Raw genomic sequence first — 57,671 nt, forward strand, 5'->3', positions numbered from 1 at the left:
TGCCAAAACCATTTCCATCAGGTTTTGTTGAACCTGATCTTCGGCAACTTCATCATTGGCAACCAACACCAGATTTGCTCCGGCAAAACCAACCCATTGAACACCAACCTGGCCGTGAATCAGGCGCTCATCAATACGACTTAATACAATGTTTGGCATGTTTTATTCCTTATTATCATTGTGTTAATGGGATGACGATGTTCCCATGCAGGCTGCATGGTACTGGCGCAATACATCCTGAATATGGTCAATAATCAGTTCGTGCGGTGTTGCCGCGAGCCGGCCTTCACGGACCTTAACGTATTGAAGTGGCAGATACTGGCTGATCAACGGCAAGGGCAGTGGTTTGTCCGTTAAATTATTTACTAACCGAGCATAAGCCTGGTCAATGTGGTGATCGGGCCAGTAGTAACGAACGCGGTCAGAATAGCTGTAGCCGCGCGCCAGACGACGTTCATCGTTATTACCGTGATAATGCTGTTTCCAGTGCTCCGGGTGTTCCTGCATGACGCTTTCCAGCACATCTCGTAGCCCCGAACATTGGTATGCGGGGCGGAGTTCCTGCTCGATAGCGGCCAGTGAAAATAGCGCTTCACGTAACGCGAAAGTGAGTGCCGGACCCACTTTCAAAATGGCAAAGTGGTGCTGAACTAGCTGTTGTAGGGCGAGCGGAGTTTGGTAATCGGTGGAGTGAGCTTCAAAGACCATCGTGTCAAACTCTTCGATAGTCTGGCTCAGAGCAAGAGATTTCTCAGGTTGATAATCAATAACATGAGTATGATCGAATTCTACACCGGGTTGGACGACTAGCCCGATAATGCGTGGCCACAGGTGGTGCAAACCTTGTTGTTCAAAAGCATGACGATGAGCCTCGAGCGTTGCTTTTGCCGCTTGGGGAGAGGTGACCACCAGCGTTGACAGCGTTTCATGTGCTCCTCCTGGAACAGGGACTTCCGTTCCAATAACATAAACCAGATCAGACGAACCTTGTTTTTCCTTGCGGGTCTGTTCTGCAATTAAGGCAAGCCTTGCTGCTCTCCCGGCGACGATTTCATCTGTTAATGGCACTGGGTCATCTGCACAAGACATACTGCAATCAAGGTGAATTTTCTTAAAGCCAGCCGCGACATAATGGCGAATAAGTTCTTCTGCATGAGACATAGCCTCTGCGGCTGGGGCGTTTTGCCAGCGATTTGGCCCCAGATGATCGCCCCCTAACACCAACTGATTGCGAGGGAAGTGATGTTTATCCGCCAGTTGCTCAACAAAACCACGGAAGTCATCTGGGGTCATACCGGTATAGCCGCCATACTGATCCACCTGATTGGAGGTGGCTTCTATTAATAAGATGGATTGCGCGTCCCGGGCGTGGCGCATTGCTGCTTCCAGAACCAATGGGTGAGCAGAACAGACGGCAAAAATGCCACATCGCTTATCGTGCTTATGGTCGGCCACAAACTCGGTTAAATGTTTCACTTTCCTCTCCGTATGGGTTTTTGATTACTTGTGTCTTTCGGTTTGTTTCATTGATACTGCTTTATGGGTTTATAAAAACAAAACGAAAGATAACGGAAATGAGATCTGTTTCGCAAAAGAAACATAATGAAAGGTTTTTTTTATCGGGTGATAGCACGGTTTGGCCTAATGTAAAGACTTGCTTTCCGGCAAAAGAAAGGTGTTAATAGATGAAGTGAAATGAAACGAAAGGCTTTTGGGAAGGATCTGATATGAGCAATACCGATTCAGTAATGGACAAGCGTATAACGGGCACCAGTGAAAGGCGTGAGCAGATAATTCAGCGGCTTCGTCAGCAAGGAAGTGTTCAGGTTAATGATTTATCGTCATTCTTTGGTGTTTCTACGGTGACTATCCGCAACGATTTGGCCTTTCTGGAAAAGCAGGGGATTGCTGTACGTGCATACGGCGGTGCGCTGGTGTGTGATGCTGGCACACCTGGCGTTGAACCCACGGTAGAAGATAAAAGCTCCCTTAATATTTCTTTAAAGCGCGATATTGCTCGCGTTGCTGCAAATCTGATTAAACCTGGGCACCGCGTGATTCTGGACTCGGGCACGACCACTAATGAAATAGCGCGTCATATGCGTAATCATAAGGAGGTCATTGCTATGACAAACGGCATGAATGTGGCGAACGCGCTGCTTGAGGCTGAGGGGGTGGAATTGCTGATGACAGGAGGGCACTTACGCCGCCAGTCCCTTTCCTTCTATGGGGATCAGGCTGACCAGTCCTTGCAAAATTATCATTTCGATATACTTTTTCTTGGTGTAGACGCCATCAGTCTTGAGCGCGGTGTGAGCACGCATAATGAAGACGAAGCTCGCCTAAATCGCCGAATGTGTGAAGTCGCGGAACGCATCATTGTGGTCACTGATTCCAGTAAATTTAACCGCTCCAGCCTGCATAAAATAATTGATACCCAGCGCATACATATGGTTATCACCGATAAAGGTATTCCAGAGGAAAGTTTGAATGGATTACGAAAAGGTGGGATTGAAGTGCTCCTTGTTGGGGAATAAAAACCGTCTCTTGGCCGCCTTTTAGCCTACCGCTATAAAGTAAAGTCCCAGCCAAGAGGCCGGGACTTTGTCAGTAATTTAAGGGAAAGCGTGCTGTTCGGGCCGTAAGCGGCGCGAAACGCCGGTGTGCCTGTTGGTACGCTTAACCCTTGGTTCTTCTGGCGGCTAAGCCCCAGCAGGAACTGCATGCGCGGTGTTTTTCAGCACCGGCCCGGTATACTTCTCAATCTCAAGCTGCGCCATTTGCCCACAGTTACCCTGCGCCAGACTGGAAGAACCAATATCGAAAGTCAGGCAGTTGATATTGCCGTTCTTACAAAGAGAACCCGGTACCGCTGGATCCGCCGGGTCAAACCATGCCCCTTCGCTGATGCGCACCACCCCTGGACGTACATCTTCAGATACCACAGCACCTACCAATATCTGCCCACGGTCATTGAACGCACGGACTAAATCGCCATTAACAATGTTACGCCCCTTGGCATCCTGTGGGCTTATCAGTATCGCTTCCCGATCGGCCACAGCGTATTTTTCACGCAGTGGTGTGTTATCTAACTGTGAATGCAGCCGGTTGATTGGGTGTGCGGTGTTTAGCGACAGTGGATATTTCTTCGCTTCCACCCCGCGATACCATTCATGAGGTGGCATCCAGGTCGGGATCCCCTGACAATCGGCGTATTCCATTTTAGCGATAGTATCGGAGTAGATCTCAATCTTGCCAGACGGGGTACCCAGCGGGTTGAGCAATGGATTGTCACGATAATCAGCAAAGCGCACCCACTGCTGGTTCGCTTCGGGGATAGGGAAGCGAATGTAGTTGTTCGATTGCCAGAACATATCGAATGGCGGCAGGGCGACCCGTGCGGTACGGGCCTGTGACTTCATATCGTCGTACATCGCTTTCAGCCACTGAGTCTCATCTTTGCCCTCGGTAAAGGCATCAATCACTCCCAGCTTGGTGGCCATCGCCGCGAAGATATCAAAATCATTACGCGCTTCATGCTGTGGCGGCACGCATTGGTGCATCGGGAAGACATAAAGTTGCGAGTAATCGCCGCCCATCTCCAGATCGTTACGCTCATAGCTGGTGGTCGCCGGTAATACGATATCGGCGTGCTTGGCGGTGGCAGTCCAATAGGGTTCGTTAACCACAATGGTTTCAGGGTGCTGCCAGGCTTTCACCAGATTGTTGGTATCCTGATGCTGATGGAAAGTATTGCCACCAGCAACGTAGACCATTTTCACATCTGGATAGGTGACTTTGGTGCCATTGAAATCAATGACTTTCCCCGGATTGGCCAGACATTCGGCAATCCGCGCCACTGGAATCGGCGATGGTGAGTTCTTCGGTGCACTCCCGGCAGAAATCCCCGGTAAAATGCCGCCCTTGGCCGTTGGGCTACCGCCAGAGGAGTAGTGATAGCTGAAGCCAAAGCCGCCACCCGGCAGGCCAATTTGGCCCAGCATTGCCGCGACCGTGACCAGTAACCAGTGTTGCTGCTCACCGTGATGCTGACGTTGAATCCCCCAACCGCCCATAATCATGGTGCGCTGTTTAGCCATATCTCGCGCCAGTTGGCGCAACACATCGGCATCCACACCACTGATATCCGCCGCCCATTCTGCGTTTTTCGGCTGACCGTCAGTTTCACCGAGCAGATAGGCCTGGAATTTATCAAAACCAATGGTGTAGGTTTTTATAAAGTCAGGATTATGCAGTTTTTCTGTTAATAGCGTATGGGCGATACCGATCAACATGGCGCTGTCGGTATATGGCCGTGGCGCAATCCATTGTGCATTGGTGAATTTAGCACTGTCGTTATGCACCGGATCAATACTGATAACTTTGGTACCTTTCTTCTTCAGCGCTTCAAAACCAGTTTGACCCACATGATCGGGGATATTCCAACTGTTTTTCAAGGTGATCATCGGGTTACAGCCCCAGAGGATCACCAGTTCGCTGTTATCTACCACGTTTGGCCAGGCCGTCTGCTGTTCGTAGACCTCCATTGACCCCATGACGTGGGTCATAATCACCTGTGCCGCACCAGTTGAATAGTCACCGGCATAGCCCAAAAAACCCCCACTCAGGTTCATTAAGCGTTGTAGTAGCGTGCGGCTGTTATGTAGCATCCCCACACTTTTCCAGCCATAAGATCCGGCGTACAGCGCTTGCGGGCCGTGGTCTTTCTGCACCCGCACAATTTCGCCGCATACCAGTTCAGTGGCTTTATCCCAACTGACACGTACCCACTCATCCCGGCCACGCAGTTCGGTATGGCTACCGGGGCCACCTTCCAACCAACTTTTACGCACCATCGGGTATTTGATGCGGTTATCCGCATGCACCTGATAGGGTGCCATAGTGATCAGGTCATTCGGCCATGGATCATCTTTGACAGGTTGCACACCGATCATCCGGCCATTCTCGACGATAGCTTCAAATGCGCCCCAATGAGCGCCGGTCAGAATACCTTTTTGCGCCTGACGCAGTGCCAGAAACTGAGGTAATGCCTGACTGATGGCTTGGGCTAATGCAGATTTGGGCCACAGGCCACCAACGATAGGCAATACAGCCAGTGCGCTGGTTCCGAGTAAGAAGCGACGGCGGCTCATTTCTAACGGTTGTTGTTCGTATTTAGTCATTTTCGCCTCTTATTTACAGCTTGGCCGGCATATCACTGGCATGTTTTTGTACATACTGTGTCATCACACGCAACTGTTCCTGAGTCAGGGAGGTGCGTGGTGCCATGCCTTTGATTACCCCAATCCATTGGTTAGCGTTGAAGCGATCCAGTGCGGTTAAACCGTGGCAGCCGGTGCAGTTGGCCGACATCATATCAGCGGCATAGCGCCAAATTTTCTGTTGATCATCAACGAGTTGTTTCTTAGGTAACCACACCTGTAGTGCAACTTGATGCCAAACCAGATTGGTTTCTGCATCGGTCTGCGTGTTCAATGTTTTCAGCGCTTTTTGTGCGTCCTCGCCCAGTAATACACTCAGAATACGTTTCCCTTGTGCGGCATAGAACACTTCGGCCACCCCATCTTGCTGCCAGCCTTTAACATCAACCAACACCTGATCACCTTGCTGTTTTACCACTTCAACTTGTGTTGAGGGCATCAGGTTACCGGCGTTATGGCTGTCACCAGCATTCATAAAGAAAGGCTCGGTGGCGATGGTATATAAGGTGGTCGCCGTTGCGGGTGTTTGTGCCGCCGCCGTTGCCAACTCTGCCGCGCCAGCCTGGGTCACCTCACTCATATCCGGCAGGATATGGGCCACGCCTTTATGGCAATCGATACAGGTTTCACCTTGCTTAATAGCCACCGGATGCTGAATACGCGCTTCAGCACTTTGTCCGGTGATGTCCATCGCATCAAAGCTGTGACATGAGCGGCAAGTGGCCGAATCATTCTCTTTTAGCGTTTTCCATACCGACTGCGCCATGGCGAGCTTATGGGCTTCATATTTCTCAGGTGTATTAATAGTGCCAACCATTTCACCGTAGATATCTTTGACCGCGCGGATTTTGGTCCACAGATAATCAAGTGGTTCGTGTGGCACATGGCAGTCAGCACATTCAGCACGGATGCCTTTGGTGTTTTGGAAGTGGACACTGCCTTGATATTCAGCCAGTGGCTGTTGCATGGTGTGACAGGACACGCAGAACGCGGTATCACTGGTTTTATGAAAGACGGTGGCGGTACCTGCTAATAGTGCAGCACCAATAATGATGCCGATCAGCAGGAGCCATAACCATCCCCACCGGCGTCGCTTCACGAAGCCAGTTTGTTTCTTGCTCATAAATTGCCCCACTTAATATATCTAATAGTTATTGGTAAAACGAAGTTATCTAATGCCTCGATACTCAAAAGGCCAGATAATCTGCCAACAGACCCTTATCCACTAGCGATAAGTATTTCCCATAAAATAAGTGGGTCTATTGTAGGGGGATTTGGTGCTGATGACTAACTCGTTAGGGGTATTTAGCAATATTAGTTCAGATTTGCTGAATATAAATGCGAGGTATGAGTCAGTTTTAGCGCTATACCACAAATAACTCTCTAAATTAAAGGGTTATATACCTTGTTATATAACCTAAATAATTCAAGTTACAGGAAGGCGGCAACGAAATGAACCCAAGGAGTTGAGATAACTCAATGACTCGGGTGAGTGATGGCAGCCAACGCACATGCAGCTTGAAGTATGACGGGTATAGCGATATTTTTTAGTCGAAGGGATAATAGAACTGCTTATTTAACCATAAATCGATGGCATGACGACTGGCTTCAAAATGAGGTTCGGGTAATTCCCGCGGATTACACCATAGCCATTGCTGACACTTGTCAGGTTCTTTCAGCTCTGGCTGCCCACCGGCGTGTTGCGCCAATAAGCAAACGGAAACGGTATGTTTACCTTCTGCGCGCCAGGTGGCGATGTTATTGCATAATGCGATAACATTCATCTCTTTGATATCTAAGCCTGTTTCTTCGGCTACTTCACGTTTTGCGGCTTGTTCAAAAGACTCTCCGGCCTCCATGTGGCCACCGGGAATCGACCAATAAGGGGCGTGCTGACCGCAACGTTTACCCAGTAACACCTCACCTTGTTGATTGACGATAATGACACCCACACCGACTGCAACGGACATTGTACGGACTCCTGTTAAATGAAGGTCAGCAACCATCAGCTATTATGGTTTTTTTACTGCTGACGGAGTTAAATTCACCACGAAAATGTGCGGGCTGTCAAAAATCCATCAAGAATAGAAGCAGAAAACTTGCATATATTCTCAGTCGGAAACACACTACTTGAAACGTTTCAGCGTTATCTCGTCACCAAATGATAAAGGGTAACGCTCCTTTTTCTCATTAAAGCTGAAACGATTCAATTTCAGCAAGAGAGGAGATTTATGTTCCAGTTATCTACGCAAGATATCCATCTGGCTGCACAGGCAGACAGCAAAAACGCTGCTATTACTCAGGTTGCTGCAGCACTTACTCAGGCTGGCTGTGTTGCCGCCGCTTATGTCGATGGCATGCTGGCCCGCGAGCAGCAAACCTCTACTTACCTGGGTAATGGCATTGCCATTCCACATGGTACCACTGATACTCGCGACCTGGTGCTAAACACCGGTGTGCAAGTTTTCCAATTCCCGCAGGGTATTGCATGGGGCGAAGATCAAACCGCCTATATTGTTATCGGTATCGCCGCGCGTTCAGATGAACATCTGGCATTGTTACGCCAACTGACCCACGTATTAAGTGATGATGCTGTTGCTGCACGTCTGGCGAAAACCACCTCGGCTGAAGAGTTACGCAGTTTGCTGATGGGTGAGCAAAAAACCGCTGAATTCCATTTTGACACGTCACTGATCGCAATCGATGTGGCGGCTGACAATCTGATCACGCTGCAAGCACTGAATGCCGGTCGCTTGCAACAAATTGGCGCAGTAGATGCTCATTTTGTTAGCGATGTCATTACCCGTGAGCCACTCAATTTGGGACAGGGTATCTGGCTGAGCGACAGTACCGAAGGTAATTTGGTCAGTGCTGCCACAGTAAGCCGCCCGGTAGCTGCATTTGAGCACCATGGCGAAAAAGTGGCGCTGTTGCTGACGCTCTCCGTGGCCGATGACCAACCGCTGTCGGTATTGAACTATTTAAGTGATTTACTGTTGGCGAAAAAAGCTGACGTTTTGCTGAACGCTGATGCTGCCGCCTTGCTAGCCTTGCTCACCAGTGAGTATGTCGAGCAGAATGAAGTATTAAGCGCGGAGTTTGCTATCCGTAATGAACACGGGTTACATGCGCGCCCAGGGACGATTTTAGTCAATACAATCAAACAGTTTACCAGTGAAATCACCGTGACCAATCTGGACGGCACCGGTAAACCCGCTAATGGACGTAGTCTGATGAAAGTTGTGGCTTTAGGGGTTAAAAAAGGCAATCGCCTGCGCTTTACCGCCAGTGGTGAAGATGCACAAGCAGCATTGGATGCTATTGGTGAAGCTATCGCCGCCGGTTTGGGCGAGGGGGCAGCATGAGCAGAAGAGTTGCAACCATCACGCTGAACCCGGCTTATGATCTGGTGGGTTTTTGCCCTGAAATTGAACGCGGTGAAGTTAATTTGGTGAAAACTGCCGGCCTGCATGCCGCGGGTAAAGGGATTAATGTTGCCAAGGTGCTGAAAGACCTAGGGATTGATGTCACGGTCGGTGGCTTCCTGGGTAAAGATAACCAAGACGGTTTTCAACTGTTATTCAGCGAGCTGGGTATTGCTAACCGCTTTCAGGTGGTACCGGGCCGAACTCGCATTAACGTCAAACTGACAGAAAAAGATGGCGAAGTGACCGATTTCAACTTCTCCGGTTTTGAAGTCAATAAGCCGGATTGGGATCGTTTTGTCACTGACTCGCTGAGCTGGTTGGGGCAATTCGATATGGTCGCGGTCAGTGGTAGCTTGCCCGAGGGCGTAAACCCTGATGATTTTACCGATTGGATGAAACGCCTGCGTAGCCAATGCCCGTGCATTATTTTCGACAGCAGTCGTGAAGCATTGGTCGCAGGCCTGAAAGCCTCACCTTGGTTGGTGAAACCCAATCGTCGTGAACTGGAGATCTGGGCGGGTCGTCCATTGCCTGAATTGGGTGATGTGGTAGAAGCCGCACATGCTCTGCGTGATCAAGGGATTGCTCATGTGGTGATTTCTCTCGGGGCTGAAGGGGCATTGTGGGTCAATGCGTCGGGTGCCTGGTTGGCAAAACCACCTGCCTGTGAAGTGGTCAGTACCGTCGGTGCCGGTGACTCCATGGTCGGTGGCCTGATTTATGGTTTGTTAATGCGCGAGTCCAGCGAGCACACGCTGCGTCTGGCAACAGCAGTTGCAGCTTTGGCGGTGAGTCAGAGCAATGTTGGTATTACGGATCGCCCGCAGTTGGCAGCCATGATGGCAAGAGTCGACCTGAAACCCTTTAATTAATCCCTGGAGGCGAAATGAAAACGCTACTAATAATAGACAGTTCGCTCGGGCAGGCCAGAGGCCACCTTGCGACACTGATGTTGGGTGCTGCGGCGGCAAAAGCAGGACTGAGCTGGGTTGAGAATGCCACTGATGCAGAACTGGTGATTGTCGCCGGGCAATCAGCCCCGGCTGACAGTGCGCTGAACGGTAAAAAGCTCTATATCGGTGATGTGGAAAAAGCGGTGCGCGATCCTGATAGTTTCCTGGCGCAAGCCATTGCGCAGGCTAAACCTTACCAGGCTGCGGTTGCTGTCGCACCCGTGACCACCACGGTGGCTGGCCCGAAACGTATTGTGGCTATTACTGCTTGCCCGACAGGTGTGGCACACACTTTTATGGCTGCTGAAGCCATTGAAAGTGAAGCGAAAAAACGTGGCTGGTGGGTGAAGGTTGAAACGCGTGGCTCGGTTGGTGCCGGTAATGCGATTACACCAGAAGAAGTGGCTGCGGCTGATCTGGTGATTGTTGCTGCGGATATTGAAGTGGATTTGGATAAGTTTGCGGGCAAACCGATGTACCGTACCACGACAGGTTTGGCGCTGAAGAAAACCGTACAAGAACTGGATAAAGCACTGGTTGAAGCTGAAGTCTATCAGCCTAAAACCGGCAGCAGCACCGGTACCAAAAAAACAGAAACCGGTGGTCCTTATCGTCACCTGCTGACCGGTGTGTCTTACATGTTGCCAATGGTGGTTGCTGGCGGCTTGTGTATTGCCCTGTCATTTGTGTTCGGTATTAAAGCCTTTGAAGTGAAAGGCACATTGGCTGCCGCCTTGATGCAAATTGGTGGCGGTTCTGCTTTTGCGCTGATGGTACCTGTTCTGGCCGGTTTCATTGCATTCTCAATTGCTGATCGTCCGGGTCTGACCCCAGGTTTGATTGGCGGGATGTTGGCAGTGAGTACCGGGGCTGGTTTCCTCGGCGGTATTATCGCAGGTTTCCTGGCCGGCTATGTGGCGAAAGCCATCAGCACTAAGCTGCGTTTACCGCAAAGTATGGAAGCACTTAAACCGATACTGATTATTCCACTGGTAGCGAGTCTGATAGTGGGTTTGATTATGATTTATGTGGTCGGTACGCCGGTGGCAAAAATCATGGCAGGTCTGACTAACTGGCTGCAATCCATGGGTACCGCCAATGCCGTGTTGTTGGGGGCTATCCTCGGCGCCATGATGTGTACCGATATGGGGGGGCCGGTGAACAAAGCCGCCTACGCGTTTGGTGTGGCACTCCTGAGTTCTTCTGTTTACGCGCCGATGGCCGCTATCATGGCCGCAGGGATGGTTCCTCCGCTGGCGATGGGACTGGCCACACTGTTGGCACGTCACAAGTTTGACAAAGGTGAGCAGGAAGGGGGCAAGGCTGCGCTGGTTCTGGGGCTGTGCTTTATCTCTGAAGGGGCAATTCCGTTTGCCGCCCGTGACCCGATGCGTGTCTTGCCGTGCTGTATCGCCGGTGGTGCGCTGACAGGTGCATTGTCTATGGCATTCGGTGCGCAACTGATGGCCCCACACGGTGGTTTGTTCGTGTTATTGATCCCCGGGGCAATTCATCCGGTGCTGCTGTATCTGGTGGCAATCATTGCCGGTACCGTATTGGCAGGTGGTCTGTATGCGATGTTGAAACGCGCTGATGTTGTGGTCGCAAAAGCGGCATAAGCGCGGCATCATAAGCTTCACTCATAAAAAACCGGCCTTATGCGCCGGTTTTTTTATGTTTACTCACAGTGATTCGGCTAAACGCCATTCAGCTAGACTTTAGCTTGTGAGTTCAGCTTGTGACTTCAGCCAGGCTATCTCTTCAGCCCAAATATCAGGATTGACCGTTTCTAAAATCAGCGGGATATTATCAAAACGGGGATCACGCATAATATAGCTGAACACGGTTTTACCAATATTGCCCTCACCGAGACTGTGGTGTCGATCGACCCGGCTGTTAAATTCACTTTTCGCATCATTAAGATGCATACCGCGCAGATACTGAAACCCGACGATATCGCTAAGTTGCTTGAAGGTATGTTCGCAATCTTCTTCCGTGCGCAGATCATAACCGGCAGCAAAAGCATGGCAAGTATCAATGCAGACACCGACGCGGCTCTTATCTTCCACCCCATCAATGATGGCGGCCAGATGCTCAAACTTAAACCCCAGATTACTGCCCTGACCGGCGGTGTTTTCAATCACCGCTGTCACCCCTTCACTGACATCGAGCGCCATATTGATAGATTCGGCGATACGTGCCAGACACTTATCTTCATCAATTTGCAGTAAATGGCTGCCTGGGTGGAAATTCAGTAATGACAGCCCCAGTTGTTGACAGCGGGCTATCTCGTCGATAAAGGCTTCGCGGGATTTCTCCAGCGCTTCAGTGACGGGATGGCCCAGATTAATCAGATAGCTGTCATGTGGCAGAATTTGAGCGGAGGTATAACCGTATAGCTCACAAGCTTGCTTGAACTTCTCTATCACATCTTCTGCCAGCGGTGCGGCACGCCACTGACGTTGATTCTTGGTAAACAGGGCAAAGGCGGTGGCCTCAAGTTCGTGCGCCCGAATCACAGCCTGGTCTACACCACCTGCTGCGCTGACATGTGCACCGACAAATTTCATTCCATTCTCCTTTGATAACTGGGCCATTATGGCACTGATAACGCCATGATTGAATGGGCGAAGCTGCAAGGAAAAGAAAAGGGCCGCGAGCGGCCCTGAAGTGACATGTTTTATGCCGCGATATGTTGCACCAGCAAATTGATGCCGGTCCCACCGACTATCAGCCAGACAAACAGCAGCAGTGCCAATAATAGCGGTTTTACCCCGGCCTGACGGATAGAGCCCACATGGGTGGTCAGTCCGAGAGCGGCCATCGCCATCGCCAGCAAAATGGTGTCCAGTGTAATCAGGTGATTCACCCATGCCGCAGGTAATAGATTCAGTGAGTTAAACCCGGCCATCAGAATAAATATCACTGCAAACCAAGGAATAGTGATGGCACTTTTTTCCCGTTTTTCACCACCGGTGTTGAGGTTGCAACGCGCCAAATAGGCTGAGAGTAACAACAGGAACGGAGCCAGCATCATCACCCGGATCATTTTAGTAATCACGGCGGCGTTTTCAGCCTGAAAACCGATGGCATGTCCGGCGGCAACCACCTGTGCGACCTCATGAATCGTTGAACCGGCAAAAATACCAAAGGTTTCCTGACTAAACGGCAACCATTGGTAATGCAGGTTTAGCTGATACAGCCATGGGTAGACAAAAATGGCGAGCGTGCCGAAAATCACCACAGTGGCGACAGCAACCGCCACTTTACTGGCATCAGCTTTTAGCACCGGCTCGGTGGCCATAATAGCTGCGGCGCCACAAATACTGCTACCGGCACCAATTAACATCACGGTTTGCTGGTCCAGACCAAATACCCGTTTACCCAGCCAGCATGCCAGCACAAAGGTTGAACTGAGGGTCAAAAGGTCAATAACCATACCGGTAGCCCCCACATCCGCCACTTGTTGAAAGGTCAGCCGGAAGCCGTATAAAATGATACCCAGTCGCAGTAAATGCTGTTTGGCGAAGACGACGCCATCAGAGCAGACGGGTTGTACCCACGGATACAAGGTATTGCCGACCACGATGCCAAACAAAATGGCCAGCGTCAGTGCCCCCAACCCCATATTGATAAACCACGGCATATCACCCACGTTGAGCGCCAACCCGGTAATCACGCCGGTTAACACCAAGCCCGCAATGTAGCGGCTTAGGGGGAACTGATGTGTTCGAGGGAGTTCTTTAGTATGAGAAGTCGCCATGTTTGTGTCCTGTGTTCTGTAAAGATTGCACACAGTTTAACGCCTTCAATCTTAATAGATAAATTCATTATATATTTATAATTAATCTATATAAGTGGTAAGGGCGGTGATGGCAGCGCCCAACACCTGATTTTGCCTATCTCTGTGGGGGAGCGTGAATGACCATGAAGTTTGGTATGATATACATAACGGAAATGTACACGGGCGGGGGTATCCCCATAACCGTCAAGGCAGCAGTTTTGATATGAAGAAAGCAAAACATGAAAAGTCGCTGTGGGTGATATTGGTGATTGCCTCACTTATTTATTTGTTGATCCCTCCTTATTTGATCGCTTATTTTTTCAAGTTATATAACTTGAATCCTTTTCATATTGTCCCGCTACCCCATTTTAATCCCTTCAAGAGTGAACGTGGGATTCCTTTATCTCAAACGTTTAGCTATTTATTATTTATCTGGTTGATTTTTAACGCATTCATCAGCACTATAGTGGCTATTATTTACCGCATATTCTTTTATTCAGATGATAATGAATAGTATTCTTACTGCTTAATTTCATCCGCCGATAACCTCCCGATTTTACTCAAAGGTGTTAGTCTTATACGGTAATAGAGGCTATATACCCGCCATCGTTCATGTTGCAGGTGTGTTGGATGTGCTCGCTCACTCGAATCACTTACTGGTGTAAGCTCATCGAGGGTTCTGTTGCTTGCCGCCGGCCTGTATTTTGAAATCTATTGGGTACACTTTTGTCCGTCAGTTATTGTATTAACAACTAATTAGGCAGCTCGTTTCATCCAGTCACTGACGAACAGAGTGATGATAGCGTCCTCCATTTTTTACTACAGAGACCGTTATGCACATAACCTTACGTCAACTTGAAGTCTTTACTGAGGTGCTAAAAAGCGGCTCTACGACCCAAGCCTCGGTTGTGCTCGCGCTTTCACAATCGGCAGTCAGCGCTGCGTTGGCGGATTTGGAAGGGCAATTGAGGGTGCAACTGTTTGATAGGGTCGGTAAGCGTTTAGTCACCAATGAGCATGGGCGGTTGCTTTATCCCAAAGCATTGGCATTGCTGGATCAGGCAATTGAAATAGAACAACTTTTTTTGCAGGACTTAGGCGCGTTGCGGATTGCTGCCAGCAGCACTATTGGCAACTATATGTTACCGGGCATGATTGCCAAATACCGGCGTGACTTTCCCGACACACCGCTGGAATTGAATATCGGTAACAGTCAGGATGTGATTGAAGCAGTGGCAGATTTTCGCGGTGATCTGGGGCTGATTGAAGGGCCGTGCCATATGCCGGAACTGATGACCAAAGCCTGGCAACAGGATGAGTTGGTGGTGTTTGCGGCCCCAGATAATCCGTTATGCCATAAGATGCTGACACTGGAAGAGCTGGCCGATGCAGCTTGGATCCTACGTGAGCGCGGTTCTGGCACCCGCGAAGTGCTCGATCACTTACTGTTGGCAAAATTACCGCATTTCAAGTTGGTTATGGAGCTTGGGAATTCAGAAGCGATTAAGCGGGCGGTGCGTTATGGCATGGGAATCAGTTGTTTGTCGCGCCGGGTGATTGCCGATCAACTGGCCAACGGTGAACTGATCGTACTCAACATCCCTTTGCCACCACTGATACGAACCTTATATTTGATTCATCATCGGCAAAAACATATCTCTAACGCCTTGCAGCGCTTTCTCAGCTACTGTCAGGAAGAGGTCTGAACCGCAGAATTAGCCGAGAGCGAGTTACCCCTGTAGGGATAAGGTTTTTAAGCGTTTTACACCAATGATATTGGCTATTGCGGCAAGAATACCCGATAGAGAGAGGCTTTTACTGGCAAATGAGCTTTTGCTAATAATTGCACCGGGATCATGAAGGTATCTTATATCAGCGCATTGTTACTATCCGAGTCGGTGGGATTTGTTACAATCCCGCCTTATTTTTTAAGGGTGGATTAGGGTAAGAATGACTCAGCAAAATACTAAAATCCCAGTGCAGCAGGGTGCGCAGCGTTTACGTCGGGAGCTTAAATCACGGCACTTAGCCATGATTGCTATCGGTGGTTCTATTGGTACCGGTTTGTTTGTTGCCTCAGGGGCAACGGTATCGCAAGCAGGCCCGGGTGGAGCATTGCTCTCCTATGCATTGATTGGCCTGATGGTTTATTTCCTGATGACCAGTCTCGGTGAGCTGGCGGCGTTTATGCCGGTATCAGGCTCATTTTCAACTTATGGTTCCAAATACGTCGAGGAAGGCTTTGGTTTCGCCCTTGGCTGGAACTATTGGTACAACTGGGCCGTCACTATCGCTGTTGACTTGGTTGCGGCACAATTGGTGATGAATTACTGGTTCCCAGACGCACCAGGCTGGATTTGGAGTGCGCTGTTCCTCGCCCTGATGTTTTTACTGAACTACATCTCAGTAAAAGGCTTTGGTGAAGCGGAATACTGGTTCTCACTGATTAAAGTCACCACAGTCATTATCTTCATCATTATTGGTGTAATGATGATTAGCGGCATTATGAAAGGCGGTGAGAGCGCGGGTTGGCACAACTGGACCATTGGTGATGCACCCTTTGCCGGGGGCTTCTCGGCGATGATTGGTGTGGCAATGATTGTTGGTTTCTCTTTCCAAGGCACTGAACTGATTGGTATTGCGGCCGGTGAATCAAAAGACCCAGGTAAAAATATTCCACGCGCAGTGCGCAAGGTGTTCTGGCGTATTTTACTGTTCTATATCTTTGCCATTTTGATTATCAGCCTGATTATTCCGTATACCGATCCAAGTCTGTTACGTAATGATGTCAAAGATATCAGTGTTAGCCCATTCACGCTGGTATTCCAGAATGCAGGTTTGCTGTCAGCGGCTGCGGTGATGAATGCGGTTATCCTGACGGCAGTGTTGTCAGCGGGTAACTCGGGGATGTATGCCTCAACCCGTATGTTGTTTACCCTGGCCTCAGAAGGTAAAGCGCCACGTATCTTTGCCAAGCTGTCTGAGGGCGGGGTGCCACGTAATGCTCTGTATGCCACCACGGTAGTGGCCGGATTGTGCTTCCTAAGTTCAATGTTTGGCAACCAAACTGTGTATCTGTGGTTACTTAATACCTCAGGTATGACTGGCTTTATTGCTTGGTTGGGTATTGCTATCAGCCATTATCGTTTCCGCCGTGGCTATATGATGCAAGGCCGTGACTTGAACGACTTACCGTATCAGTCTGGTTTCTTCCCGATAGGGCCGATTTTCGCCTTCGTACTGTGTTTGGTTATTACTTTGGGGCAGAACTATCAGGCTTTCTTGCAAGACCGCATTGATTGGTATGGTGTGACTGCAACCTATATTGGTATTCCATTGTTCCTGGTGATTTGGTTTGGCTACAAATTGAGCCGTGGCACTAAGGTTATCAAATACCAAGAGATGGAATTCCCGAAATGGCGTGATGACAGTGAAGATAATCCTGAGCCGACAAAGCCGGTGATGACAGCTGACTAGTTTTTAGCGCTAATCAAAATTAAGCCACAGTGATGGCAGGGCGATAATCTTATCGCCCTTTTTTTGGGCTGTAAGCTGGTGATTATTTAAGCAAAGTTAAGCAAATAATTTCGCTAACTTCTCTTTATGGCCCTTTTGAATACGGGGATGAATCAGGCTTATTGATTAAATAATATTATAAAATAAGGATTTACAGCGTATTGCACTTAATTGTTTATCGCAATCTTATTGATAAGTATTATCGTTTGTTTTATTGTTAGCGCCATCTTGTAAGGAACGATAAAGGGGGATCGGTGCAACAGTCGTCACGGAGCATGGCCAAAGGGGGGGTTAGCGATGCAGGTTCACCCGACTCACTTACTCGTCTAAGCGCATCGGGACGCAGTTCACCCGTGACTCTAATTACTTTGGGTATATTTTGGCAGTAACAGATTTCATAAAATAATAATTAGGCAGAAAGAGCCGGAAGCGATATTTCTGCTGTGGTGAGCTATTGCCGACATTAATAAAAAATAAATTTTCACCTGTCCGCCAGGCGGCATTGCTGCAAGTAAAAAACGCCTGCGGAAAAGGTTGTTGATAAATTTACACCTCATGGAGATCGTGTAATGGTTAAGGTTAACAAGGGTTTTAGAAAATCTCACTGTGCGGCATTAGTGATAGCTGCAATTATCTCATCTCAGGCATCCGCCGCTGAAACAAAAAATACCACGGCAACCGACACCATGGTTGTCACGGCATCCGGTTTCCAACAACGCATTCAAGATTCTGCGGCATCTATTTCTGTGGTTACCCGCGAGCAGATTGAAAATAAAGCCTACCGTGATATTACCGATGCGCTGAAAGATGTTCCCGGCGTTGTTGTCACCGGTGGTGGTAGCCACAGTGATATCAGTATTCGTGGCATGTCCGCTAAATACACCCTGATTCTGGTGGATGGTAAACGTGTTGATACCCGTGGCACCCGCCCTAACAGCGACGGTTCAGGGATTGAGCAAGGCTGGCTGCCACCACTTGCCGCCATTGAGCGTATTGAGGTTGTACGTGGCCCGATGTCCTCTTTATATGGTTCGGATGCCATGGGGGGGGTAATCAACGTCATTACCCGGAAGGTGGGTAAAGAGTGGCAAGGCACGGTGCGCGCAGATGCTACCTTGCAGGAGGATTCAGACTCCGGCGATATATATCAGACCAATGCTTACGCTTCTGGTCCATTAATTGATGGCTTGCTGGGATTGAAAGTTAGCGGGCTTCTCTCGCATCGTAGCGAAGATAAGATAATTGATGGCTACAATGAACAGCGCATGAGAAACGGTGCGGCAACATTTACCCTGACTCCCGATGATAAAAACGAATTTGATTTTGATATCGGCCATTATGTGCAGGACCGAAACTCAACCGCCGGGCGTTCAGTGGCATTAACCGGTAAAAGCAGTGACGTGCAATATGACCGTAATAATTATGCGATTACCCACCACGGTTATTATGATTTCGGTAATTCAACCAGCTATGTTCAACGAGATGAAACCCGTAATCCATCACGTGACATGAAGAGTGTTGATAATATCTTTAATAGCCAAACCTCATTCCTGTTCGATAGCCATACTTTAATTCTTGGCGGTCAATATCGTTATGAAGAGCTGAATGACAAGGGTAATCAATTAGCCTCCGCCAAAGATTTGACTAAATTGACCCGTTGGAGTTGGGCGTTATTTGCAGAAGATGAATGGCAGATGACCAATGATTTCGCGCTGACCGGCGGTGTCCGTATGGATCAGGACGAAAACTATGGTACTCACTGGACACCACGTCTGTACGGTGTCTGGCATCTGGCTGAACAATGGACATTAAAGGGCGGGGTATCCGGTGGCTATCGTTCACCTGACTTGCGTCAGGCCACGGAAAACTGGGGGCAAATCACCGGCGGTGGTCGGGGTGATCCTGCTATCATTGTCGGTAATGCCAACCTGAAACCAGAAAGAAGTCTCAGCCAGGAAATTGGTGTGCTGTGGGATGATCAGGAAGGTATGAATGCCGGTGTGACACTGTTTAATACTGATTTTAAAGATAAAATCACCGAGGTACGCCGTTGTACTGATACCACGGGCAATGCGTCCGGCCAATGTATGATCAATGGTACCAGCTATAAATTTATTAGTGATCGCACCAACGTGGATAAAGCCATGACCCGTGGTGTGGAAGCGACTTTCGGTTGGGAAATCAATAAAGCCTGGTCACTGACATCGAACTACACCTTTACTCAATCTGAGCAGAAAAGTGGGCAATTCTCGGGTCAACCGTTGAACCAGATGCCTAAGCACATGTTGAACGGTACGCTGAACTGGCAGGCAAATGAAGAATTAGCCACCTGGGTTCGGGCTAACTACCGGGGTAGAACATCAGAGTATCTTGATCGTACCAGTATGGGCAATAAAACGCCGTCTTACACTTTTGTCGATTTAGGGGCTAACTATCAACTGACCAAAGAGTTCCGTTTGATGGGCGGCGTGTATAACGTACTGGATAAACGAGTGGATATCGAAGTTAACGATAAAGTGCTGGATGGGCGCCGTTATATGGTTGGTGCCAGCTACGATTTCTAATTTCCCTTTGTCCTTGAAGCCACAGGGGTGTTAGCGGCGTTCACTCACCCGAATCACTTGACTGAGTAAGCTCATCGGGATTTGTTCGCTTGCTGCCTACCTGTGACTCCAATGACTTTGGGTACTCCCTTTGTCCTTGAAGCCACAGGGGCGTTAGCTCACCCGAATCACTTACTTGTGCAAGTGATTCGGGATTAAGGAGCCTTTTGAGGCTCCTCCTACATAATTAACTCAGGCCAATATCAATCACTTTTTTGAATGCAGCGCGTTGTGACAGGCTGTGATACCACCGCTGTAAACTCGGCAGTGATGGACGTTCGATCGACAGGTTAAACCAGGCATAGGCCAGGCACCCTAACGGGATATCCCCAATACCGAATTTATCGCCAGACAGATACGCTTGTTTCTCAAGTGCGTGATCGGCAATTGCCATCAGGGTATTGAGTTGTGTCATACCCTGAGCAATTTTCACTTTATCCTGCTGTTCTGGAGGGGTGCGTACCAATCCGATAAACACCGCTTTAAACGGCTCCACCATGCTGGAGGTGGCCCAATCCATCCACTTTTCTGCCCCTGCGCGTAACTGTGCATCAGGTAAATAAAGTGCACTATCGCCGTATTGTGCGGCCAGATAGCGGACAATCGTATTGGACTCCCACAGGATGAAGTCTCCATCTTGCAGGCAAGGGATCAGGCCATTTGGATTCATTGAGCGATACAGGGGGTCATTGAGCTTGCCATATTGGCCACCGACATCAATGCGCTGATAGCTGATACCCAATTCTTCTAAACACCAAAGTACTTTTTTGACATTGGTCGAGTTATTCCTACCCCAAACAGTCAGCATATAATTCTCTCTATTTATTTGATTTTTATCTACCAACGCCCCTGAAACAGCGTTATTTAACGCCGTTGCCAATGGTGGATATCCCAGTCATGCAATATTGCCAAATCCACTAATTCATTACCGGGATTAATCACTGCCGCATGATCAACATATTCCAGCAGCGGCTTGTCATTAATCGAGTCGCTGTAACCGTAGGTATGCTGAAAATCTAACTGAGGCGACGCCATGAGCCACTGTTTTAACCGTTCTACTTTGCCTTCACGGTAAGTCAGGGTGCCATAGGTCTTGCCGGTGTAGCGGTTATCCTCCACCGCAACACCGATAGATAATGCTGCATTGGCAGAGAAATGCTGCGCAATAGGGGTAACCAAATGTTCGCCGGTAGCTGAAATAATCACGATGTAATCACCGCGATTACGGTGCCAGGCCAGTAGCTTCCTGGCTTGCGGATAAATTCGTGGCAGAATATCTCGCTCGATAAAACGCTCAACCCAGCCAGCAACTTCAGCCGTATGTTTGCCGATTAAGGGCGACAATGTTGATTCCATATAACAGGACATCGACATCTGCCCTTGATAGTACTGTTTCATCAAATACTGTTCTTGTTCTGCCAGCTCAGCAGGAGCCAGCCCTTTATCAACCAGCCAGCGTAACCAAAGGCCGGAGCTATCATCGCTGATCAGCGTTTCATCGAGATCAAACAGGGCCAAATCCATTAAGCCACCTCCCGGCTGACAGAAAGATTGAAGTGAAACTTAACAGTGCATGTGCTGGACATCTGAAATTCCCCGACGGAAAAAAGGGTATCAACCGTTAAGCTAATACTTTCTAGCAAAACATGGAAGCTTACTTAGCACGGCAGGGTTGCTAGCTCACCCCTATACAGTTATGGATGGCAGATTATCTGAATATTAAGACAACGTAATGACTCTGGTTTTCGATGTTGCAGGGCTGGTGATACGGCATTGTTATCAGTAATGAAAGAAATAACATAGAACGGATTGATATTGGTGAGTTACTCAGTTTCGGTGTTAATTGTTTATATCGTTTGGATATAGATTGTTAAGTATCTAGTCGAGAACGCTCTTAAAACTGCTTTTTATCCTTAAATGACAGGTTATTAACGCGGTTTGTCACTAAACGCCCGATGGCTAAAGAAAGAGTGTTGTCGTCTGTCTGCTTTCACCCCACAGCCCAGGAGCTGATTATGCTGATTATTCGTTTATATGGTTGTCCAGTTTTCATTGGTTCTGAGCAAAAAAAGCAACCGACTGAAAATCCTGGAGTGAAACATGAGTCATCAAACACTAAGCAACCCATTATTTGTTAACCCAACCGCGGTTAACCCATTATCTGCCAACACATTACCACTATTGGATCTTTCCCTGCTTAATGGCAGTGAAACTGAACGTCAGGCATTCTTAGTCGATTTACGCCATGCCGCACGAGATATCGGATTCTTTTATCTCACCGGACATGGCATTGACCCCGCGTTATTACAACAAATCCAAACCTTATCCCGTGAATTTTTTGCCTTGCCTGATGAGGACAAACTGGCCGTGGCCATGGTGCGCTCGCCACATTTTCGTGGCTATAACCGTGCGGCCTCTGAGTTAACACGAGGCCAGCCGGACTGGCGTGAACAGTTCGATATTGGTGCTGAAAGAGCCCCATTACCGCAAACGCCGGGCACGCCAAGTTGGGCACGGCTACAAGGGCCAAACCAGTGGCCCGAGGCTCTGCCGGAATTAAAACCAACAATACTGCAATGGCAGCGGGAAATGACCGGCATGGCGCTGCGTTTGCTGCGGGCTTTCGCTCTGGCATTGGAACTGGATGAACATGCATTTGATGAGTTGTATGGCGATAAACCCAATGAACATATCAAGCTAATTCGCTATCCGGGGCGTGAAACCACGCAAAGCGGGCAGGGGGTCGGTGCGCATAAAGACTCCGGTTTCCTCAGTTTCTTATTGCAAGACCAGCAACGCGGCTTGCAGGTGGAGGTGGAGGAAGGGCGCTGGATTGATGCCGCACCACGACCCGGCACCTTCGTGGTCAATATTGGAGAGCTGCTGGAGCTGGCCAGTAATGGTTATCTGCGTGCCACGGTACACCGGGTGGAAACACCTCCTGCCGGTACAGACCGGTTATCTATCGCTTTCTTCCTGGGGGCGCGTCTGGATGCGGTAGTTCCGTTGTATCAACTGCCAGCGCCGCTGGTGGCGCAAGCGCGTGGGCCTGCCAGTGATCCTCATAACCCGCTGTTTCGTGATGTTGGGCTTAATTATCTCAAGGGCCGTTTGCGCTCTCACCCCGATGTTGCCGAGCGTTACTACCCTGCGCAATTGAAGCTGTAGGGGCTGGATAAGTTCATCGCGGATCGTCTGCTGGCAATCTGCCTGGCGCGCGGATTTTTGGGTAGCTTGAATTAAAAACTTTATTTTTGGGATGATGATAATGACTAAAACACGTATTTCCGGCCTGATTAGTGCCACCTTACTGACTGCATGGGTGTCTTCTTTTAGTTTGTCAGCACAGGCAGCCGAAGCGCTGCGGGTAGCCGCCGATCCGGTTCCTCATGCAGAAATTCTGCAATTTGTGCAAAAACTCGATCCCTCTCTGAATCTGAAAGTCATCGAGATCCCCAATGGTGTGAACTCGAATGAGTTGCTGGCTCACGGTGATGTCGATGCCAACTACTTCCAGCATGTGCCTTATCTGCACTCCCAGGAGCAGGCGCTGGGGCAAAAATTTGCCGTGGCCGCAACGGTGCATATTGAGCCACTTGGCGTCTATTCCCACAAACATAAAACCTTTGCTGATGTCCCGCAAAATGGCACGGTAGCGGTGCCGAATAACGTGACTAACCTCAGCCGTGCGCTCTATTTACTGAAAGATCAGGGGCTGATTACCTTGAAGCCGGGCTTTACCGATCCGGCTAAACATCAGGCGACGCCGAAGGATATCGCGGACAATCCAAAACACCTGAAAATTTTAGAGATTGAATCACCGCAAATCCCTCGTTCATTGGATGATGTTGATTTAGCAGTGATTAATGGAAATTATGCGTTAGAGGCAGGGCTTAATCCGGCGAAAGATGCATTAGGACTGGAGAAAGCTGCCGGTAACCCTTATGCCAATATTCTGGTCACCACCCCCGCGCTGGCCAGTGATCCACGAATCAAACAATTGGCGAAAGATTTGCAGTCACCCGAAGTGGCGAAGTTTATCACTGAAAAATATGCCGGTTCAGTTATCCCTGTGGCAGGCCTTAAATCATGATTAGCATCGAACGCCTGAGTAAAACCTATCCACAAGGAGGGCTGCCAATGGTGGCCCTGGAGGAGGTCTCGCTTGAGATCCCGACAGGCTCGGTGTTCGGTATTATTGGCCGTAGCGGGGCAGGTAAAAGTACCTTAATCCGTTGTCTAAACCTATTGGAACGGCCCACTTCGGGCCGTATTCAAGTGGATGGCCGGGAATTAACCACACTTTCTGACCGTGAATTGCGGCTGCAACGGCAAAATATCGGCATGATTTTTCAGAATTTCCATTTACTTCATTCACGTAATGTATGGGACAACATTGCTGTTGGTTTGGAAATTATTGGGATGCCCAAAGCGCAACGCCAGCAGCGCGTTGCTGAGTTATTGGATTTGGTTGGCTTGAGTGACAAGGCTTATGCTTTCCCCTCGCAGTTATCGGGCGGACAAAAACAGCGCGTGGGAATTGCCCGAGCGCTGGCCGCCAAACCGTCATATCTGTTATCTGATGAAGCGACTAGCGCGCTGGACCCTGAAACCACCGCATCGATCCTGGCATTGCTCAGTGATATCAATCACCAACTTGGATTGACCATCGTGTTGATCACTCATGAATTGGAGGTGGTGAAATCCATCTGTGATAGCGCAGCATTGTTGGAGCGGGGGCGGGTGGTGGAAACCGGCGCTATTGCTGACTTATTGGCATCAACACATTCCCGTTTAGGGCGTTCATTGCTTCCCGCTCGGGGGCCGGCGTCATTGTCTGGTGCGCCAGTGGCGGAGCTAACCTTTTTCGATACCTTAGCGGCTTCCCCCGTGCTCAGTGAGTTGGCGCAGCAACATGCCGTGGGGGTAACCCTACTTGGCGGTGGGGTGGAATCGATAGGTGGCCAGCGGGTTGGGCGTTTGCAGGTTGATTTCAGCCACCCAGACGGCGGGTTGAGTTTAGCTGAGGTCTTACAATTTCTTAATGAGCGTGGCGTGAGGGCAGAACTGATATGAACAGCGGCATGAGTTGGCAAGATCTGCTGGCACTGGTCACCAATGCCACCGGCGAAACTATCTATATGGTGGTAATTGCCACCTTCTTCACTGTATTGATTGGCTTACCACTGGGGGTGTTGTTATTTATTTCGCGCCCCAATGGGGTTTTGCCTGCCGCGCGCTTGAATACATTGGTCGGTGCCATTGTTAATTTGGGGCGCTCAATGCCCTTTGTGGTGTTACTGATTGCGTTGATTCCGATTACCCGTTGGATTATCGGCACCACGTTAGGCAGTACCGCTGCCATCGTGCCAATTACTCTGGGGGCCATCCCATTTTTTGCCCGAGTGGTCGAAGCGGCTTTGGATGAAGTGGATAAAGGGCGGATTGAAGCAATTTTATCGATGGGCGGTTCGGCACGCCATGTGATTCAAAAAGTTCTGTTGCCAGAGGCACTTCCCGCTTTATTGGCCGGCATTACCTTAACTGTCGTGATGCTGGTGGGGTTCTCATCAATGGCGGGTGTTATTGGTGGCGGTGGATTAGGTGATTTGGCTATTCGTTATGGTTATCAACGTTTTAATAATGAAGTGATGGTAGCGACATTAATCATATTGGTCATTTTGGTTCAGGGCGTACAAAGCCTGGGCGATAGATGGGTCAGGTCGTTGGCTCACCGGCGCTAAAATTTATCACTACCTATATTTGATATAACAGCCGCGGTATTCATTGCTGTGGTTTCACTGCGCAATAATGGACGTTACCGCTATCAACGCGGCAACGTCCTGTCAGCAGGCGATTAACCGTTTAGTGCTTGTGCCAAGTCCGCAATCAGATCCTCTGTATCCTCAATACCCACCGACAAACGCAGTAATTGTGGCGTAATACCGTGTTTCAGCCGGGTTTCTAAGGGGATGGAGGCATGAGTCATGCTGTATGGCTGGCTGATTAAACTTTCCACCCCGCCCAAACTTTCGGCCAGGGTAAACAGATGTGAGCGTTTGATTACCGCGCGAGCGTATTCATCATCCCCTTTCAATCGCACAGAAATCATACCGCCGAAACCCGCCATTTGCCGTGATGCCAGCTCATGTTGTGGGTGGCTTTTCAGCCCTGGGTAATAGACATTTTCAACTTGTGGTTGCCCTTCGAGCCACTCGGCTATCTGCTGGGCACTGTGATTATGTCGCGCCATGCGCAAAGCCAAGGTACGCAGTCCGCGTAACGTCAGAAAGCTGCTGAAAGGATCTAAAATTCCGCCCACCGCATTGTGCAGAAAGCCTAACTGTTCTGCCAGTTCAGGGTTATTGCCCACCGCCGCGACGCCAGCGACCACATCAGAATGGCCATTAAGGTATTTGGTGGCGGAATGCACCACAATATCAAAGCCCAGTTCCAGCGGGCGCTGGATGTAAGGGGAGGCGAAGGTATTATCGGCCACACTGATAAGTTGATGCTTTTTGGCAATCGCCGCAATGGCCGCCAGGTCAGCCAGTTTCAGCAATGGATTGGTCGGTGTCTCCACCCAGATCATTTTGGTTTCTGGCAATATTGCTTGTTCTAATGCCTCGGTATCCGCAGGGGAGACATAGGTCACTCGCAAACCGGCCGTTCGGCTGCGAACTTTTTCCAGCAGGCGATAGGTTCCGCCATATAAATCATCCACGGCAATGATATGGCTACCCTGATCCAGCAGTTCAAGCACAGTTGAACAGGCTGCCAGACCAGAGGCGAAGGCGTAACCTCGAGTGCCCCCTTCCAGTTCCGCAATCGCCTTTTCCAGCGCGGTACGCGTTGGGTTGCCGCTGCGCGAATATTCATACCCGGTATGCTCGCCAGGAGCGGGTTGTGCGAAGGTGGATGTCGCGTAAATTGCGGGCATCACCGCACCGGTGCTATCGGGGGTATAACCGGCATGAACGGTTAAGGTATCGAACTTTACCATAATAAAAATCCTTAATATGAGAAGATTAAGCCAGCTTTTGACGCCAGGTATTCAAAACATCAGTGCGGGTAATCAAGCCAAGGAAACGCTCTCCATCCAACACTACTGCTACATGGCCATCATTGAATGTTGCCAGTAGAGAGCGGTAATCGGCCTCTTTTTGTAATGTATTCACTTGATGGGTCATGGCGGCACTGGCCGGTAATTTGAAATGGCTGGCATCTGCTTGTACGGTGTTCAGCAAGTCCCATTCGTCGATTAACCCGACCACTTTTTCGCCGTCTAATACTGGTAGCTGGGAGATGTCATACAGGCGCATTCGGGCGTGAGCCACGGCCAGCGTGTCCTGCGGTGAAACAGAAATTGTTGCGCCGTCCTCATGACGATAAGTGATGAAATCACGCAAATCGCCATACTGGGGCTTGCTCAGCAAACCTTGTTCCATGAGCCAGTAATCGTTGAACATTTTGGACAGGTACTTGTTGCCGCTGTCGCAAACGAAGGTGACCACTCGCTTTGGTGTGGTTTGCTCGCGGCAATAGCGTAATGCTGCGGCCAGTAGGGTGCCGGTAGATGAGCCTGCCAGTACCCCTTCTTCCCGCAATAACGCACGTGCGGTGCTGAAGGCTTCAGCATCATCGATGCGATAAGATTTTTTTACCTGAGAAAAGTTGCTCAGTGGCGGGATAAAATCCTCACCAATTCCTTCGACCAGCCAGCTACCCGCATCGCCAATCTGCGAGCTGTCGACGTAATCTGCCAAAATGGATCCCGCAGGATCGGCCAGTACGAACTCGGTGGCGGGTGAAACCTCGGCAAAGTATTGGCTCAGGCCGCTCAGGGTACCGCTGGAGCCAACACCCACCACGATGGCATCGACCTGCCCATCCATCTGTTGCCACAGCTCAGGGCCGGTCGATGTCCGGTGCGCCGCGGGGTTTGCCGGGTTATTGAATTGATCGATATAGAAAGCCCCCGGTGTTTCCTGCGCCAGACGCAGAGCATAGTCCTGATAATAAGCCGGATGCCCTTTGCCCACATCTGAGCGGGTCAATAGCACTTGTGCGCCCAATGCCCGCAGGTGGAAAATTTTCTCCTGGCTCATTTTATCCGGTACCACTAATAGCAGTTTGTAACCTTTTAGCGCCGCTACCAATGCCAACCCAAGGCCGGTATTGCCAGCGGTGGCTTCAATGATGGTTCCGCCGGGTTGCAGCAACCCTTCTTTTTCAGCTTGCTCAATCATCGAGAGCGCGACACGGTCTTTAATCGACCCACCGGGATTCTGATTTTCCAGCTTGACGAACAGTTGGCATGGGCCGGTATCAAAGTGGGTCAGTTCCAGTAGCGGGGTGTGGCCGATAAGATCAAGTACCGAGCGTGGGATAGCCATTGCATACTCCAGCATTATTTGTTTAACAGCATAAATTGTTTAACAGCATGAATTTGGATAACAACTGATGGGCTGGATAATAGCGCTAGCGGCTTAAGCATTAAAAAGAACAAATAACCCGCCTATATTACCTTTTGTTATATGTTTATGTTTTTTTAGACGTTTGGGTGCTTAGGTGTAAGGATGTTCAGACAGGAAGATGGTTAGCCGTATAGCCATCGATATTTATAAAAAACAGTCTCTTTACAAAACAAAACGTAAAACTACGCCCAATTGAGCCAGCAATGGGATAAATTTAGAAAAGGGACTGAAATATGACTAAGCTAATATTTCAGTCTAAGTGAAAAGACGTTATTTTTTCGCTAATTGGACAGTGGTTGGTTCTGGGAATACCACTTATTTCCAATTATTAGCAAGGATACTCTGGCGACCTCATGATGAAATTTATCCTCCCCTTTAAGATAAAGAAATTAACCTTCAGTGCTGGCTTATTGCTTTTGGTGCTGCCCGCCGCGCATGCGGCTGGAGACCCGGCTGCTCCCCCGGTAGATGCCAAAGCCTATGTGCTGATGGATTACAACAGTGGAAAGGTGTTGGTGGAAGGGAACAGTGACCAGCGCCTTGATCCGGCCAGTTTGACTAAGATTATGTCCAGTTATGTGATTGGACAGGCCATTAAAGCGGGGAAAGTGCACCCTGATGATTTAGTGACCGTGGGGAAAGATGCCTGGGCTACGGGTAATCCGGCATTACGTGGCTCCTCACTGATGTTTTTGAAACCGGGCGATCAGGTGAAATTGTCCGACTTGAATAAAGGTATTGTGATTCAGTCAGGCAATGACGCCAGTATTGCGTTGGCCGATTATGTGGCTGGCAGCCAAGACAGTTTTGTTGGTCTGATGAACAGCTACGCCAAAGCCTTGGGTCTGGCGAATACTCACTTTATGACCGTTCATGGTCTTGATGCGCCAGGGCAGTACAGCACTGCGCGGGATATGGCGGTATTAGGTCAGGCACTGATCCGCGACGTGCCGGAAGAGTATGCGCTGCACAAAGAGAAAGAATTCACTTTTAATAAGATTCGTCAGATTAACCGTAATCGTCTGCTATGGAGCACTAATCTCAATGTGGATGGCATGAAAACCGGTTTTACCTCCGGCGCGGGGCATAATCTGGTCGCATCTGCAACCGAAGGGCCAATGCGTTTGATCTCTGTGGTGTTAGGTGCACCCAGTGATCGGGTTCGCTTTAGTGAAAGTGAAAAACTGTTGACCTGGGGCTTTCGTTTCTATGAAACCGTGGTGCCGATTAAAGCCAGCAAACCTTTTGTGACGCAGAAAGTGTGGTTTGGTGATACCGGCGAGGCCGAGCTTGGGGTGGCAGAGGATGCCGCTATCACTATCCCGAAAGGGCAGATGAAGGATCTTAAAGCCAGTTATAAGTTGGATCAAACGGAGCTGCGTGCGCCGCTGGCCAAAAATCAAGTGGTCGGAACCATCGATTTTCAGCTTAATGGCAAGACGATTGACCAACGCCCGCTGGTGGTATTAAACGAAGTAAAAGAGGGCGGCTTCTTTAGTCGTATCTGGGACTTTGTGATGATGAAACTCAGTCAATGGTTTGGTAGCGTATTTGGTTAGTTTAAAGAAGATGATTGATTAATAAGAGAAAGGGCTACTGAAAAGTAGCCCTTTTAGCCTATTACGTGACCTATCACTGAGATAAATCAGTTACAGGCAACGATCTTGATGGCTAACCCCCCTCGGGAGGTTTCGCGGTATTTAGAATTCATATCTTTGCCGGTTTCATACATCGTTTCGATGACTTTATCCAGACAAACACTGGGTTCGCTAGTACGACGTAGCGCCATGCGCGCAGAGTTAACGGCTTGCACCGCAGAAATTGCATTACGCTCAATACACGGCACTTGAACTTGCCCTGCCACTGGGTCACAGGTCAGCCCCAGGTTATGCTCCATCGCGATTTCTGCTGCAATGCACACCTGAGCAGGGCTACCGCCCATCAACTCAGCCAGGCCTGCTGCGGCCATGGAACAGGCCACACCCACTTCGCCCTGACAACCCACTTCAGCGCCGGAAATAGACGCATTCATTTTATACAGCGCCCCAATCACACCAGAGACCAGGAAGTAGCGACTGTATGAGTTCTCATTTACCTGACGAATGAATTTGTCGTAGTAAGATAAAACTGCCGGAATAATGCCACACGCGCCGTTAGTCGGGGCAGTCACAACCCGCCCGCCAGCGGCGTTCTCTTCATTGACGGCTAATGCATACATATTGATCCAATCGACAACCATCATCGGATCTGAGTTATTTTTATCGGTACTCACCAGCATTCGGCGCAAAGCTGCGGCGCGACGTGGTACTTTCATTGGACCAGGCAATAACCCTTCAGTATTGATGCCGCGCTCAATACCGGCACGCATCACTTCCCAGATTGCGGCAAAGTGAGCACTTATTTCGGCTTTGCTGTGCAATGCCAGTTCATTTTGCATCACTAAACCGGACAGTGATAAACCGGTATCTTTACAGTGCTTTTGCAAGTCACGGGCAGAATTGAACGGATAAGGCACAGTAATCGCTTGGCTATCTTCCTGACCAAAGTGTGCTTCATCGACAATAAAACCACCGCCGATGGAGTAATACGTTTTACTGAAAATACAGTCATCACCCGCATGAGCGCTGATGGTCATACCATTTTCGTGCAATGGCAGGTTAGTGCTGTGGAAGTTCATCCCGCCAGTGGCCGGGAAATCAACTTCGTGGCTGCCGTTTGCCAACAGCAGACGTTCCCGCAACTCTACATCGCGGATAAAACCAGAGATTGCATCAATATCAACGGTATCAGGCAGATTCCCCGCCAAACCCATAATAATCGCAATATCGGTATGGTGGCCTTTACCGGTAAGAGACAAAGAGCCGTAAACATCAACAGTGATTCGGGTGACGGCAGAAAGATGCCCCAGTTCGATTAGGTCATCGGTAAACAGCTTGCCAGCCTTCATTGGGCCGACGGTATGAGAGCTGGATGGACCAATACCAATCTTGAAAATGTCAAAAACGCTGACCATATATCGCCCCTTAAAGGTTCTAATTATTAAAGTGATGACATTGCCGTGGTAGGAAGCCGGAGCGGACGCTCCGGTTTTTGAAACAATTTACAACATCAGACCATGATAACTGGCTGGCCGTGGGACGTTGGCCAGCCTCAGAATCATTTACCGAACAGGCTGAACAAGATTGCAGAGATAGCAATCAGGCCCATGATAACCACGAATACGTTGCTGATATGGCCGCTGTACTTACGCATCGCTGGAACTTTATGGATTGCGTACATTGGCATCAGGAACAACAGCATCGCGATGATTGGGCCACCCAGGGTTTCAATCATACCCAAAATGCTTGGGTTCATGGTTGCGACGATCCAGGTTGTTACCAGCATGAACAGGGCAGTAATACGGTTCAGTTTGTCATGATTGATGGTTTTGCCTTTGCTACGCAGAGACTTAATCATCATGCCATTAAAGCCTTCACGTGCGCCCAGATAGTGACCCAGGAAAGACTTGGTGATAGCGATAAAGGCAATAACCGGCGCCATATAGGCAATTATTGGAGTATTAAAGTGGTTAGCCAGGTAAGACAGAATAGAAATGTTCTGGCTTTTCGCATCCGCCAGATCCGCAGGAGACAGGCTCAGTACGCAACTGAAGACGAAGAACATAACGGTGACAACCATCATGATGTGAGCAAAAGCCAAAATGCGTGAACATTTTTTCTCTGCATCTACGCCGTACTCTTCACGTTTTGATACTGCAAACGCCGAGATGATAGGGGAGTGGTTGAATGAGAACACCATGACCGGAATAACCAGCCACATGGTCATCCACAGACCGCTACCAGTACCGTTGCCGTCCATTGATACATGTTCAAATATTGCACCGGTCCAGTTAGGGATCAGGTACACAGCCAACAACATCAATGCCGCAACAAACGGGAATACCAGAATACTCATTGCTTTTACAATGGCATGCTCACCAAAACGCACGATAGTCATCAGGCCCACGATCAGAATCAGGGACAAAATAGCGCGCGGTGGTGATGGCAGATGCATCTGGTGGGTAATGAAGCTATCAACGGTGTTGGTGATTGCCACACTGTATACCAACAAAATCGGGTAGATAGCGAAGAAGTAAAGCAGGGTAATCAACTTACCTGCGCCGATACCAAAGTGCTCTTCAACCACTTCAGTAATGTCTTCACCTGGGTTTTTGCCTGACAGCACAAAACGGCAGAGACCACGGTGAGCAAAGAAGGTCATCGGGAAAGCAATGATGGCCATTACAATCAGCGGCAGAAGACCGCCGATACCGGCATTGATAGGCAGGAACAATACGCCTGCACCGATTGCAGTACCGTACAGGCCCAACATCCACATGGTGTCACTTTTACGCCATGTGCTTGATGAAACTTTTCCCGGGGAGGCAATAGTGCCTGCTTGAGTAGTGTCCATAAAGATCTCCACTGTGAACACGTTAATTTAAAATTAAGAGCCGAAAGTTAGATACCCGCTATGCATTATCGAGTTGCATAATCAGGCGAAAAATTCAGTCAAAACGATTCGTTTAAAATTGGTGCCCTGGTTATTACTTTGGTGCCGTAATCGTGCTTTATACCTAAATTGTCAAGTGCAAAATTTAACCGATATTAAGAAGATGAATTCGCGATATCGGATATTTTTGGTGTTCTTGGCAGAACAATAGTTTTTGCTGGCGGCAAGATAGCGATTTGCAGTGAAAACTACCGTGATCATGCTCCCAAATGCTTAATAAACTCGCCACTGATCATTTGTTGCGAATTTAAAACTGATTGTTATGTGAATGTTTATGATTTATCACTAGAAATAATGAAAAGTATACTTTCCCTTCTGGTCGATAAATAAACAGACTATTCTTTATTCCTTGCTTCTTGGCGTGCAATATATTTTAACCACGCTTATGGATCTAGCGGAAATCGATTTTTTCACTGATTTATTGATGAATATCATTAGTTTAAAACCTTAAAAATAATTTAACTTGTTGATTTTTAATGTTATTAAATAAATTATCAGGTGATGGTGGTTTATGGATTTGATGATAAATTCAACAGGAAAATAAGAGGAAAAAAGACAATAGGCATAGCCAGGGGGAATAAGTCAGCGCATGATTATTAGTATCGAACCATATATTTGTCATATAAATTTTTTCTGTCACTAATTTGTCTGACAATAAACTAACGTTATTCTTTTATTTAAATGTGTTAAATGAACACTAAATGTTAAATTAATTTACCTTAAATCTTTTTACTATTGCATGTTCATTTAATAATGGAATTGTGTTTTAGAAATTTGATAGGCAAAGAGTGATTTAACCACAAATATAATATGGTTATTTAGTGTTGTGCTATTCTGCTTAAATATAATCCAATTTTTACCTGATATATACGGATAGATTTATCTACCCGGTATTTACCGGGTTAAGATTTTTGCTATGTAATCAAGTCTAACAGTCGATTTTGATGCCATGTTGTAAAAAGAACTGGCTGAACTCGGCATCAGGCTGGCGGTCGGTGACTAACGCATCAAACAGGGTCAACGCTCCAATGCTGGCAGGTTTTATTTTACCGAACTTACTGTGGTCGGCCACCAGGATTTTCTGTTGTGATTTGGCTATAGCTCGGTGCTTTAACAGAATTTCATCGAAGTTGAAACAGGTGGCGCCATACTCAATTGAAACGCCGGCTGCGGAGATAAAAGCTTTGTTTGGGCAGGCATTGTCCAGCTCATTGTGCTGACTGATCGGTGTGAAAATATAGTTATTGGGTTTGAATTCACCACCGCACAGAATCACTTTACAGTTGGGTTTGTCTTGTAGGGAAAGAAAGGTGTTAAGGGAGTAACAAATAGCAGTAAATACCAGTTCTTCGTCTATCTCGTCGATAATCGAGGGAATTGTAGTGCCGCAGTCAAAAAAAACCGTATCGTTTTCGGCGATCAACCTTGCTGCCAACTGACCAATACGGCGCTTTTCTTCCACCTGTTTGGCTTGCTGGTCAGAAACAAAATAGTTATTGGCGTTATTGCTTTTAGGGTCCATCACCACATAACCACCCAACAAAATCACGGCGGTCGGCTCGGCGCTAAGATCACGGCGAATAGTCATTTCAGAGACTCGCAGCAAATTGGCCGCGTCTTTGAGGTGGATTTTGTCGGAACGCTTTAGGGCCTGAGTAAGTTTATTGATTCGTTCTGCACGGCGGGTTTCCATAAGCTATTCCTGACAAACAATTATTAATACCATACGTTGCACTATAGTTTCTTATAATACAACGTATTGCAATAAATAAGCCCGACAGTAGCCGGGCTGACAATCGATTCGAATCTAAACAATCGATTAATAGACTTACACTGAGTTAGTAGCTTGATGCCACGGCCTGTTGGCCCGAAACGATGGTTACACCAGAGCTGGTACCAATGCGTGTCGCCCCTGCGTTGATCATGATTTCTGCTGTCTTTTGATCACGAACTGCACCAGAGGCTTTAACGCCTATTACCGGACCAACCGTAGCACGCATCAATTTAACATGTTCTTCTTTGGCACCACCGGTGCTGAAGCCTGTTGAGGTTTTCACAAAAGCTACGTCAAGCTCACGACACATTTCACAAACTTGTACGATTTGAGCATCACTTAGCAGGCAGGTTTCTAATATTACCTTCAACGGTGTAGTGGCGCAAATATCACGTACAGCCTTAATATCGGCTTTAACTTCGGCAATTTTGCCACTTTTCAGCCAGCCAACATTGATAACCATATCAATCTCTTGCGCCCCAGCGTTGATTGCTGCCTGAGCTTCAAAAGCTTTTGCTTCAGTCAGACCCGCACCCAGTGGAAAACCAATGACTGAGCACACCTTAACCGTACTACCGGCTAACTGTTGAGCGGCGACTGGCACGTATCCAGAATTAACACATACGGCATAGAAATGATGCTGTTTAGCTTCTTCACACAGCTTGATAATTTGGGCTTCCGTGGCATCCATTGCCAATAAAGTATGGTCAATGTAATTAGCATAATTGATCGTCATGATTTTTATCCTTTTGTTCATCTGTAAGTTATCACTACTGTTATAATAGTAACATTATTAGAAGAAAACAAAGGTAATTCTCACATATTTAACTGTTTTACATTTTATTTTGTTATTTTAATTACATTTTAGCGGCTTAAATGTACTGGTAATATAGATGACTTTCTTTTGTTAATTGATTTTAAAGGATTATTTTATAATGTGACTGGCGGCGGTGGGTATTGCCGATCTTTTAGAGCCATCGGCAATGTGAGATTTATAACCTAGCGTGACTAGCTTCTGACCCATCCTCTACTGATAGGCAGAGCAAAACTGATACGATAGAGGCGAGTCATACCACTCGCGATAGCGTCACCGAATAAATTCCATACTAACTGTGCGAACAGACAACCAATAATCCCTAATAAGAAGGCACCCACCATATCTAATGGCCAATGAACACCCAGGTAAATACGTGACCATGCAATGGCGGCTGCGACGACCATCATGCTGACTGCGGACCAGAGTTTGTGCCAAAAAACAAAGGCTAAGGCAAAGGTGAAAATAGCGGTGCCGTGATCACTTGGGAAAGAGCTGTCAGGTGCATGGCTCATAAAGTTATAGCCAAAACCGACAACAAAAGGGCGATCGTGTGGGATAAGCATCCCGATACAAGCCGCTGAAAGCATAGAGAAAGCAAGAGCGATTGCTGCCTTGGTTACCACTGCTCGCTGCATGTTAATGCTATCTTTTGGCCCCCATAGCCACAGTGCCACCAGTAACACGGGGATAATCATGATCAGGTCACGTGCGATGAAGGTCGCAAAAGAAATCATCCATGGCGGTGATGCAGGGGTCGCATTTATCATGGAAAAGAAAAAATAGTTCATTTGTTCCATTATTCAGTACCTTTATCGCGGCGGTAAAAACCGCTAATCATCCAAAACAGAGCCAACTGGCTCAGCCATACCCACCAACCCGCCCACAGGTTATGAGTAAGAAAATGTGCCCCGCGCATAATTTGACCAAACCCCATCAACATGCCAAGACCAATACCGAGCAACCAACACAGCGTAGCCAACCGAGGCCGCTCGGGGTAGAACAGGAAGAACAGTGCCATCACGGCAAAACCGCTGGATGCATGGCCACCGGGAAAACAGTGGCCGGGACCTGCACCTACAGGAGCGGTACCCATCAGCACATAACTGATAGCTTTACCACCGTACTCCACCAGATCCCAAGGGCAGGAGTGGGCGCTGACGGCCTTTAGCACACCAACCACCAACGGACCGATGCCAAACAACAACATGGTCGTCACCAAGCGCCCATTACGGCGATAAATCCCCCATAACAATGCCACCACGGCAGTACTGATAATGGTTATTTTCAATAATCGGTGGTTGAGTAAATCCAGCCAGTAATTGTTTTCCCATGGAAAATTTTGCCCGACGGGGTCAAACCAGTAATTGCTGATAAACCAATCTAGTTGCTCGTTGTTCGACAGCCATAGAAAGAGCAATCCACAGATCACTAACCCAAAAACCTGCCAAAAATAGAAGGATAACGGCAACGAGTAAAGGGAGTTTGTCTTAATTATCTGTGCTGTTGAGGCATTATTTAATGTCGCTGTAGTGACATTGGCTTGAGAGGTAGGTTTGCTGGTCTTCACGAAGTAACCTGAAGCGGAAATAGGGAATACTAAGACTGTAATAATATTGTCTTAAGAAAGCCTTAAGGGGCAGATGGTGCGATATGGACGAGAGTAGAAATAGGCAGAACTCAAATTTCAGGCAAGAAAAAACCCGATTAGTCTTGAACCTAAGAAGGCGGGACTATCGGGCTCCTCAATATGGGGACATCAAAGAAAAGCAGTGGCATTAAATCAGACCCCAGTCCAGTAAGAAAGTTCTGGGGAAATAAAAAAAGTATAAAATAATGTTTAGTTTTCTTCGAAATGGCTTTTTTAGCACACTAGCCTAATATCCCCGGCCAGATAATAACAATCAACGAACCTGCCAATGTTAATAGTACGTTGGCTATGGCATAAGTCCCGGCGTAACCCAGTGCCGGGATGTTACTGCGGGCAGTATCGCTGATGATGTCCATGGCCGGTGCGCAAGTGCGAGCACCCATAATGGCACCAAAAAGCAGAGCACGGTTCATGCGTAATACATAAGCGCCAAAGAGAAAGCAGATGACAACCGGGACCAGACTCACGATTAGGCCAGAGATAAGCATCTGCCCACCGACCGCGCCCAAGCTGCTATTAATACCGCCACCCGCACTTAATCCGACGCCAGCCATAAAGACCATTAACCCGAACTCTTTCACCATATTCAACGCACCTTGCGGGATATAGCCAAAAGTAGGGTGGTTAGCACGTAAAAATCCGAGCATGATGCCAGCCATTAACAGGCCGGCCGCATTACCAATGCCGAAACTGAAATTACTGAATTGGAAGGTAATTAAACCAATCATCAATCCGAGAATAAAGAAGGCACAGAAAGCCAGCAGGTCGGTGACCTGACTGTGAATAGAGATAAAGCCAATTTTTTCTGCCACGCTTTTAACGCGCCGTGCATCACCGCTGACTTGCAGTACGTCGCCTTTATTCAATACTACGTTGTCATCAATCGGCATTTCAATTTGGCTGCGGATCACCCGGTTTAGGAAACAGCCGTGGTCAGTCAATTTTAAGTGGCTGAGTCGCTTTCCAACAGCATTGCTATTTTTAACCACAATTTCTTCGGTAACAATGCGCATGTCCAGCAGGTCACGGTCGAAAACTTCTTTACCGTTACGAAAACTGGGATCAAGACGGGAGTGAGCGTCAGGGTAACCGACCAGTGAAATCTCGTCTCCCACTTGCAGCACCGCATCACCATCTGGGTTGGCTAAAATACCATTGCGGCGAATGCGCTCAATATAACAACCCGTTTGGCGGTAAATACCTAATTCACGTAGATTTTTACCATCTGCCCACGCCACCAGTTCCGGGCCAACCCGGTAGGCGCGAATGACAGGCAAATAGACCTTACGCTGGCTATCGGTATCCAGACCGCGCTCACGAGCAATCTGCTGAGCACTGGTCGGTAAGTCCTGGTGTTGGAGTTTGGGCAAATAACGTGCGCCCAAAATCAGGCTCACCAGCCCGATAAGATAGGTTAGGGCGTACCCGAGGCTCAGATTATCCTGCGCGTGTTGCAACGCCGGGTTATTGGCGATGGTATGGCGTAACGTATCACCTGCACCGACCAAAACCGGTGTGGAGGTCATGGAGCCTGCCAGCATCCCGGCAGTCAGGCCAATATCCCAGCCAAATAATTTACCCAGCCCCAACGCCAGAATCATTGCGCTACTTACCATGACCAGGGCGAGCATCAGGTAGTTTTTACCGTCGCGGAAAAATATAGAGAAAAAGTTTGGACCGGCTTCAACACCGACACAAAAAATAAATAGCATAAAGCCCAGATTCAGCGCTTCAGTATTGATGGTAAAGTGCTGTTGCCCAAGCAACAGTGATACCACCAACACACCAATAGCATTACCTAATTGAATAGGGCCGAGTCGCAGTTTACCCAGGCACAACCCCAAGGCTAAAACTACGAATAACAGCAAGATGTAATTGCCGTTTAACAGATTTGCGACGTTTATATTCACGAGTATGACTTTCTATTTAGCTCGAATGACCACGATGTATACGCTCTTGGTTTAAAGGTAGAAGGAGCATGTCTTTAAACTCAGAATATTTATCGCTAAACAGCACATAAAGGCAGGCGATAGTGGGAGTTATTCTAATCTGTCTGCTGCGAGACAGCCAGTAATAAGCAGGAAGTTTGGTCTCGCTAGAAGGATATGCTTTGTTACCAATTATAGATGGGTTTATATGTTGTTTGTGGGTCGCTTCGTCTGGTTTCCTGAGGCGGTTTTTACTGTGTGGTACTTGAGCCCCAGCAATAAAAAAAAGGCGCTAAGCACCCTTTTTCGGATAAAGCCAAATAATCTTGGCGAAGAAACGCTCTGTGCGGCTGACCAGATTACTGGAACAGGCTCAGATTTTCTTTAGCGTATGCTTCAAAATCTGTGCAACCGCCAATGTGTTTCTCATCAATGAAGATTTGCGGCACGGTTTCTACCGGTTTGCCGACGGTTTTTTCCAAATCAGCTTTGGTGATCCCTTCCGCATGAATATCGATGTAACGGAATTTAAAATCGTCGCGTTCAGTTTCCAGTTTTTCTGCCAGTTCTTTAGCACGGACACAGTAAGGACATCCAGGACGCCCGAAAATCACAGCAAACATGTAAAACTCCTTAATTAAATTGAGCTATCCCCGCCATTTATCAAACAGGGGTAATCACTTCGCCAACAGCTCTTTATATCTTCAACTGTTAAATGACTTCTAGCGCATTACTCACTCTTACTGCGGTCTACTATGCCCTTTGACGCGGTGAAAAAAAAGCAGGATTTGCCTGTTAGTTTGATTAATCGTACCTATTTGCTTATCGGTACTGTTACAAGTTGTGGGGATTCAATACACTGTGTAAACGCTTATGCAGAGCCTATCGGAGGTAAAGATGCGCTCGTTAGGAGATATGCCCCGCATTGTGATTATTTCAGAAGTGCTGGGGATGCTGTTACTGGTTGTTGCCTACCTAAGTATTAATGGCTACTTGTCATTATCTGGTTCAATGGGAACACCGGCTGTCGCCATTATTATGATTTTTGTCGGGATTGGCCTGATGCTCCCTGCCGCTGCGTGTATTGTTTGGCGCGTAGCGAGTGGTTTTGGACCACTATTAGGTAGCGCCGATAGAATATCAAGGCCGCCATCCAACAAAGAATCAGCGGCAGAACAGACCAAAAAGGATAATAAACCCGATCAGGATAATGACTGAGTCTTTATAAGGGCATTAAATTTGTCGGTATTGATCATAGCACTGTCGGTTAATATTCCGTAAGCTATGCCACTTTTCGTCTTATGAGAATCGTGAGGTAGGTAGTTATGGATTCACTCATCGTCCCGGATTTAGCCTTATTACGGCGTTGGCTGGATCAACTCGGTATCTCATTTTTTGAGTGCGACTCCTGTCAGGCGCTGCATTTGCCACATATGCAGAACTTTGAGGGCGTGTTTGATGCCAAAGTTGATTTGGTTGATAACATTGTCTTGTTCTCGGCGCTGGCTGAAGTCAGGCCGACGGCCCTTATCCCGTTAGTCGCGGATCTGAGCCAAATAAATGCCAGCTCGCTGACGGTTAAAGCCTTTATCGATATTCAGGATGATAATTTGCCGAAATTGATTGTCTGCCAGTCACTGACGGTAGAAGTCGGTGTCACATTTGCTCAATTTGGCTATTTTATGCAGCAGTGTGAAGAGCAGATTTCGATGATCATTCTGGAAGCCCGTGCCAATGATTTACTGTTTATTGGCAACAGTGACGACGATGAATCGCTACAGACGGCGACGGCTTATCCGGTTATCCACTAATATCCCTTCATTAAATGTGCCGCTGATAGCGGTGGCACACTACTATTTCCCCTGTAAACCATAAGATATTCTGCTTTTTACCCTACTTTGCCAGATATTTATCGCCGTTTATGCCATTAGTGGCGCATTACATAGATAGAATATGCATAAAAAATCGATAAAAGGCGTTTTTTACCCTAGAGTATGGTACGGATTGCCAAGTACGGTTATGCTGCTGTTTCTGCAAAGGGCATAATATTCCTCCGCCTAAACAGTGATTATTCTTACCAGGTGAATAATCACTCACCGTGCATAGTCATGCATCTGGTGCAGGTGGCAATAGCACTCGGCAGGGCAAAGGTGTTGTATCCTGGCGGATACAAATTTAGCGCACGACTTCACCCCCTATTCTGGAGGAGTTAACGGATGTTCACCCATCGTAAAAAGTGGTTATCGGGTGTTGCTGCTGGCTTGTTAATGGCCGCGTCCGTCTCAGCATCTGCTGAGGAAAAAACACTGCACGTTTACAACTGGTCCGATTATATCGCACCCGATACGCTGGCTAATTTCCAAAAGGAAACCGGCATTAAGGTTGTCTATGATGTGTTTGACTCCAACGAGGTGTTGGAAGGTAAGTTGATGGCCGGGAGTACCGGGTTTGATTTAGTGGTGCCATCAGCCAGTTTCCTTGAGCGCCAATTGTCTGCGGGTGTCTTTAAGCCGTTGGATAAAAGTAAGCTACCTAATTATAAAAATCTCGATCCTGAGTTGTTGGCGCTGGTCAGCAAACACGACCCAGAAAATAAATATGCTATTCCTTATTTGTGGGCGACAACAGGTATCGGCTATAACGTCGAGAAAGTGAAAGCTGCTCTGGGGAAAGATGCGCCAGTAAACAGTTGGGATCTGGTGCTGAAACCTGAAAATCTTGAGAAGTTGAAAAGTTGCGGTGTCTCTTTCCTGGATGCACCAAGTGAGATCTTTGCAACTGTACTCAATTACTTAGGTAAAGATCCAAACAGTATTCAGGCGACCGACTACACCGGTCCTGCTACTGAATTGTTGCTGAAACTGCGGCCGAACATCCGTTACTTCCACTCTTCACAATATATTAATGATCTGGCAAATGGTGACATCTGCGTCGCTGTCGGTTGGGCCGGTGACATCATGCAGGCGTCTAATCGGGCCAAAGAAGCGAAAAATGGCGTGAATGTGGCCTACAGCATTCCGAAGGAAGGCGCATTAGCGTTCTTTGATGTGTTTGCGATGCCATCTGATGCTAAAAATCAGGATGAAGCCTATCAGTTCCTGAATTACCTGATGCGCCCTGATGTGATTGCTAATATCAGTAATCATGTGTTCTATGCCAATGCCAACAAAGCGGCAACGCCATTGGTAAATGCAGAAGTACGTGATAATCCTGGTATTTATCCGCCAGCGGATGTGCGTGCCAAAATGTTCACGCTGAAAGTACAAGACCCGAAAATTGATCGTGTGATCACCCGGGCTTGGACAAAAGTGAAAAGTGGTAAATAACCCATTGGGGTGAATCAGTAGCCTGTGCTCAACGCGTGACTGATATCACATTGATGGAAAGTGAAATGAACGAGGGTAGGGGCAGGGAGTTTATCTTCCTGTTCCTGTTTTTTATTGTGCCGCATCTTAAATGCGGCCTGTTCTGCTTTTACGGAGAGCACGCTGAGTGAATGATGTAATTCCCCGCCCGCAGCCAAAATCCCAGAAGGTGTTTACACCCTTGTTGGAGATCCGCAACTTAACCAAATCATTTGATGGTCAGGCCGCGGTAGATGACGTCAATCTGACTATCTACAAAGGTGAGATTTTTGCGCTGTTAGGGGCTTCAGGCTGTGGTAAATCCACCCTGTTGCGGATGCTGGCCGGCTTTGAGCAGCCCACTCAGGGGCAGATAGTGCTCGATGGGCAGGACTTGTCTCATGTGCCGCCGTATCAGCGCCCGATCAATATGATGTTCCAGTCTTATGCGTTATTTCCCCATATGACGGTTGAGCAAAATATCGCGTTTGGCTTGAAGCAAGACAAGTTACCTGCTGATGAGATCAAAAGCCGCGTTGCAGAGATGCTGACATTGGTGCACATGCAAGAGTTTGCTAAGCGTAAACCACATCAACTCTCTGGCGGGCAGCGTCAGCGCGTGGCTCTGGCCCGTAGCTTGGCCAAACGGCCAAAACTGCTGTTGCTGGATGAACCCATGGGGGCGTTGGATAAAAAGCTGCGTGACCGGATGCAACTGGAAGTGGTTGATATCCTTGAGCGGGTGGGGGCGACCTGTGTGATGGTTACCCATGACCAGGAAGAAGCGATGACGATGGCCGGGCGCATCGCCATTATGAACCGTGGCAAGTTTGTGCAAATTGGCGAACCGGAAGAGATTTATGAACATCCGAACAGCAGATTCAGCGCTGAATTTATCGGCTCGGTGAATGTATTTGAGGGGGTACTAAAAGAGCGGCTGGATGATGCATTGGTGATTGACAGCCCTGGTCTGCGCCATCCATTGAAAGTGGATTCTGATGCCTCGGTGGTAGACGGTGTCCCGGTATTTGTGGCTCTGCGCCCGGAAAAAGTGATGTTGTGTGAACAAGTGCCAGAAGATGGCTGCAACTTCGCGGTCGGTGAAGTGGTACACATTGCTTATCTGGGGGATTTATCCATTTATCATGTGAAGTTACACAGCGGGCAGATGCTGAGTGCACAGCTACAAAATGGTCATCGCTACCGTAAAGGGATGCCAACCTGGGGCGATGAAGTGCAATTATGTTGGGATGCTGACAGTTGCGTGGTTTTGGGTAATTAAGAGCCTTGGGGAGTTAATATCGTGATGTCTAAATCTACCCGTGGGGCAGCAGAACCACCGACCCGTACTGTCGGGCCGATTAAGGCTTTTGTCCAGCGTTACCAAATGGCGCATGGCCGTAAACTGGTTATTGCCATGCCTTATTTGTGGCTATTTCTGTTGTTTATGTTGCCGTTCCTGATTGTATTCAAAATCAGTCTGGCCGAGATGGCGCGCGCCGTACCCCCTTATACCGATCTGGTTACCTGGCTGGACGGCAAGTTGGATATCTCGCTCAATCTGGGTAACTATCTGCAACTGCTCGATGATCCGCTGTATATCGATGCTTACCTGCAATCACTGCAAGTGGCTGCGGTGTCGACGCTATGCTGCCTGATTATCGGCTATCCATTGGCTTGGGCGATTGCACACAGTAAATCATCCACTCGTAATATCTTATTGCTGTTGGTGATTTTACCGTCATGGACATCATTCCTCATTCGGGTTTATGCCTGGATGGGTATTCTGAAAAACAATGGAATCTTGAATAATTTCCTGATGTGGACCGGGATTATTGATCAACCGCTGATTATTCTGCACACCAATCTGGCGGTATACATTGGTGTGGTCTATTCCTATCTGCCATTCATGGTACTGCCAATCTATACTGCGCTGACCCGACTGGATTATTCGTTGGTGGAGGCGGCGCTGGATCTGGGGGCCAAGCCATTTAAGACCTTTATCAGTGTCATTGTGCCATTGACCAAAGGTGGCATTGTTGCCGGTTCCATGTTGGTGTTTATCCCTGCGGTGGGTGAGTTTGTTATCCCTGAACTGCTCGGTGGGCCGGACAGCATTATGATTGGTCGTATTTTGTGGCAAGAGTTCTTTAACAATCGCGATTGGCCGGTTGCCTCGGCGGTTGCGACGGTGATGTTAGTGCTGCTGATTGTGCCGATACTTTGGTTCCACAAGCATCAGAATAAAGAGATAGGAGGCCCGGTATGAATAACCTACCGGAAGTACGTTCGGTCTGGCGTCGGGTGATCCTTATTGTCGGTTATACCTTCTTGTATGCGCCGATGTTGATGCTGGTTATCTACTCATTTAACAGTTCTAAACTGGTAACCGTATGGGCGGGGTGGTCAACCCGTTGGTATACAGAGCTATTTAATGATTCAGCGATGATATCTGCCGTTGGCCTGAGTCTGACTATTGCCGCCGCCTCCGCCACGATGGCGGTGGTTCTGGGGACAATAGCCGCGGTGGTGATGGTGCGTTTTGGCCGTTTTCGCGGTTCAACCGGTTTTGCTTTTATGCTGACAGCGCCGTTGGTGATGCCCGATGTGATTACCGGTTTATCATTGCTACTGCTGTTTGTTGCTATGGGGCATGCTATCGGTTGGCCAGCAGAGCGTGGCATGTTCACCATCTGGTTGGCGCACGTCACCTTCTGTACTGCCTATGTGACGGTAGTGATAAGTTCTCGTCTGCGTGAGCTGGACCGTTCTATTGAAGAAGCCGCCATGGATTTGGGGGCCACACCGCTGAAAGTGTTCTTCGTGATTACCGTGCCGATGATTGCACCGGCATTAATCTCCGGCTGGTTATTGGCCTTTACTTTATCGCTGGACGATTTAGTGATTGCCAGCTTTGTTGCCGGCCCTGGGGCGACAACCTTGCCGATGCTGGTCTTTTCTAGTGTGCGGATGGGGGTCAATCCAGAGATTAATGCCCTTGCCACACTTATCTTGCTGGTGGTCGGGATAATCGGTTTAATCGCGTGGTGGTTTATGTCCCGTTCGGAAAAGCAGCGGTTGCGTGAATTACGAAAAGCTGCCCGTAGCTGATTGCCGTTAAAACTGTTAGGCTTCATTCTGCTTTAACGCCGCTGACCAGCGGCGTTATTGTCAGGAATAACATTAGGTTGCAGCAACCGGACTGAGGGCAGATAGGGCAACATGAGAAAACTATTTTCATCCTTAGCATTTTCATCCTCTGCAACGACGCCAGTACCGGTCCTCATCGCCGGTACAGCCATTATTGCTACCCGTATCCTCGGCGTATTATTATTGGTTGCGACTCTGGGGTGGGTGGGTACCGGCGAATTTATCAGTGAAAGTCTGCAAAGCTGGGATTTTGGCCTGATCTTCTTGGCCAGTGTGGTGCTATTGCTGTTAGACATTGTCTGCGGCGCTGCGGTGTGTTATCGCAAGAACTGGGCGCGTTGGTGCTATTTGGCGTGTCAGATTATCGCGAGTGTTTATTTGTTGATGGTGTCACTGGACTGGTTGTATTTAGATGTTTTTCGGGTTGAAGGTGATACCGGCAGCGAAATTTTACATAGCCTCCTGTTACAGAAGATCCCCGATGTGGTGATTATCGGTTTGCTGTTTTTCCCCTGGTACCGCTATTTCCCTCAGTCAAAATGAGTGTTTAGCGCGGCACAATGCTACAATTCGCCTCATCAACAGCCTCGGCTGCAAATTATTCAACTTCTCAGATTATAACGGTCAATATTAATGCATTGCGCACAGTATACGGCGGGTCGCTGTCGTTCCTGCCAGTGGCTGGATAAACCCTATCCACAACAACTGGCTGACAAACAACATCATTTGGAGAGCCTGCTAGCTGGTCACCCTGTGGCTCAGTGGTTAGCGCCGGTTTTCGGGCGTGAGAACGCTTTTCGTAATAAAGCGAAAATGGTGGTCAGTGGTAGTGTTGAACGGCCGCTATTGGGGATGTTGCATCGTGACGGTACCCCGGTCGATTTATCTGACTGTCCACTCTATCCGGCCAGTTTTGCCCCGGTCTTTACCGTGCTGAAAACGTTTATAGCCCGCGCTGGTCTCACACCCTATAACATTGCACGTAAACGCGGCGAGCTTAAATTCCTGTTATTGACTGAAAGTACTTATAGCGGTGAGTTAATGCTGCGCTTTGTACTGCGTTCTGAAACCAAGCTGGCGCAATTACGCGCAGCACTGCCATGGTTACAGCAGCAATTGCCTCAACTGGCTGTTATCTCGGCTAATATTCAGCCAGTGCATATGGCAATCTTGGAAGGGGAGCAAGAAGTCCCGTTAACTGAACAGCAGGCGCTGCCCGAACTGTTTAATCAGGTACCGCTGTTTATCCGGCCACAAAGTTTTTTCCAGACCAATCCTCAGGTTGCCGCCTCACTGTATGCCACGGCACGGCAATGGGTGCGGGAGCTGGATATCAGCAGTATGTGGGATCTGTTTTGCGGAGTAGGTGGTTTTGGTTTGCATTGTGCCAGCGCCGAGACACAACTCACCGGTATTGAAATCAACGCGGAAGCCATCTCCTGCGCACGTCAATCGGCGCAGCAGCTAGGATTAAAGAATGTCAGTTTTGCCGCACTGGATTCCACCCGTTTCGCCACCGCAGAAACGCAAGTGCCGCAGTTGGTCTTGGTTAACCCCCCACGGCGTGGCATGGGGGCTGAACTGTGTGACTATCTTGCTCAGATGGCACCTGAATTCATACTCTATTCAAGCTGTAATGCGCAGACAATGGCGAAAGATATCAGCCTGTTAACCGATTACCATATTGAGCGGGTGCAGTTGTTTGATATGTTTCCGCATACTGCTCATTACGAAGTCCTCATATTGCTTACCCTGCGTCCTTGAAGCTGTAGGGTTGTTGGCTGCGTTCACTTACCCGAATCACTTACTTGAGTAAGCTCATCGGGATGCGTTCGCTTGCCGCCTACCTACAACTGCAATGACTTTGGGGAAGTTATTAAATCAGTTTGGAAACCACTTATCATTGATGGCTTTATATGTCCCGTCAGCTTTAACGGCATCAATGGCTTTATTCAACTTCTCCAACAATGCGGTATTATCCGGGCGTACCGCAATGCCAAGGCCAGTGCCGAAGTATTGTGGGTCGGTCACATGTTCGCCAACTGATGCCAGATTCGGATTGGTTTTAAGCCACTCATTCACTACAGCAGTATCACCAAACACCCCATCAATACGGCCATTTTTCAGGTCAATAATGGCATTCTGGTAGCTGTCATAAGCCACTGTCTGAATTTCAGGATGCAAATCCTGCAAATATTTCTGATGAGTGGTGCCATTTTCCATCCCGATTTTCTTGCCTTTCAGGTCGGCAAAAGAACTGAATTTACCTTTCGGCGCAATCACAATGGCGGAGTTTGCATAATAAGGCTGGGTGAACGCGACCTGTTTGCTACGCTCAGGGGTAATATCCATGCCAGAAATGACGGCATCATAACGTTTGAATTTCAGTGCTGGGATAAGACTATCAAAAGCCTGATTGGTGAAGGTACAGTTGGCCTCCATTTGTTTACACAACGCTTTTGCCAGATCCATATCGAAGCCGACGATTTCGTTATTGGCATCCATTGATTCAAATGGCGGATAGGTGGCTGAGGCAGCAAAACGAATAGTTTCTGCGGCAGTCGCGCTGAAAACCATACCACTGAGTAGGGTTGCCAATAGTAACTTTTTCATGCTTAAACTCCTGTCTGAATTTTTTTAATAGAATATGTTATTAGTTATTGATTTTATTATGTCTTGTGATGCTTCATCACGATTTATTCGGATGGGTGATGAGGTTTACATTGCCAGTTTATGAATTTATATGCAAGTAATGTGATTAAAAATTTGTTTTTTTATTTTAATTACAGGAAGGACAAACTAGAGGTTTGGGTTCGCGCGGGATTACATAAGGGGCCACGCTTATGGCCCCTTTGCCGGTTGGTTCATTGGAGGTCAGGTGAGCTGTGAAGCCCTAACAGCCGAATATGATCACTAAACAGCTAACAACCAAATTGGTCACAAAATCAAAAGAATAATCTTAATTCCGCCGCTCAAACGCCAGTGCTCTGCGTTCCACCAATCTCATCAGCAACGTTAGCAAACCATTCACGCACAGATAGACAATCCCGGCGGCACCAAACACCATCACGTCATAGGTACGGCCATACATCAGTTGGCTATAGCCCATAACTTCCATCAATGTGATGGTATAAGCCAATGAGGTACTTTTGAATACCAAGACCACTTCATTGGAATAGGATGATAATGCGCGCTTAAAGGCAAATGGCAGTAGGATGCGTAACGACTGGGCTTTTGACATCCCCAATGCTTCGCAAGATTGCCATTGACCCGATGGAATTGCCCTAACTGCACCGTAGAACAGTTGCGTAGTATAGGCCGCACTGTTCAATGCCAACGCAATCATTGCGCACAACCAAGGTTGCGACAATAAGCTCCATAACCACGGATATTCACGGATAGCAGGGAATTGACCTGGACCGTAATAGATCAAAAAGATCTGCACCAGCAGCGGGGTGCCGGTGAACAGTGTGATATAAATTTTAACCAGTGGCGTGATAATCGGTGTTTTTAGCGTTAACACAATGGTAAACAGCAGCGACAACACCAGTGCCACCAACAGTGATGCAATCGTCAACGTCAGGCTGGTATGCAGCCCTTTAAGGATCTCGGGTAAATATTCCAGCATCAGGATGGGCTCCGTTCAAAACGAGTGGTACGGAGTTCAATCCATTTGAGCACATACTGGCTCAGCAGAGTCACCACCAAGTAGATTGCCGCTGCAATTACATACCAAGTGAAAGGTTCCTGGGTCCGGGTTGCAATACTTTTGGTTTGTAGCATCAGGTCATTGACGCTGATAAGCGACACTAACGCCGTATCTTTCAGCAACACTAACCACTGATTGCCCAAGCCTGGCAATGCATGACGCCACATCTGCGGCATGATTAAACGGAAGAAGATGGCCGCCTGACTCAAACCCAATGCCTGACCTGACTCCCACTGCCCGATAGGCACTGCTTTCAGTGCGCCGCGTAAGGTTTGCGAGGCGTAAGCAGAATAGAGCAGGGCGAGTGCGATAACACCACACAAGAACGGACTCACCTCAAAATTATCAATATTGAGCTTAATGGGTAGCTCAAACAGATAAAGATTTAGGGTAAAACCGTCCGACAGCATCATCAACAACTGGGAGGAGCCGAAATAGATAAACAGGACCACCAGAATCTCCGGTAGCCCACGCAAAATGGTGACCCAGCCGGTAGTCAGGTAGCTGACCACTTTCACCCGTGATGATTCACAGACGGCAAACAGCATCGCCAGAACCAGACCGAGGGCCAGTGCACAAACGGCAAGGCCGACGGTCATACCGGCGGCGCTTGCTAAAGGTTGAAATTCATTCATGGGTGCTTAGATTACTGCTGGAACCATTTTTTATAAATTGTCTGATAGGTGCCATCTGCTTTAACTTTCGCCAGTGCAGCATCTAACTTACCCTGTAACTCGGTGTTGTTCTGACGCACTGCGATACCTAAACCGGTACCGAAATAGTCAGCGTCAGTCACTTTGTCACCCACCGCAGCGAGTTGGTTATTCTGCTTCAACCACTCGTTGACGACCGCGGTGTCGCCAAATACTGCGTCCAGACGGCCATTTTTCAAATCAAGAATAGCATTCTGATAGCTGTCATAAGGTACGGCGGTAATTTCAGGGTGTTTTTCCATCAGGTATTTCTGATGGGTAGAACCATTTTGCATCCCGACGCGTTTGCCTTTCAGGGCCGCCAAATCAGCCACTTTACCTTTCTCAGCGATAAACAGTGCGGAGTTATCGTAATAAGGTTTAGTAAAGGCAACTTGTTTTTGGCGCTCAGGGGTAATGTCCATACCTGAAATCACCGCATCAAAACGTTTGAATTTCAGGCTTGGAATCAAGCTGTCAAAGGCTTGGTTGGTAAAGGTACATTCGGCTTGCATCTCTTTACACAGCGCATTAGCCAGATCGATATCGAAGCCCTGCATTTTATTATTGGCATCAATAAATTCGAATGGCGGATAAGTGGCTTCAGCCGCGAAACGGATAGTTTCCGCGGCAGAGGCGGACAGACTGATACTGGCAAGGACGGCCGCTATTATTAATTTTTTCATCGCAAATTCCCAAATAGATATCAATGTGACAGATAGCTGGCAAAAGCTTCGGTTGTTGGTTGTGTAAAGTGGCTGGCATCACCTTGTTCCACCACATGACCGTTTTCCATGTAAACCACACGGCTGGCCGTTTTACGGGCCACTTCAACCTCATGGGTAACAATCACCTGAGTGATGCCGGTGCCGGCCAATTCACGGATGATACTGACGATTTGTGCGGTAATCTCCGGGTCAAGTGCCGCTGTGGGTTCGTCAAACAGCAAAACTTGCGGCTCCATCATCAACGCGCGGGCAATCGCCACTCGCTGTTGTTGGCCACCAGAAAGGTGCAGGGGGAAGCGGTCAGCAAAATCAGTCAAACGCAACCGTGACAGCAGCTTCTGCGCACGTGCCATGGCTTCATCTTTTGATAGACCCAGCACACGGCAAGGGGCTTCAATCAGGTTTTGTACCACTGACAGATGTGGCCAAAGATTATATTGCTGAAAGACCATACCCACATTCTGGCGCAATTCGCGAATCGCTTTTGCACCGGGAGCCTGAGTAAAGTCGAAGTGATTACCAGCGATCTGCAAAGTCCCTGAACGGGGCATTTCCAACAGATTCAGTACGCGCAGTAATGAGCTTTTACCTGCACCGCTTGGCCCTAATAGCACTAAGGTCTCGCCAGCCGGGCAGTCTAATGTAATGTCGAACAGCGCCTGATGTACGCCGTAATAACAGTTAATTCCGTTAAGTTGAATACTCATGCGCCAAATCTGAATAGCCAATGATGCGGTGAATGGTAACTTCCGCGGCATACTTATGCAATCTTTGTGCGTTAAAATTTATTAATAACCAGAATAAACCCAGCAAAATAGCATAACATTTGGATTTGACTGATATCCGAGGGAATTTGTCACGCGATGCATAAATCTGACAGAGCTATCCCCGTCATCTTTCACATTGCAGGGGTGTTGGCTGCTCTCGCTAACCCGAATCACTTGACTGTGTAAGCTCATCGGGATGCACTCTTTTGCCGCCTACCTGCAATTCGAAATCTATAGGGGATGCTCATTTTCTTTCAAATTACAGGGGTGTTGGCGGCATTTGGGGCTGGTTAGTGATCACCCAGTAGCTGCCGCAAGCTCCCTGCCGGTGCAGATACCCCCATAAAACGGATATCGTCGACAACCCAGCATGTCCCTTCACGTATCATCAGCACTTCGTCTTGCCACATCACCGATTGGCCACCCGCAGTTTGATGCGTCAAATTAACCCGCAGCGGAATATTTCTGGCATCGGTATTGGGAATGGTTGAGGCACTGGCAACGTCGGCACTGGTACTCCCTTCCCGCAGGCTGGTGAAAATATCGCCGTTTATGGTTTGAGTTTTATTCACCTGGGTCGTAGTGCGGTTGCCAATCTGTTTTCTGGCAATCTGAATTTGCTCGTACAACGCCTGACTCAAATAAGGGCGAAATTGGGCCGAGAGATTATCATCAGGTAAGCCACTTTGATGACCAATTTGTTGCACGCGGAGGTCATAGAATTTTTGCGCTACGGTATCCGGCCCACCTTCAACACAAGGTGTAGCACGGCTGCTGATATCCTTATAAGCGGGATCAACGGTGCTGGTACAGGCGCTAAGCAGAATGGCAAGAGGAAGAACAAGGGCAATATTTTTCTTTTTCATATGATGACCTTAGGTGAAAGAATCTGTTATGAAAGTTATTTCAGTATATACCCAAAGTCATCAGAGTTGCAGTTGGTCAGTAAATCAACCATTTCCACCAATTTTTACCTAGGGTGCTGTTTTACTTAGCGCATAACTTACCGTGCTCTTTCAGCCAGCGGGCGGTACGGATAATCCCTTCGTCCAGTGAGACAATGGGCCGATAGCCTAATTCTTCTTCAGCCCGGTGGGTATCCAACGTTAGATCAAAATTGAGCTTAGCGACGCCATAATGTGTCAGCACCGGCTCTTTTTCTGCTTTATTTCCCAGTTTCTCCATGGCTCTGGCCATGATATCCATCATCGGGTAGGGCACGGAGCGGATACGGCATGTCATATCCAACTCTTCCAGTAAATGTTGCACGATGGTGCGCAACGGGCGGGGCTGCTGATTAGTAATATTATAAGCGCGACCGGACAGCGTGTTCTCACGTTGAGTCGCCAGCCACATCGCATGCACCGCATTTTCCAGGTAAGTCATATCCACCAACGCATCACCGCCACGGGGTAACAGCAAAGTGCCATAATACTTAATCATCTGTAACAGGCGCGGCAGCATCACGGTGTCGTGAGGGCCAAATAACCCCTGCGGGCGTAAAATAGTGAAATGTGTTTGTGGATTGGAAAGTGCTAATTGTTTGATAACCTCTTCACCGGCAGCTTTACTGCGGGCGAACTCGTTAGCAAAACGTGCCGGGCGGAAGTCCTCCTGAATATTTCGATGGTGGTGATAATCGAAATAAATAGCCGGTGAGGAGATATGAATAAAATTCTCCACACCATAGGCTGCGGCCCATTCCCCCAAACGGCGTGTGGCGCGCACATTAGCCAGTTCGAACGCCTGTTCGGTGCCCCAAGGAGAGGTAAAACTAGAGCAATGCCATAGGGTATCGACGTCTGCCAGCATGGCTTTCGCCTGCGAGGAGACCAGGTTTGTCAAATCTGCATGAATAAATTCAGCACCTATTTTTGTCAACAATGCGCCCATCGCCGGATTGTTGCCGGTGGCGATGACTTTAATACCCTGACGACGGAGATATTCAACGGCATTTCGACCTAACCCACAGGTTGCACCGGTGACCAATACCTTCATAGCGAATTCGGTTCCCACCAAAAATCAGAATGCTAGCGTTTGGAATCATTCGCCCAGCAAATAAGATGCCATTCTTTCGTGAAATGCGGTGCTATGCAATCAGAATCCCCTGCTTACTTGAATTTGCAGCGTTATTAGCTGCAACGCCCATTAAATAGGGGATGCATCACGCCGTTTGATTTAAGGCTCTGATTCGTTGTGCGCGGGTGCGGTAGGTTCACGATCATATTGCTCGGCCAGCGCCGCGATGCGTTTTGCCATTCCACGGAAAATAAACAGGTGTGCTGGCATCATGACAAACCAGTACAGTAAACCGCTAAAACCGGCCGGATGCCACCACGCCCGCACATCAATGCTTCGGCAGCCACCTAAATCCTTGATAGTAAAAGTGAGACGGCCCAGACCCGGCGCTTTCATGCCGAACATCATGGCTAACTGGCGTAATGGTTTGATTGTAATGACTTTCCAACCATCAATCAGGTCACCTAATGCCAGTGTTTCCCGCTCTGGGCGGCCATATACCACGCCACCACCGGCGATGTCATCCATCCAGGCGCGGATTTTCCATAACGGATTACCATAAAAATAACCTTCTTTACCGCCGATTTGTTGCACCACGTGCCACAGCGCCTCGCTGGAGGCGGTGGTCGATAGCTGGCAACCGGCCTGTTTAGGGTAAAATCCGTAGCCGGGCCGCCAGCGGGCGCGGGCCTCGGGGTCGTAGCCCCAATCGGCGGAGTCGACCACTTCATCTTCACGGCGCAGTGTCTCTTTGACCGCGTCGTCAAAACTTATCAGCTGTTGTGGGATAAGCGCCTGCAAAGCTTCACCATTGGCTGGTAAATCATGGTTCAATCCGGCAATCAATGCACTGGCAATCGGCGTGGGTACCGAGGTGACCAGATTGATGAAATAAACCGAAATAAACCGGGTAGGGAGTGGGATCGGTATCAGCCAACGCCGTTTACCACTGATCGCAATAAAGCGCTCAAACAGGGTCTGATAACTGATGTATTCCGGCCCGGCAACCTCGAAAATTCGGTTATCTTGTGCCGGATGGTTGAGTAATTCAGTCAAATACACCAGCAGGTTATCCAGTGCAACGGGCGACGATTTAGAACGAACCCAGCGTGGCGGGGTGAGGATGGGCAGGTTATAAACCATATCGCGCATCACTTCAAACGCGGCCGAACCGGGGCCGACGATAATACTGGCCCGTAGTTCGGTGACCGGAATGCCGCTTTGGCGCAGCAGCTCACCGGTTAACTTGCGCGCAATCAGATGAGGCGAGCTGTTATCCTCGGGTTGTAAGGCACCTAAATAAATAATCTGTTTCACCGTGGACGATGAGGTTGCGGCGCTGTGTTGTAGCGCCGTTTTCAGATTATTAGCAGCAATACGTTCCTGTTCAATCAAGTCCTGCCCGTCGCCCATACCATGAACCAGATAATAAACAACATCAATATCTTGCAACGCAGCACTGAGTGTGGCTGGCTGATAAAGATCAACAAAGTGACAATCGACTCCCGGCCACTGTTGTTCTTTTAACCACTCAATGCGGCGGGCGGCGGCAATGACATGGTGTCCTTGTTGGCTAAGCTTTGGAACCAGGTGCTGGCCGATATAGCCACTGGCACCTAATACCAATATCCGTTGCGGTGTCATGAGCACTGCTCGGTCAAAAATTCACGCCACAGTGCAACCACTTTCTCCAGATCATGGCGGCTGATATTAAGGTGAGTAATCATTCGAGTTACCGGGCCTGCACTGATCAATACACCGCGTTCACGCATCCAAGGGCCAAGCTTGGCGGCAGCCTCGGCGGATTGCTTAATATACAGTACGTTGGTCTGTGCTCCGGGTGCTGCAATTTCGATATCCAATGCGCGCAGTTGCTGCTCTAGCCATATTGCATTGTCATGGTCATCTTTTAACCGGCTGACATTGTGCTCTAAGGCATACAAGCCTGCCGCGGCCAGAATACCCGCTTGACGCATACCGCCACCGGTCATTTTACGCCAGCGGCGGGCGCGTTGAATATACTCAGCACTGCCGCACAACAGGGAACCCACCGGTGTGCCCAACCCTTTTGAGAGGCAAATCGTCAGGGTATCGCAATACTGGCTGATCTCGCTTAGTGGCACATTTAAGGCGACGGCCGCATTAAAAATACGTGCGCCATCGATATGCAGTGCCAGTTTCCTCTCTCGAGTCAGCGCCCAGGCTTGCTGTAAATAACGAAGAGGCAACACTTTGCCGCTATGGGTATTTTCCAAACTCAACAGCCGGGTCTGAGCAAAATGAATATCATCGGGTTTGATGGCTGCCAACACTTTATCCAGTGGCAGGGTACCGTCATCATTGGCTTCAATAGGTTGTGGCTGAATGCTACCAAGCACTGCCGCGCCACCGGCTTCATACAGATAGTTATGGGCTTTCTGACCGACAATATACTCTTCACCCCGCTGGCAGTGGGTTAATAGTGCCACCAAATTGGCCTGGGTGCCGGTTGGCAGGAACAGTGCCGCCTCCTTACCTGACAGGCTGGCGGCTTTAGCTTCCAAGGCATTAACCGTTGGGTCATCGCCATAGACATCATCACCCACTTCAGCGTTAGCCATCGCATTGCGCATTGCGGTGTCAGGTTGAGTTACTGTGTCACTACGTAAATCGATCAGCATAATTTTCTCGCGGTCAGAATAAGAAGATATTCTTCATCATAGCCAGATTGATAAAACAAGAAAGGAGTGAAAGGTATTATTTAGCTATTTGGTGAGTAATATTTATCGTGATAACTGATAATTAATTCGAATCGGCATTATTGGCTGATTTATTAGGATTTTTCTCGCTGAGCATAGACCAAACACGAAAATGTATTAATTTCCTCCAGGCATTTGCCTTGTTTATCGGTAAAAAAACGCGTTTCCAGTTCGTGGGCATCAGCCTTATCCAATAATATGAAACCGTATTGCTCCAGCAAGGTATCTATGCCGCGGGTAGTGATACCAAACGTCCACTCTTCGCCAATACTGCGCACACGTTCAACACTCTCTTTTGCGCCATATTCCGGGTTGTGCTGGGGTAAGCCTTCTTCGTCGGTTAATACCGAGAGTTCCGTCAACAGATGAGCATAAACAAAGTCGCAGATAATTTGGCTACCTTCATTGCAGTAGTCACTTATGGCACTAAACAGTGTTTTTACCTGTTCTGGCTCGAGATACATCAATAACCCCTCCAGCAGAAACAGGCATTTTTCACCCGCTTGTAACGGGATATCCGCCAGAATGTCCGCCAGACTTTGCAGATTAAAATCAAGGGGTAAAAAAGTTAGATTGGTAGGTGGGGTGATATCACACTCACGGAGTTTCTCTATTTTAGATTGTTGCATGGCTGGATGATCTATCTCATAAACCCGGCTATGTTGCAGTGCGTGATAGAAACGAATCGCTCTTGAATCAAAGCCCGCACCCAGAATAAATATTTTACTAAATCGACCTGCGGTTTTCTTAAATAGATCATCGATATACAAGGTTCTGGCGACAATATAAGGGTAAATTCCTGCCGGGGTAGCGATATGTAAACTATCATCGCCCAATAGAAAAGTTTTCTGCATCATAGAAAAGAATGAATGGAAGGTCTGGCTTAGAATAACCGCCACGTAATCATCACTTTTAAAATAAGGCCGTTTATCACCGTATGACTTTGCCCGCAGTAAACAGGTTAATTCAGCCGTAGCCGAAGTCCCTGATTTGGCTCTCTTTGACATAATGACACCACCATAAATAAAGTTAGCGTGCTGCTTATATAGCTACTAACAATTATCCTGATAAATAATGGCAACCACTGATTAAAAGACAGTACGCCTCTATTTGCTATTTTGCTGGGTGGCGAGTAAAAAATGTCGTTTATGACACATAAAATATAAGGATAATTTCTGTCTCAATCAGGAACTGAAGGGGGGGAACAATGAAAGTGATTAAATAACCACTTTCATTGCTAATTATTCTGTTACCAGATGGCTTTGGGAATCAGCGGAGCCAGTTGGTTTTTGCCAGCTCGACCACCTCATCGCCACGGCCATTAATGATAGCCCTTAGCATGTAAAGGCTGAATCCTTTGGCTTGCTCAAATTTGATTTGTGGTGGCATCGCTAGCTCTTGCTTGGCGGTGACCACATCGAGCAAAACCGGCCCCGGATGAGCGAAAGCACTCTCCAGTGCGGCATCTAATTCGCCGGCTTTCTCGACCCGAATCCCTTTGATACCGGCGGCATTGGCAATGGCGGCAAAGTCTGGATTATGCAAGTCAGTGCCATCGGTCAGATAGCCACCGGCTTTCATCTCCATGGCGACAAACCCCAGAACACTGTTGTTAAACACCACAATTTTCACCGGCAGTTTTAATTGTGCCAGAGTGAGAAAATCCCCCATCAGCATGGTGAAACCACCGTCACCGCATAAGGCAACCACTTGTCTGTCAGGGGCCGTTGCTTGCGCGCCAATGGCTTGCGGCATGGCATTGGCCATCGATCCATGGTTAAACGATCCCAGTAAACGCCGCTTACCGTTCATTTCCAGATAGC

At 48.3% G+C, this 57,671-nt stretch carries 51 protein-coding genes (2 of these 51 running past the window's edge); 21 read left to right on the forward strand and 30 right to left on the reverse strand.

Annotation, left to right across the window (positions count from 1 at the left end; translation table 11 throughout):
* Both agaV and kbaZ read right to left on the reverse strand, forming a co-directional pair.
* A protein-coding gene (gene agaV / locus V1956_RS10170) for a PTS N-acetylgalactosamine transporter subunit IIB (RefSeq protein ID WP_083158371.1) crosses the window boundary here: on the reverse strand, window positions 1-159 show its 5' end (the start). It extends 315 nt beyond the left edge of the window; only the first 159 of its 474 coding nucleotides appear in the window; it begins with the start codon at window positions 157-159; its stop codon lies beyond the left edge, outside the window.
* Between the two features lie 24 nt (window positions 160-183).
* Window positions 184-1,476: a tagatose-bisphosphate aldolase subunit KbaZ gene (gene kbaZ / locus V1956_RS10175; RefSeq protein WP_372559383.1), complete on the reverse strand. Its 1,293-nt coding sequence runs from the start codon at window positions 1,474-1,476 to the stop codon at window positions 184-186.
* 251 nt (window positions 1,477-1,727) lie between these two features.
* On the opposite strand from kbaZ, the gene V1956_RS10180 reads away from it, so the two are divergent.
* Window positions 1,728-2,537 carry a DeoR family transcriptional regulator gene (locus V1956_RS10180; protein ID WP_083158372.1) on the forward strand — a complete coding sequence of 270 codons (810 nt, stop codon included), beginning with the start codon at window positions 1,728-1,730 and terminating at the stop codon, window positions 2,535-2,537.
* 165 nt (window positions 2,538-2,702) lie between these two features.
* On the opposite strand, the gene torA is transcribed toward V1956_RS10180, so the two are convergent.
* The 3 genes from torA to V1956_RS10195 all read right to left on the reverse strand — a co-directional run bounded on the left by torA (window position 2,703) and on the right by V1956_RS10195 (window position 7,192).
* On the reverse strand, window positions 2,703-5,183 hold the full coding sequence (torA, locus tag V1956_RS10185) for a trimethylamine-N-oxide reductase TorA (protein WP_083158373.1): 2,481 nt from the start codon (window positions 5,181-5,183) through the stop codon (window positions 2,703-2,705).
* 13 nt (window positions 5,184-5,196) lie between these two features.
* On the reverse strand, window positions 5,197-6,345 hold the full coding sequence (locus V1956_RS10190) for a NapC/NirT family cytochrome c (protein WP_083158374.1): 1,149 nt from the start codon (window positions 6,343-6,345) through the stop codon (window positions 5,197-5,199).
* Window positions 6,346-6,769: 424 nt separating this feature from the next.
* Window positions 6,770-7,192: a nucleotide triphosphate diphosphatase NUDT15 gene (locus V1956_RS10195; RefSeq protein ID WP_442825068.1), complete on the reverse strand. Its 423-nt coding sequence runs from the start codon at window positions 7,190-7,192 to the stop codon at window positions 6,770-6,772.
* Window positions 7,193-7,453: 261 nt separating this feature from the next.
* Here V1956_RS10195 and fruB point away from each other — a divergent pair, with 261 nt between their 5' ends.
* Genes fruB through fruA form a run of 3 tightly spaced genes read left to right on the forward strand, consistent with a single transcriptional unit; the run spans window position 7,454 to window position 11,222 of the window.
* Complete coding sequence (fruB, locus tag V1956_RS10200; RefSeq protein WP_372559380.1) at window positions 7,454-8,587, forward strand: fused PTS fructose transporter subunit IIA/HPr protein; 1,134 nt, start codon at window positions 7,454-7,456, stop codon at window positions 8,585-8,587.
* The gene (fruK, locus tag V1956_RS10205; protein ID WP_083158377.1) at window positions 8,584-9,522 is read left to right on the forward strand and encodes a 1-phosphofructokinase; all 939 of its coding nucleotides are present in this window, start codon (window positions 8,584-8,586) and stop codon (window positions 9,520-9,522) included. The genes fruB and fruK overlap by 4 nt, the downstream gene beginning before the upstream one ends.
* A gap of 14 nt (window positions 9,523-9,536) precedes the next feature.
* Window positions 9,537-11,222 (forward strand): PTS fructose transporter subunit IIBC, encoded by a 1,686-nt coding sequence (gene fruA, locus V1956_RS10210; RefSeq protein ID WP_420074865.1) that lies wholly within the window; start codon window positions 9,537-9,539, stop codon window positions 11,220-11,222.
* A 99-nt stretch (window positions 11,223-11,321) separates the two neighbouring features.
* Here fruA and nfo read toward each other — a convergent pair whose 3' ends face one another.
* Together nfo and V1956_RS10220 are read right to left on the reverse strand one after the other, a co-directional pair.
* On the reverse strand, window positions 11,322-12,173 hold the full coding sequence (nfo, locus tag V1956_RS10215) for a deoxyribonuclease IV (protein ID WP_372559378.1): 852 nt from the start codon (window positions 12,171-12,173) through the stop codon (window positions 11,322-11,324).
* A gap of 110 nt (window positions 12,174-12,283) precedes the next feature.
* On the reverse strand, window positions 12,284-13,366 hold the full coding sequence (locus tag V1956_RS10220; RefSeq protein ID WP_372559377.1) for a YeiH family protein: 1,083 nt from the start codon (window positions 13,364-13,366) through the stop codon (window positions 12,284-12,286).
* 154 nt (window positions 13,367-13,520) lie between these two features.
* On the opposite strand from V1956_RS10220, the gene V1956_RS10225 reads away from it, so the two are divergent.
* The 4 genes from V1956_RS10225 (at window position 13,521) to V1956_RS10240 (ending at window position 19,467) form a co-directional block, all read left to right on the forward strand.
* Window positions 13,521-13,901 carry a hypothetical protein gene (locus V1956_RS10225; protein WP_372559376.1) on the forward strand — a complete coding sequence of 127 codons (381 nt, stop codon included), beginning with the start codon at window positions 13,521-13,523 and terminating at the stop codon, window positions 13,899-13,901.
* Window positions 13,902-14,220: 319 nt separating this feature from the next.
* Window positions 14,221-15,093 carry a DNA-binding transcriptional regulator YeiE gene (gene yieE / locus V1956_RS10230; protein WP_372559375.1) on the forward strand — a complete coding sequence of 291 codons (873 nt, stop codon included), beginning with the start codon at window positions 14,221-14,223 and terminating at the stop codon, window positions 15,091-15,093.
* Between the two features lie 244 nt (window positions 15,094-15,337).
* On the forward strand, window positions 15,338-16,864 hold the full coding sequence (locus tag V1956_RS10235; RefSeq protein WP_083158382.1) for an amino acid permease: 1,527 nt from the start codon (window positions 15,338-15,340) through the stop codon (window positions 16,862-16,864).
* A gap of 608 nt (window positions 16,865-17,472) precedes the next feature.
* A complete protein-coding gene (locus V1956_RS10240; protein ID WP_372559374.1) occupies window positions 17,473-19,467 on the forward strand; it encodes a ligand-gated channel protein in 1,995 nt (664 codons plus the stop codon).
* A gap of 226 nt (window positions 19,468-19,693) precedes the next feature.
* Here the strand turns inward: V1956_RS10240 and V1956_RS10245 are convergent, their stop codons facing one another.
* Together V1956_RS10245 and V1956_RS10250 are read right to left on the reverse strand one after the other, a co-directional pair.
* Complete coding sequence (locus V1956_RS10245; protein ID WP_442825069.1) at window positions 19,694-20,314, reverse strand: glutathione S-transferase; 621 nt, start codon at window positions 20,312-20,314, stop codon at window positions 19,694-19,696.
* Between the two features lie 56 nt (window positions 20,315-20,370).
* Window positions 20,371-21,030 carry an HAD family hydrolase gene (locus tag V1956_RS10250; protein ID WP_372559372.1) on the reverse strand — a complete coding sequence of 220 codons (660 nt, stop codon included), beginning with the start codon at window positions 21,028-21,030 and terminating at the stop codon, window positions 20,371-20,373.
* 576 nt (window positions 21,031-21,606) lie between these two features.
* On the opposite strand from V1956_RS10250, the gene V1956_RS10255 reads away from it, so the two are divergent.
* From V1956_RS10255 to V1956_RS10270, 4 genes are all read left to right on the forward strand, one after another.
* A complete protein-coding gene (locus tag V1956_RS10255) occupies window positions 21,607-22,674 on the forward strand; it encodes an isopenicillin N synthase family dioxygenase (protein ID WP_420073685.1) in 1,068 nt (355 codons plus the stop codon).
* A 100-nt stretch (window positions 22,675-22,774) separates the two neighbouring features.
* Window positions 22,775-23,599: a MetQ/NlpA family ABC transporter substrate-binding protein gene (locus V1956_RS10260; RefSeq protein ID WP_442825070.1), complete on the forward strand. Its 825-nt coding sequence runs from the start codon at window positions 22,775-22,777 to the stop codon at window positions 23,597-23,599.
* Window positions 23,596-24,582: a methionine ABC transporter ATP-binding protein gene (locus V1956_RS10265; protein ID WP_442825071.1), complete on the forward strand. Its 987-nt coding sequence runs from the start codon at window positions 23,596-23,598 to the stop codon at window positions 24,580-24,582. Before V1956_RS10260 ends, V1956_RS10265 begins: the two co-directional genes overlap by 4 nt.
* The gene (locus tag V1956_RS10270) at window positions 24,579-25,250 is read left to right on the forward strand and encodes a methionine ABC transporter permease (protein WP_372559369.1); all 672 of its coding nucleotides are present in this window, start codon (window positions 24,579-24,581) and stop codon (window positions 25,248-25,250) included. Before V1956_RS10265 ends, V1956_RS10270 begins: the two co-directional genes overlap by 4 nt.
* A 113-nt stretch (window positions 25,251-25,363) precedes the next feature.
* Here the strand turns inward: V1956_RS10270 and V1956_RS10275 are convergent, their stop codons facing one another.
* Window positions 25,364-26,509, reverse strand: coding sequence for a trans-sulfuration enzyme family protein (locus V1956_RS10275; RefSeq protein WP_442825072.1), 1,146 nt, complete (start codon window positions 26,507-26,509; stop codon window positions 25,364-25,366).
* A gap of 25 nt (window positions 26,510-26,534) precedes the next feature.
* Window positions 26,535-27,902: a pyridoxal-phosphate dependent enzyme gene (locus V1956_RS10280; protein WP_083158390.1), complete on the reverse strand. Its 1,368-nt coding sequence runs from the start codon at window positions 27,900-27,902 to the stop codon at window positions 26,535-26,537.
* 434 nt (window positions 27,903-28,336) lie between these two features.
* On the opposite strand from V1956_RS10280, the gene V1956_RS10285 reads away from it, so the two are divergent.
* Entirely contained in the window at window positions 28,337-29,542 is a 1,206-nt protein-coding gene (locus tag V1956_RS10285; RefSeq protein ID WP_372559367.1) for a serine hydrolase, read from the forward strand.
* 86 nt (window positions 29,543-29,628) lie between these two features.
* On the opposite strand, the gene V1956_RS10290 is transcribed toward V1956_RS10285, so the two are convergent.
* The 8 genes from V1956_RS10290 to V1956_RS10325 form a co-directional block, all read right to left on the reverse strand.
* On the reverse strand, window positions 29,629-30,996 hold the full coding sequence (locus V1956_RS10290; RefSeq protein WP_442825073.1) for an L-serine ammonia-lyase: 1,368 nt from the start codon (window positions 30,994-30,996) through the stop codon (window positions 29,629-29,631).
* Between the two features lie 143 nt (window positions 30,997-31,139).
* Window positions 31,140-32,435, reverse strand: a complete 1,296-nt coding sequence (locus V1956_RS10295) for an HAAAP family serine/threonine permease (RefSeq protein ID WP_083158393.1) — start codon at window positions 32,433-32,435, stop codon at window positions 31,140-31,142.
* 1,027 nt (window positions 32,436-33,462) lie between these two features.
* Window positions 33,463-34,227: a DNA-binding transcriptional repressor DeoR gene (gene deoR, locus V1956_RS10300; RefSeq protein WP_372559365.1), complete on the reverse strand. Its 765-nt coding sequence runs from the start codon at window positions 34,225-34,227 to the stop codon at window positions 33,463-33,465.
* A 145-nt stretch (window positions 34,228-34,372) separates the two neighbouring features.
* On the reverse strand, window positions 34,373-35,044 hold the full coding sequence (deoC, locus tag V1956_RS10305; protein ID WP_083158395.1) for a deoxyribose-phosphate aldolase: 672 nt from the start codon (window positions 35,042-35,044) through the stop codon (window positions 34,373-34,375).
* Between the two features lie 272 nt (window positions 35,045-35,316).
* Window positions 35,317-35,922 carry an undecaprenyl-diphosphate phosphatase gene (gene ybjG, locus V1956_RS10310; protein ID WP_372559364.1) on the reverse strand — a complete coding sequence of 202 codons (606 nt, stop codon included), beginning with the start codon at window positions 35,920-35,922 and terminating at the stop codon, window positions 35,317-35,319.
* Window positions 35,922-36,593, reverse strand: a complete 672-nt coding sequence (locus tag V1956_RS10315) for a phosphatase PAP2 family protein (RefSeq protein ID WP_372559923.1) — start codon at window positions 36,591-36,593, stop codon at window positions 35,922-35,924. The genes ybjG and V1956_RS10315 overlap by 1 nt, the downstream gene beginning before the upstream one ends.
* A 401-nt stretch (window positions 36,594-36,994) precedes the next feature.
* Window positions 36,995-38,683, reverse strand: coding sequence for an aspartate:alanine antiporter (locus V1956_RS10320; protein ID WP_372559363.1), 1,689 nt, complete (start codon window positions 38,681-38,683; stop codon window positions 36,995-36,997).
* A gap of 377 nt (window positions 38,684-39,060) precedes the next feature.
* A complete protein-coding gene (locus tag V1956_RS10325) occupies window positions 39,061-39,324 on the reverse strand; it encodes a GrxA family glutaredoxin (protein ID WP_004873700.1) in 264 nt (87 codons plus the stop codon).
* A gap of 274 nt (window positions 39,325-39,598) precedes the next feature.
* Between V1956_RS10325 and V1956_RS10330 the strand changes: the two genes are divergently transcribed.
* From V1956_RS10330 to rlmC, 8 genes are all read left to right on the forward strand, one after another.
* Entirely contained in the window at window positions 39,599-39,919 is a 321-nt protein-coding gene (locus tag V1956_RS10330) for a YbjC family protein (RefSeq protein WP_372559362.1), read from the forward strand.
* A gap of 107 nt (window positions 39,920-40,026) precedes the next feature.
* Window positions 40,027-40,512, forward strand: coding sequence for a YbjN domain-containing protein (locus V1956_RS10335; protein WP_442825074.1), 486 nt, complete (start codon window positions 40,027-40,029; stop codon window positions 40,510-40,512).
* A 405-nt stretch (window positions 40,513-40,917) separates the two neighbouring features.
* Entirely contained in the window at window positions 40,918-42,027 is a 1,110-nt protein-coding gene (gene potF, locus V1956_RS10340) for a spermidine/putrescine ABC transporter substrate-binding protein PotF (RefSeq protein ID WP_083158400.1), read from the forward strand.
* A gap of 166 nt (window positions 42,028-42,193) precedes the next feature.
* Window positions 42,194-43,327 (forward strand): putrescine ABC transporter ATP-binding subunit PotG, encoded by a 1,134-nt coding sequence (gene potG / locus V1956_RS10345; RefSeq protein WP_083158401.1) that lies wholly within the window; start codon window positions 42,194-42,196, stop codon window positions 43,325-43,327.
* A gap of 24 nt (window positions 43,328-43,351) precedes the next feature.
* Window positions 43,352-44,314, forward strand: a complete 963-nt coding sequence (gene potH / locus V1956_RS10350) for a putrescine ABC transporter permease PotH (RefSeq protein WP_372559361.1) — start codon at window positions 43,352-43,354, stop codon at window positions 44,312-44,314.
* Window positions 44,311-45,156 (forward strand): putrescine ABC transporter permease PotI, encoded by an 846-nt coding sequence (potI, locus tag V1956_RS10355; protein WP_050084992.1) that lies wholly within the window; start codon window positions 44,311-44,313, stop codon window positions 45,154-45,156. Before potH ends, potI begins: the two co-directional genes overlap by 4 nt.
* 111 nt (window positions 45,157-45,267) lie before the next feature.
* Window positions 45,268-45,738, forward strand: coding sequence for a YbjO family protein (locus V1956_RS10360; protein WP_372559360.1), 471 nt, complete (start codon window positions 45,268-45,270; stop codon window positions 45,736-45,738).
* A 90-nt stretch (window positions 45,739-45,828) separates the two neighbouring features.
* Window positions 45,829-46,959 (forward strand): 23S rRNA (uracil(747)-C(5))-methyltransferase RlmC, encoded by a 1,131-nt coding sequence (rlmC, locus tag V1956_RS10365; protein WP_442825075.1) that lies wholly within the window; start codon window positions 45,829-45,831, stop codon window positions 46,957-46,959.
* 117 nt (window positions 46,960-47,076) lie between these two features.
* On the opposite strand, the gene artJ (V1956_RS10370) is transcribed toward rlmC, so the two are convergent.
* The 11 genes from artJ (V1956_RS10370) to poxB form a co-directional block, all read right to left on the reverse strand.
* Window positions 47,077-47,808, reverse strand: coding sequence for an arginine ABC transporter substrate-binding protein (gene artJ, locus V1956_RS10370; RefSeq protein ID WP_372559358.1), 732 nt, complete (start codon window positions 47,806-47,808; stop codon window positions 47,077-47,079).
* A 346-nt stretch (window positions 47,809-48,154) separates the two neighbouring features.
* Window positions 48,155-48,823, reverse strand: a complete 669-nt coding sequence (gene artM / locus V1956_RS10375) for an arginine ABC transporter permease ArtM (protein ID WP_032899150.1) — start codon at window positions 48,821-48,823, stop codon at window positions 48,155-48,157.
* Window positions 48,823-49,539, reverse strand: a complete 717-nt coding sequence (artQ, locus tag V1956_RS10380; protein WP_005184781.1) for an arginine ABC transporter permease ArtQ — start codon at window positions 49,537-49,539, stop codon at window positions 48,823-48,825. The genes artM and artQ overlap by 1 nt, the downstream gene beginning before the upstream one ends.
* Window positions 49,540-49,550: 11 nt before the next feature.
* A complete protein-coding gene (gene artJ / locus V1956_RS10385) occupies window positions 49,551-50,282 on the reverse strand; it encodes an arginine ABC transporter substrate-binding protein (RefSeq protein WP_005184779.1) in 732 nt (243 codons plus the stop codon).
* Between the two features lie 20 nt (window positions 50,283-50,302).
* Entirely contained in the window at window positions 50,303-51,031 is a 729-nt protein-coding gene (gene artP / locus V1956_RS10390; RefSeq protein ID WP_050074082.1) for an arginine ABC transporter ATP-binding protein ArtP, read from the reverse strand.
* A gap of 350 nt (window positions 51,032-51,381) precedes the next feature.
* Entirely contained in the window at window positions 51,382-51,957 is a 576-nt protein-coding gene (locus V1956_RS10395) for a lipoprotein (RefSeq protein ID WP_372559357.1), read from the reverse strand.
* A gap of 121 nt (window positions 51,958-52,078) precedes the next feature.
* Window positions 52,079-53,089 (reverse strand): NAD-dependent epimerase/dehydratase family protein, encoded by a 1,011-nt coding sequence (locus V1956_RS10400; protein ID WP_372559356.1) that lies wholly within the window; start codon window positions 53,087-53,089, stop codon window positions 52,079-52,081.
* Window positions 53,090-53,269: 180 nt separating this feature from the next.
* Window positions 53,270-54,754 (reverse strand): DUF2867 domain-containing protein, encoded by a 1,485-nt coding sequence (locus V1956_RS10405; RefSeq protein ID WP_372559355.1) that lies wholly within the window; start codon window positions 54,752-54,754, stop codon window positions 53,270-53,272.
* Window positions 54,751-55,770 carry a low-specificity L-threonine aldolase gene (ltaE, locus tag V1956_RS10410; RefSeq protein WP_372559354.1) on the reverse strand — a complete coding sequence of 340 codons (1,020 nt, stop codon included), beginning with the start codon at window positions 55,768-55,770 and terminating at the stop codon, window positions 54,751-54,753. Before ltaE ends, V1956_RS10405 begins: the two co-directional genes overlap by 4 nt.
* Before the next feature lie 152 nt (window positions 55,771-55,922).
* Window positions 55,923-56,855 carry a class I SAM-dependent methyltransferase gene (locus tag V1956_RS10415; protein ID WP_442825076.1) on the reverse strand — a complete coding sequence of 311 codons (933 nt, stop codon included), beginning with the start codon at window positions 56,853-56,855 and terminating at the stop codon, window positions 55,923-55,925.
* 262 nt (window positions 56,856-57,117) lie between these two features.
* On the reverse strand, window positions 57,118-57,671 hold the end of the coding sequence (gene poxB, locus V1956_RS10420) for a ubiquinone-dependent pyruvate dehydrogenase (RefSeq protein ID WP_372559352.1). The gene runs 1,168 nt beyond the window's last position; 554 of the gene's 1,722 nt are visible here — the last part of the coding sequence; its start codon lies beyond the right edge, outside the window; its stop codon occupies window positions 57,118-57,120.

It is taken from the genome of Yersinia sp. 2540 StPb PI (genome assembly GCF_052217165.1).
Classification (GTDB): Bacteria; Pseudomonadota; Gammaproteobacteria; order Enterobacterales; family Enterobacteriaceae; genus Yersinia; species Yersinia enterocolitica_E.

Excerpts from the sequence above, each read along its gene's own strand:
- V1956_RS10180 (WP_083158372.1), top strand. The coding sequence starts at position 1,728 with ATGAGCAATACCGATTCAGTAATGGACAAGCGTATAACGGGCACCAGT.
- torA (WP_083158373.1), bottom strand. The coding sequence starts at position 5,183 with ATGACTAAATACGAACAACAACCGTTAGAAATGAGCCGCCGTCGCTTC.
- V1956_RS10190 (WP_083158374.1), bottom strand. The coding sequence starts at position 6,345 with ATGAGCAAGAAACAAACTGGCTTCGTGAAGCGACGCCGGTGGGGATGG.
- V1956_RS10195 (WP_442825068.1), bottom strand. The coding sequence starts at position 7,192 with ATGTCCGTTGCAGTCGGTGTGGGTGTCATTATCGTCAATCAACAAGGT.
- fruB (WP_372559380.1), top strand. The coding sequence starts at position 7,454 with ATGTTCCAGTTATCTACGCAAGATATCCATCTGGCTGCACAGGCAGAC.
- fruK (WP_083158377.1), top strand. The coding sequence starts at position 8,584 with ATGAGCAGAAGAGTTGCAACCATCACGCTGAACCCGGCTTATGATCTG.
- fruA (WP_420074865.1), top strand. The coding sequence starts at position 9,537 with ATGAAAACGCTACTAATAATAGACAGTTCGCTCGGGCAGGCCAGAGGC.
- nfo (WP_372559378.1), bottom strand. The coding sequence starts at position 12,173 with ATGAAATTTGTCGGTGCACATGTCAGCGCAGCAGGTGGTGTAGACCAG.
- V1956_RS10220 (WP_372559377.1), bottom strand. The coding sequence starts at position 13,366 with ATGGCGACTTCTCATACTAAAGAACTCCCTCGAACACATCAGTTCCCC.
- yieE (WP_372559375.1), top strand. The coding sequence starts at position 14,221 with ATGCACATAACCTTACGTCAACTTGAAGTCTTTACTGAGGTGCTAAAA.
- V1956_RS10235 (WP_083158382.1), top strand. The coding sequence starts at position 15,338 with ATGACTCAGCAAAATACTAAAATCCCAGTGCAGCAGGGTGCGCAGCGT.
- V1956_RS10240 (WP_372559374.1), top strand. The coding sequence starts at position 17,473 with ATGGTTAAGGTTAACAAGGGTTTTAGAAAATCTCACTGTGCGGCATTA.
- V1956_RS10245 (WP_442825069.1), bottom strand. The coding sequence starts at position 20,314 with ATGCTGACTGTTTGGGGTAGGAATAACTCGACCAATGTCAAAAAAGTA.
- V1956_RS10250 (WP_372559372.1), bottom strand. The coding sequence starts at position 21,030 with ATGGATTTGGCCCTGTTTGATCTCGATGAAACGCTGATCAGCGATGAT.
- V1956_RS10255 (WP_420073685.1), top strand. The coding sequence starts at position 21,607 with ATGAGTCATCAAACACTAAGCAACCCATTATTTGTTAACCCAACCGCG.
- V1956_RS10260 (WP_442825070.1), top strand. The coding sequence starts at position 22,775 with ATGACTAAAACACGTATTTCCGGCCTGATTAGTGCCACCTTACTGACT.
- V1956_RS10265 (WP_442825071.1), top strand. The coding sequence starts at position 23,596 with ATGATTAGCATCGAACGCCTGAGTAAAACCTATCCACAAGGAGGGCTG.
- V1956_RS10270 (WP_372559369.1), top strand. The coding sequence starts at position 24,579 with ATGAACAGCGGCATGAGTTGGCAAGATCTGCTGGCACTGGTCACCAAT.
- V1956_RS10275 (WP_442825072.1), bottom strand. The coding sequence starts at position 26,509 with ATGGTAAAGTTCGATACCTTAACCGTTCATGCCGGTTATACCCCCGAT.
- V1956_RS10280 (WP_083158390.1), bottom strand. The coding sequence starts at position 27,902 with ATGGCTATCCCACGCTCGGTACTTGATCTTATCGGCCACACCCCGCTA.
- V1956_RS10285 (WP_372559367.1), top strand. The coding sequence starts at position 28,337 with ATGATGAAATTTATCCTCCCCTTTAAGATAAAGAAATTAACCTTCAGT.
- V1956_RS10290 (WP_442825073.1), bottom strand. The coding sequence starts at position 30,996 with ATGGTCAGCGTTTTTGACATTTTCAAGATTGGTATTGGTCCATCCAGC.
- V1956_RS10295 (WP_083158393.1), bottom strand. The coding sequence starts at position 32,435 with ATGGACACTACTCAAGCAGGCACTATTGCCTCCCCGGGAAAAGTTTCA.
- deoR (WP_372559365.1), bottom strand. The coding sequence starts at position 34,227 with ATGGAAACCCGCCGTGCAGAACGAATCAATAAACTTACTCAGGCCCTA.
- deoC (WP_083158395.1), bottom strand. The coding sequence starts at position 35,044 with ATGACGATCAATTATGCTAATTACATTGACCATACTTTATTGGCAATG.
- ybjG (WP_372559364.1), bottom strand. The coding sequence starts at position 35,922 with ATGGAACAAATGAACTATTTTTTCTTTTCCATGATAAATGCGACCCCT.
- V1956_RS10325 (WP_004873700.1), bottom strand. The coding sequence starts at position 39,324 with ATGTTTGCTGTGATTTTCGGGCGTCCTGGATGTCCTTACTGTGTCCGT.
- V1956_RS10330 (WP_372559362.1), top strand. The coding sequence starts at position 39,599 with ATGCGCTCGTTAGGAGATATGCCCCGCATTGTGATTATTTCAGAAGTG.
- V1956_RS10335 (WP_442825074.1), top strand. The coding sequence starts at position 40,027 with ATGGATTCACTCATCGTCCCGGATTTAGCCTTATTACGGCGTTGGCTG.
- potF (WP_083158400.1), top strand. The coding sequence starts at position 40,918 with ATGTTCACCCATCGTAAAAAGTGGTTATCGGGTGTTGCTGCTGGCTTG.
- potH (WP_372559361.1), top strand. The coding sequence starts at position 43,352 with ATGTCTAAATCTACCCGTGGGGCAGCAGAACCACCGACCCGTACTGTC.
- potI (WP_050084992.1), top strand. The coding sequence starts at position 44,311 with ATGAATAACCTACCGGAAGTACGTTCGGTCTGGCGTCGGGTGATCCTT.
- V1956_RS10360 (WP_372559360.1), top strand. The coding sequence starts at position 45,268 with ATGAGAAAACTATTTTCATCCTTAGCATTTTCATCCTCTGCAACGACG.
- rlmC (WP_442825075.1), top strand. The coding sequence starts at position 45,829 with ATGCATTGCGCACAGTATACGGCGGGTCGCTGTCGTTCCTGCCAGTGG.
- artJ (WP_372559358.1), bottom strand. The coding sequence starts at position 47,808 with ATGAAAAAGTTACTATTGGCAACCCTACTCAGTGGTATGGTTTTCAGC.
- artM (WP_032899150.1), bottom strand. The coding sequence starts at position 48,823 with ATGCTGGAATATTTACCCGAGATCCTTAAAGGGCTGCATACCAGCCTG.
- artQ (WP_005184781.1), bottom strand. The coding sequence starts at position 49,539 with ATGAATGAATTTCAACCTTTAGCAAGCGCCGCCGGTATGACCGTCGGC.
- artJ (WP_005184779.1), bottom strand. The coding sequence starts at position 50,282 with ATGAAAAAATTAATAATAGCGGCCGTCCTTGCCAGTATCAGTCTGTCC.
- artP (WP_050074082.1), bottom strand. The coding sequence starts at position 51,031 with ATGAGTATTCAACTTAACGGAATTAACTGTTATTACGGCGTACATCAG.
- V1956_RS10395 (WP_372559357.1), bottom strand. The coding sequence starts at position 51,957 with ATGAAAAAGAAAAATATTGCCCTTGTTCTTCCTCTTGCCATTCTGCTT.
- V1956_RS10400 (WP_372559356.1), bottom strand. The coding sequence starts at position 53,089 with ATGAAGGTATTGGTCACCGGTGCAACCTGTGGGTTAGGTCGAAATGCC.
- V1956_RS10405 (WP_372559355.1), bottom strand. The coding sequence starts at position 54,754 with ATGACACCGCAACGGATATTGGTATTAGGTGCCAGTGGCTATATCGGC.
- ltaE (WP_372559354.1), bottom strand. The coding sequence starts at position 55,770 with ATGCTGATCGATTTACGTAGTGACACAGTAACTCAACCTGACACCGCA.
- V1956_RS10415 (WP_442825076.1), bottom strand. The coding sequence starts at position 56,855 with ATGTCAAAGAGAGCCAAATCAGGGACTTCGGCTACGGCTGAATTAACC.